This window comes from Acinetobacter sp. AS5 (genome assembly GCF_048957595.1).
Taxonomy (GTDB): domain Bacteria; phylum Pseudomonadota; class Gammaproteobacteria; order Pseudomonadales; family Moraxellaceae; genus Acinetobacter.
Map to the genome: position 1 here is coordinate 1 of NZ_JARDAL010000008.1, position 57,671 is coordinate 57,671.

The window sequence follows — 57,671 nt, forward strand, 5'->3', positions numbered from 1 at the left end:
GCCAACTGTATGAGCGTGATGAGAGATCATCACAATCTGTTGCTTATCCTACTTGTAAGGATAAACGACTGTTTGGGGTTGTATAGTCAAGTAATTAAGTGCATGTGGTGGATGCCTTGGCAGTCAGAGGCGATGAAAGACGTGATAGCCTGCGAAAAGCTCCGGGGAGGCGGCAAATATCCTGTGATCCGGAGATGTCTGAATGGGGAAACCCACTTACCATAAGGTAGGTATTGCAACATGAATACATAGTGTTGCAAGGCGAACGAGGGGAAGTGAAACATCTCAGTACCCTTAGGAAAAGAAATCAATTGAGATTCCCTCAGTAGCGGCGAGCGAAAGGGGAAGAGCCCATTAAGTCATATAAGTTCTAGTGGAACGCTCTGGGAAGTGCGACCGTAGACGGTGATAGTCCTGTACACGAAAGGGCTTATATGATGATGTCGAGTAGGGCGAGGCACGTGAAACCTTGTCTGAATATGGGGGGACCATCCTCCAAGGCTAAATACTCCTGACTGACCGATAGTGAACCAGTACCGTGAGGGAAAGGCGAAAAGAACCCCTGTGAGGGGAGTGAAATAGATCCTGAAACCGCATGCATACAAGCAGTGGGAGCCGGCTTAGTCCGGTGACTGCGTACCTTTTGTATAATGGGTCAGCGACTTATATTCAGTAGCAAGGTTAACCGCATAGGGGAGCCGTAGGGAAACCGAGTCTTAATAGGGCGTTTAGTTGCTGGGTATAGACCCGAAACCAGGTGATCTATCCATGAGCAGGTTGAAGGTTGGGTAACACTAACTGGAGGACCGAACCCACTGTCGTTGAAAAGCCAGGGGATGACTTGTGGATAGGGGTGAAAGGCTAATCAAACTTGGTGATAGCTGGTTCTCCCCGAAAGCTATTTAGGTAGCGCCTCGGACGAATACCATTGGGGGTAGAGCACTGTTTCGGCTAGGGGGTCATCCCGACTTACCAAACCGATGCAAACTCCGAATACCAATGAGTACTATCCGGGAGACAGACTGCGGGTGCTAACGTCCGTAGTCAAGAGGAAAACAATCCAGACCGCCAGCTAAGGCCCCAAAATTATAGTTAAGTGGGAAACGATGTGGGAAGGCATAGACAGCTAGGAGGTTGGCTTAGAAGCAGCCACCCTTTAAAGAAAGCGTAATAGCTCACTAGTCGAGTCGGCCTGCGCGGAAGATGTAACGGGGCTAAAACTATATGCCGAAGCTGCGGATGCATAATTTATTATGCGTGGTAGGGGAGCGTTCTGTAAGCCGATGAAGGTGGATTGAGAAGTCTGCTGGAGGTATCAGAAGTGCGAATGCTGACGTGAGTAACGACAATGCGAGTGAAAAACTCGCACGCTGAAAGACCAAGGGTTCCAGTCCAACGTTAATCGGGGCTGGGTGAGTCGACCCCTAAGGCGAGGCCGAGAGGCGTAGTCGATGGGAAATTGGTTAATATTCCAATACTTCTGTGTAATGCGATGAGAGGACGGAGAAGGTTAAGTCAGCCTGGCGTTGGTTGTCCAGGTGGAAGGTTGTAGGCATGTATCTTAGGCAAATCCGGGGTACTCTATGCTGAGAACTGATAGCAAGCTGTACTTGTACAGTGAAGTGGCTGATACCATGCTTCCAGGAAAAGTCTCTAAGCTTCAGTTACACAGGAATCGTACCCGAAACCGACACAGGTGGTCAGGTCGAGTAGACCAAAGCGCTTGAGAGAACTCTGCTGAAGGAACTAGGCAAAATGGTACCGTAACTTCGGGAGAAGGTACGCTGTTGTCTGTGATAGGACTTGCTCCTTGAGCGGGCGACAGCCTCAGAAACCAGGCCCCTGCAACTGTTTATTAAAAACATAGCACTCTGCAAACACGAAAGTGGACGTATAGGGTGTGATGCCTGCCCGGTGCTGGAAGGTTAATTGATGGGGTTAGCGTAAGCGAAGCTCTTGATCGAAGCCCCAGTAAACGGCGGCCGTAACTATAACGGTCCTAAGGTAGCGAAATTCCTTGTCGGGTAAGTTCCGACCTGCACGAATGGCATAATGATGGGGGCGCTGTCTCCAGCAGAGACTCAGTGAAATCGAATTCGCCGTGAAGATGCGGTGTACCCGCGGCTAGACGGAAAGACCCCGTGAACCTTTACTGCAGCTTGACATTGAACTTTGATCTTACTTGTGTAGGATAGGTGGGAGGCTTTGAAGTCGCGACGCTAGTTGCGATGGAGCCGTCCTTGAAATACCACCCTGGTAATATTGAGGTTCTAACTCTGTCCCGTTATCCGGGACGAGGACCATGTCTGGTGGGTAGTTTGACTGGGGCGGTCTCCTCCTAAAGAGTAACGGAGGAGTACGAAGGTGCGCTCAGCGTGGTCGGAAATCACGCGTAGAGTATAAAGGCAAAAGCGCGCTTAACTGCGAGACCCACAAGTCGAGCAGGTACGAAAGTAGGTCTTAGTGATCCGGTGGTTCTGTATGGAAGGGCCATCGCTCAACGGATAAAAGGTACTCTGGGGATAACAGGCTGATACCGCCCAAGAGTTCATATCGACGGCGGTGTTTGGCACCTCGATGTCGGCTCATCTCATCCTGGGGCTGAAGCAGGTCCCAAGGGTATGGCTGTTCGCCATTTAAAGAGGTACGCGAGCTGGGTTTAGAACGTCGTGAGACAGTTCGGTCCCTATCTACCGTGGGCGTTGGAAATTTGAGAGGATCTGCTCCTAGTACGAGAGGACCAGAGTGGACGAACCTCTGGTGTACCGGTTGTCACGCCAGTGGCATCGCCGGGTAGCTATGTTCGGAAGGGATAACCGCTGAAAGCATCTAAGCGGGAAGCCTACCTCAAGATAAGATTTCCCCGAGACTTTATGTCTCCTAAAGAGCCGTTGAAGACTACGACGTTGATAGGTTGGATGTGGAAGCATAGTGATATGTGAAGCTGACCAATACTAATTGCTCGTGAGGCTTGACTATACAACACCCAAACAGTTGTTGTATTAAGCTCGATTGATTCGATATTAAACAAAGTGACTTGATTTAGTTACGCTGAACGAACAAACTACTGCAACTCAGATATACCTGTTAATGAATTCTATTTGGTAGAAAGCAAGGCAAAACGTAAGACCTAGCAAGTATCCATAAACAGTTGTGCTGGCGACCATAGCAAGAGTGAACCACCTGATCCCTTCCCGAACTCAGAAGTGAAACCTCTTAGCGCTGATGGTAGTGTGGGGTTACCCATGTGAGAGTAAGTCATCGCCAGCTCATTATTCCAAAACACCCCCTGTCAAATGATAGGGGGTGTTTTTTTGTGCGAAAAATTAAGTATTTAAAAATTATTAGTCGCGAAAGGCTAGGAATTTAAAATTCAATTTGTATGTTTTTTAGTAAATCTGTGTTATAAAAAATAAAACGGCATAAAAATTGCTTATAAAACGGGATTTTCTTTTAAGGGGGGTAACAATGAGATTATCAGTGGGCATAAAAATTGCGAACTCGCTGTCATTAACTCCACAATTACAGCAAGCAATTCGGCTATTACAACTTTCAAGTCTGGAATTGGAACAAGAAGTTCAGTTGCAACTTGATAGTAATCCTCTATTAGAAAAAGTTGAAGAGCAAATTACCCTTGAAAGCTTATCTACCATTGAATCAAATAATGAAAATCACGATCTAACCAATCAACTTAACGCCGATCATCTGCCTGATGACTTACCTGTAGATACCGATTGGGACGATGTCTATACTCATCAACCTACAAGTCTGGGGGCGGCCGAGTTCGAAGAGCGTGAAGATAATCGTCAAGGGCATCAGAGTCTGCAGGAATATATGCTAGAACAAATTAATCTGTTGAATTTTTCACAGGTTGATAAATTAATTGCTTATTGCATCGTCGACTCTTTGGATGACAAAGGTTTTTTAGATGCAGAGTTGAGTGAAATTACTGCATCAGTACAACATTTGCTCTCTTCTATGGGGTCTGAAGAGGAAATTGAAGATGATGAGGTTGCCGTTGTATTAAAGCATATTCAGCGTTTGGATCCCGTAGGTGTGGGTTCTAGAAGCTTGGCCGAATGCCTATTGGTCCAACTTGATAATTTACCTGCATCAACGCCTTGTCGAAATGATGCGATCAAACTTCTGCAACATTATGAATTGTTGATTACTAATGAACTTCCTAAGCTGATTAAACAGACTGGACTTAATCCGGAGCAGTTACGCTGTGCTGTAGATTTGCTAAAAACCTTAAAACCGCACCCTGGTCTGGAATTTGAAAATAAGGAATCAGATTATCAAGTGCCAGATGTTGTGGTGATGAAAAAGAATAACTGCTGGCAAGTCAATTTGAACTCGGATGTACTGCCAAAGTTACGCATCAATTCTTTTTATGCCAAAATGATTCGTCGTGCAGATCAAAGCGATGATAATCAGTACTTGCGTAATCAGATGCTGGAAGCGAAGAACTTCATTAAAAGTATCGATGAACGACATAAAACCTTATTGAAAGTCGCGACTTGTATTGTAGAACATCAAAAAATGTTCTTGGAAATGGGGGCGGAAGGCATGAAACCTCTGGTTTTAAGAGATATTGCCGAAGAAGTTGAATTGCATGAGTCTACAGTTTCGCGTGTAACCACCAATAAATATATGCTGACCCCGCGTGGATTGTTCGAGTTGAAATATTTCTTCTCGAGTCATGTCGGGACTACTTCAGGTGGTGAAGCATCTTCTACTGCTATTCGTGCCAAAATCAAAAAACTGATTTCCGAAGAAAATGCCCGTAAGCCTCTGTCTGATAATGCAATTGCCAATATGTTAAAAGATGAAGGCATTGATGTGGCAAGACGTACGGTGGCGAAATATCGTGAATCGTTACATATTCCTTCATCTTCTGAGCGAAAAGTCTTGATCTAAAATTTGAAATCTGGCTATTCTAGAGATTCATTATGACAGCATAATGAATCTTTTTTTCTTTTGAGGAGCAGTAAAAATGATTTGATTCAGGACTTAAAATACGGATATTTTATTTATAAGTTGCTGTATTTAAATTATTTTGTATTGTGACTCTTCTAATCCTAACGAAGGTGAGGGATAGAACTATGCAAATAACAATTCGTGGACATCATTTATCGATTACGCCAGCTATTGAAGAAAGTATAAAAACCAAGTTTTCACAGATGACGAAGCACCTGGATCAGGTGAATAGTATGCAAGTGAAACTCTCGAAAGATCATCAAATTGATAAACGCTCTAGAAAGGGCAGTAGTAATCATATCGCAGAGGCTATTATCCGATTACCGGGCATTGAATTTTTTGCTCACGCCACCGCAGATGATATGTATACCTCAATTAAAATATTAACCGAAAAATTGAAACGGCAGATTGATCGATACCGGGAAATGCATTTACAGCAGCATCCTTTAGCCCTATAAAGGACAAATGATGAAAAAGAGGTTTTAAAAGCCTCTTTTTTTTATATATATAATGTATGGATCCATGAATTATTTTTGCTATTTATAGTAAAATGGCTCGTTTTACACCCTTAGTCCTATAAGAGGTCTTGTGATGAATAATGAACAGCTCGCTGAAATTTTAGAAGCCGCTTTTCCAGAGGCGGATGTTGCTGTGAGTGGTCAGGGCGGAAAATTTGATCTCCGTATTGTGGATGATCAATTTGAAGGTAAGCGTCCAGTTGCACGCCAACAAGCTGTTTATGCTCCTCTCAATGCCCATATTGCCAGTGGTGCAGTTCACGCAGTAACGATTCGCGCGATGACAAAAGAAGAATGGCGCAAAGCAAGCTTATTTGGAGCTTAATCATTTAATGGATAAATTTTTAATTCAGGGCGGTATCAAGCTCGAAGGTGAAGTGCGCATTTCTGGTGCAAAGAATGCAGCACTTCCATTATTGGCAGCAATGATTCTTGCTGATACCCCGATTACGCTCAGAAATGTTCCTAATTTAAAAGATGTCAATACGCTGGTGAAGCTGATTGCTGGTCTTGGGATCACCATGACTTATGAAGGCGATACGGTGGTTGCTGATACGTCTACACTAGATAACCAGTTCGCACCGTATGAGCTCGTAAAAACTATGCGTGCTTCTATTTTGGTGCTGGGTCCTTTGTTGGCGCGCTATGGTAGTGCAAAAGTGTCTTTGCCAGGCGGATGCGCGATAGGTTCTCGTCCTGTCGATCAGCATTTAAAAGCTTTAGAAGCTTTAGGTGCCGAGATTGAAGTAGAAGCCGGCTATGTACATGCCAAAGTCGATGGTCGCCTGAAAGGTGGCGAAGTTGTCTTTGATATGGTAACTGTAGGTGGAACAGAAAATATTCTGATGGCTGCCGTGTTGGCCGATGGTGTGACCACGATTCGCAATGCAGCACGTGAACCGGAAATTACCGATCTTGCGCAAATGCTGATCAAGATGGGTGCCAAAATTGAAGGTCTGGATACTGATACTTTAATCGTGACCGGTGTCGAAAGCCTGCATGGTTGTGAATATGCGGTTGTTGCTGACCGGATTGAAACCGGTTCATATCTGGCAGCGGCAGCGATCACTGGCGGTCGTATCAAAACCACGCATACGGATCCGTCCCTGATGGAAGCTGTGTTGGACAAGTTTGAAGAAATGGGCGCAGAAGTAACCCGTGGTGACGACTGGATTGAACTGGATATGCTGGGTAAACGTCCGAAAGCTGTCAGTTTCCAGACCTTACCACATCCAGAATTTCCAACTGATATGCAAGCCCAGATTATGGCTGTGAATGCCATTGCTCAAGGCTTTGCGACAATTTCTGAAACGATTTTTGAAAACCGTTTCATGCATGTTCCTGAATTGGCACGTATGGGTGCCAATATTCAGGTAGAAGGTAATGATGCTGTCGTGACAGGTGTAGAAAAACTTTCTGCCGCACCTGTAATGGCAACAGATTTACGTGCTTCGTTCTCTTTGGTGCTGGCAGCACTTGCCGCTGAAGGTGAAACGCTGATTGACCGCATTTATCATATTGACCGCGGTTATGAAGATGTAGAAGCAAAGTTACAAAGTTTAGGTGCCCAAATTAAGCGAGTAAATTAATGAGCGATATGAGAAACGATGATCCAAACTTTGACGTAATGGGCAATTTTGATCATGGTTTAACTTTGGCATTAAGTAAAGGGCGTATCTTAAAAGAGACTTTACCTTTGCTAGAAACAGCAGGGATTAATCTTTTAGAAGATCCTGATAAATCTCGTAAATTGATCTTCCCGACCACGCATAAACAGGTTCGTATCTTAATTTTACGTGCTTCAGATGTACCAACTTATGTTGAAAATGGTGCAGCCGATATTGGCGTGGCCGGTAAAGACGTATTGATGGAACATGGCGCGCAAAACGTCTATGAACCATTGGATCTGAAAATTGCGGTATGTAAATTGATGACCGCTGGTAAGGTGGGGATGCAACGTCCTAAAGGTCGCTTAAAAATTGCGACCAAATACGTGAATTTGACCCGTCAATACTATGCCAGCCTAGGCGAGCAGGTGGATGTGATCAAGCTGTATGGCTCCATGGAACTTGCACCACTGGTCGGTCTGGGCGATTACATTGTCGATGTCGTGGATACAGGTAATACCTTGCGTGCCAATGGTTTAGAGCCACTTGAAGAAATTTGTAAAGTGTCTTCACGTTTAATCGTGAACAAAGCCAGTTTCAAGCGTAAGCAAGCATTGTTAAATCCGATTCTGGCACAGCTTGAAAAAGCCGTGGAAGAACGTGAAAAAGCAAAACAGGCTTAAATTTGTTGCGTAAAAAAACCGTCCTTTCAGGGCGGTTTTTTTATTTGATTGAAAATAAAAAATGTTCTAAATCTTTTCATCAATTTTACCAAAAGTTATTTCCAATAAAACTCATAGAGCTAGAACACTATAGCTGCCGACAAAAGTCTGGAAAACAGGTAAACTAAAGCCTTCGAATTCAAACCTGATGGGTAAATTGATGCGACGTTTATCGACCCAAGATCAAAACTTCAAGCAAGCATTTGCTGACTTGTTGGCTTTTGAAACTGTTAATGATCCTGAACTTTTAAAAACTGTAGATCAAATTATTGCTGATGTTCGTCAGCATGGTGATGCTCAAGTTCTTAAACTCACTCAACAGTTCGATCGACATCCAGCGCATCAATTCTCAGAGCTGGAGCTGACCCAGGAACAATTGAAAGCAGCATTTGATGGTCTAAGCACGGAAGTCCGGGAAGCACTTGAACTTGCAGCGAATCGTATTCGGGAATTCCATCAAGCACAAAAGCAAGATGGCTGGACTTATGTCGATGCTTTAGGAAATACGCTCGGTCAGAAAGTGACTCCATTGGATCGTGTTGGGATTTATGTGCCGGGTGGTTTGGCGTCTTATCCATCTTCTGTGTTGATGAATGCGGTGCCTGCACATGTGGCGGGTGTTCCTGAAATTATTATGGTGGTGCCTGCGCCGAATGGTGATTTAAATCCATTGGTATTGGCGGCTGCATATCTGGCAGGCGTAACGCGCGTCTTTACCATTGGGGGGGCGCAAGCAGTTGCGGCATTGGCTTATGGTACAGAAACTGTCCCACCGGTCGATAAAATTACCGGCCCAGGCAACCGTTTTGTTGCTGCGGCAAAACGTGCGGTGTTTGGTCAGGTCGGTATTGACATGATTGCAGGACCTTCTGAAATTCTGGTCTATGCCGAAGGCCAAAATAATGCTGAATGGCTGGCGATGGATTTACTTTCGCAAGCTGAGCATGACACTGTGGCACAAGCCATTTTCATCACAACAGATGAACAGTTGCTGAATGATGTTGAGCAGGCGATTGAAATGCACTTGGCAACATTACCGAAGGCAGAAATTGCCCGTACCTCGATTGCCAATCGTGGTGCTTTGGTCTTGGTGAAAGACCGTCAAGAAGCATCGGATTTGATTAATCAGGTGGCACCTGAGCATTTGATGTTATGTTTAGATGATGCAGAAGCAATGTCTGACAGCATTCGTCATGCTGGTGCAATCTTTATGGGGCGTTATACACCTGAAGCCATTGGTGATTACTGTGCCGGTCCAAACCACGTCTTGCCAACTTCAGGTACTGCGCGTTTTTCATCACCATTGGGTGTCTATGATTTCCAGAAGCGCTCAAGCCTGATTATGTGCTCACAAGAAGGTGTAAAAACTTTAGCAAAAACTGCGGATATCTTGGCGCAACAGGAAAACCTGGATGCACATGCACGTTCGGCACGCTATCGTTATCAATCATAAATAGCATTACAACCTCTCCCTGACCCTCTCCTAAAAGGAGAGGAGAATTTAAACCACAAAAACCTTGTGTCTTTAGTAATGAAAATTCCTCTCCCTGAATGAGCTTTAAGCATTGCTTTAAAGTGAAATGCAAGAGAGGTTAGGAGAGGGGTTAAAGAGAATACAAAATGAAGATCATAACAGAACAAATGCGTTTTTGGAGTCCTGAAGTACGTGGATTAGAACCGTATACCCCAGGCGAGCAACCAAAAATTCAAAATATTTTAAAACTGAATACCAATGAAAACCCGTATCCGCCTTCGCCTAAAGTCGTGGAAGCAGTGCAAAAAGTACTGGAAAATTCAGCGGATGCGTTGCGTTTATACCCGGACCCGGATGCTTCTGAACTGAAGCATGCGATTGCCAAACAGCAAAATGTACCTGTTGAAACAGTCTTTGTCGGCAATGGCTCAGATGAAGTCTTGGCACATATCTTTAAAGCATTTTTTGTGCAAGAGTTGCCTGTACTTTATCCCGACATTACTTATAGTTTTTATCCAGTTTATAGTCAGTTTTTTGGTGTCAAAACCAAAGTTTTACCACTCAATGATGACTTTGAAATTGTCGTGGATGATTACAAGCAAGCCAATGGTGGTATTATCATCACCAATCCAAATGCACCGACCAGTATTGATCTCGGTCTGGCAGCCATTGAGGAAATTCTACAAGTCAATCCGGATTCAGTGGTGGTGATTGATGAAGCCTATGTCGACTTCGGTGCTGAATCAGCAGTCAAGCTGGTTGAGAAATATGAAAATTTAGTCGTATGTCAAACCACATCGAAGTCACGTTCTCTTGCAGGTCTGCGAGTAGGTTTCGCCATTGCTCAGCCCCACTTAATTGCAGCTCTTGAAGCAGTCAAGAATAGTTTCAACTCCTATCCGATGGATCGTTTTGCGATCGCTGCAGCGGTGGCTTCTTTTGAAGATCAGGAATACTTTGAAGCACAAAATCAGAAAGTTATTGCCAGTCGTGAAACGTTAGTAGCCCAGCTGAATGAGCTTGGTTTTAAGGTATTACCTTCGAGTGCTAACTTTATTTTTGCCACATTACCATCTAAGGATGCAGGCGAACTTGCAAGTGAGTTGCGTGAACGTGGCATTATCGTGCGTTATTTTAACAAGCCACGTATTAACCAGTTCTTGCGAATTACTATTGGTACAGATGAGCAAAATCAGCGTTTAGTCGATACGCTAAAAAATGAGATTTTGGTGTGATTAAATCCCTCCTAGCCTCCCTTTTCAAAGGGAGGAGTTCCCTCCTTTACTAAAGGAGGGTTAGGGTGGATTTGTAGAAAAAAGCGAATCAAATGATTCGCTTTTTTATTTACTCAGGCTGATACCACGTATTTAACAGATCCAGCATTGCTAAAACCTTATCAAAACATTCTTGGTATTCAGCATCACAATCAGAAGAAATGGTAATACCACCACCCGCCCATAAAGAAACATCTTCTTGATATTTTTGGATGGAACGAATCAGAATGTTCCAGGAACCGGTACCATCAAAATTAAAATAACCCATTGATCCACAATAAGCACCACGTGCAGCACCTTCCAATTCAGTAATAATCTGCATGGCACGAATTTTAGGTGCGCCCGTAATTGAGCCACCTGGTAGGGCTGACATTAACACTTCGAAAGGATTCACATCTGCTTTTAAGGTCGCTTCTACTTCGCTCACCATATGATGCACTTGATTAAAACTTTCGATATTAAATAATTTGGGTGTTTTAACTGAGCCTGTTTCCGCATAAACACTTAAATCATTACGTAATAAATCCACAATCATGACATTTTCTGCCTGATCTTTTTCCGATACTTTTAAGGTTTTTTTAGATTGTTCATCCAGCACTGGATCGCTATAGCGTGGCATGGTGCCTTTAATTGGTTTGGTGATAATTTTCCGATTTTTTTCGAAGTCAATAAATAACTCGGGTGAGCAGCTGAGTAATTCAAAATCACCAATACGCAAATAACCCGCATAGGGCGCTTCGGTTAATGTCCAGAATGCTTGGGCAGTCGCTAAGAGGGAGCCTTGGGCACGACCTTTAAACTCTTGGGTTAGATTAATCTGATAGCAGTCACCTGCAACAATATAGTCCTGAATTTTCTGAAAAGCCTGAGTATAGACAGATTTAGTCCAGCGTGAGGTACAAGGATTTTTTAAATGAAATGTCGAGTGAATTTTATCTTGATTAAGTAAGTTCTGAATATAATTGAAGATCTGTTCTGCCTGGGGGTCATCACTATAGAACATCCAGCCATCAGGGGTTGGTTTAATGTAGGAAGAAAATTGACCAATAAATAAACCAGGTTGAGGACGATCTGGATACTGAATATATTGTTGAGCCGCATAATCGTAGCCGATAAAACCAACATAACCTCCATGAAATTCATTATTTTGAGGATTTTTTAATGCATTAAACGCTAAATTAAATTCAGATGGGCTGGGCTGATATTGTTCAATCCCTGTTCTTTTAAAAGACTGAATTCGTGATGTCTGCTCAACAAAATATTCTTGAGCGCAGCAGGCAATAAAAGGCCGACCATTATTATTTAAATACACCAGATGATCTAATGTCTTCAATGCGGATAATAGATCTGTAACCAGACGTGATTCAAACTTTAAGGGACGATGATAGAGAGCTTCGGTCATTCAGTTATGGAGAGTTCAATATGACTCACTATTTTATATCAAGAAGTCAGGAAAATATTTTTAAATCATAAAATACCGTTTATCGGTAAGCGACAGATTGCGACCAACAACAGTTGATCAAAAACTGACTCAAGGCTAATTTAAGTGGGCTAGCAAATTACTCAAGGAAAGATGCTTAAGCTGTCAGAAAATAAAAAATACAGCCTAAACACTGAGTAATTCACAACCAAAAAAAATAGTACTCTTGGGAGAGTAAACAATGAAAAAATTTACAAAATTAGTTTTAGCGACTTCAGTTGCATTTAGTGCCAATGCGATGGCGATGCAAGCAATGGATGATGCATCTCTAAGCGAAACAACGGGTCAAGACGGTATTAGTATTGGTATCGGTATTTCAAAAATTGAAATTGAAAAACTATTTATTCATGACAATGATGGTTTATCTTCTAGTTCTACAATGAAGTCAACTGGTTTATTATCAGATGCAAGTGGTGTTGTATATAAAACTGGTACATTGGCAACGAATCAAGGTGGGACTGTAGTAGATATCAATACACGAACCGCTTCATATGACCCTGTTGCAAAAGATGTCAGCTTAGGTGGTACAGGTGGGGCTGCTGCAATCGTAATCTATGGTAATGATGAAGCAGGTCATAAGAATGAAAACCATGGTGTTGTTGTTGGTGCAAACTATGATGACAATGGGGCTTACTTACTAGCTTCGCGCAACCTTATGGATTTAAAAATTGATTCTGATGCAAATGGTGGTGATCCGTTCATTAACATTGCAGCTGAAGTTTCAGGCCTAGACATCAGTATTGGTAAAATTGGTGTTGTAGAAAGTGGTGCTGAACCAGCTGCTAATGCAAATACTATTCGTCGTGGTGGTCAAGGCAAGGTTAATGACATTTTGTCTGGTTTATCTCTTAAAACAGGTCCTATGTCTGCAAACATTCAATTGGGTGCAGCACCTCAAGGCGCGATGATCAAGTTGAATGCGACAATGATTGGTGGTTTGACAATCAACGATTTGGGTATTCTTGATAATTCAACAGATGGTGCAACAATTGCTGCCGGTATAACAACGGATGGTCCCGGTGAAATCTTTATCGAGAGTATCAAGCTTACAGATGCTAATTCTAAAAATTTAACTTTAAATCAAAATATTAGTGTATTTGGTGAGTCAACTGCAAATAAAGGTTTTATTCGTATTGTCAGTACAAGTGGTGCGCATGATAACTATGTGAAAGGTATTCATTTAGGTAGCCGTGACGCAGCATCAATTGGTGATATGGAAGTTCAAGGAATGCAGACTTATTACAGTCCAGCGCAAGGTACATACCATCCAGGCGCAGTTATTACTATTTCAGGTCACTAATCTTTATTTAAAAAAAAGCGCGTGTTTACACGCGCTTTTTTATGACTAAATCATTTATCCAAAAAATAAAAAAAATACTGTATTTTTTTGAAAAAGCAGGTATCTTTCTAGTTACAGGGAAGTAGAGTTAATGCTCTATAAAAAGAAAAATAGGCACATTATGCCCATTATAAGAAAAGTTAATAATTATGTTAGAGATCGCGTTGGGCTCGGCATTGATGTATTACGCTGCCAAAGAAGCTCTGGATATCAAAAAACAGCCGAATGGTGCTGTTCACTATACTGAAGTTCTTGATTCAAGAAATGACTCTTTTGTGCGTATGCACCGTGAAGCTGTGGAAGTAAAACCTGCACTTCTGGATCAGTTTCAGGGCATTGTACGTCAGGCTTATGATTACAGTTGTGGTTCGGCAGCGCTTACGACCCTGCTCAATGGTTATGTCGGTACGCAGCTGGATGAGCAGCAAGTCATGAGTGGGCTGATGAAATTCGGTGAAACGGATAAAATTGTTGAACGTCGTAGTTTTTCTCTGCTTGATATGAAGCGCTTTGTATCAGCCTTAGGGTTGGAAAGTGGAGGCTATCGAGGGGAGTTCAAAGATTTAGTTAATCAAGATCAGCCCGCCATTGTTCCGATTTCCTATGCAGGATTTAAGCATTTTGTAGTTTATAAAGGTTATAAAAATGGCCGGGTTTATGTCGCAGATCCGGCACTTGGTAATATCAGTTTTGAGGAACGGCGTTTTCAGGATATTTGGGAAAATAACACTTTGTTCCTGATTAATGTACCTGAACAATATCGCAAAAATTTTCTAGCATTAAAAGAATCAGATATGCGCCATGTAGAAGATGCTACGATCAATCGCTATGCCTTGGTTGACATGCAGTATCCACAATTTTATATGGACAAAATTGCTGATAAAGCTTCTACGATCCGTATGGACCGTAATCGTAATACAGAGTCAGAAAAATTTGGGGAATATCAACATAACTTCCTGAGACTGTATTACAAGAATAAATAAAATGAAAAACAGTAATAAAAATTAAAATGGTGAAATGGATATGAACAGTAAATGGATGAACAAGACGTTCTTGGCACTGAGCATTCAAATGGTAATGGGCGTTGCATTTGCTGCAGAAGAACCAGCACTAGGTGAATACGAAACGGTTGATGAGGAAGTTGTCGTTGAAACTGCTGCATCTGTACCGGCTCAAACCGGGCAGGTCGAAACGCAGGCTGCAGAAGAGTCAGAACTAGGTGAATATGAAGCAGTTGAAGAGGCGGTCGTTGAAACAGCATCACCTGTAGAGACTCAGGCTGGCCAAGTCGTAGATGCATCTCAAGCTTTACAGCAACAAGAAGGAGATGCTACTCAGGCAGCTAATCTGGAAGAAGTATTTACGTCAAATGAACGCCAATACTCTCTGATAAAACAAGGCGAAATTTCATCATATTACGATATTGATTATACCTATTATCGAGACACTCAACTTGATATAGAAATGGCTCAGGGCCAATTGTATCAACTACGTGTTCAAGAAAATGCAACACATAGTATGACCAATACTTTCACTTTCCAATATGGCGTGAAAGATAACCTGACCTTGACTGCATCCTTACCTTTAGTGGCCAAAACTGACTTGTTAAAAGATACGTCTACTGCAGGTTTGGGCGATATTAGTTTGGGTGCTCGCTGGGAACCCTTTCCACTAAAAGCGGGTCGTCTGCCTCTGATTTTATTTGCAAATTTGTCGACTAAAACGGGTGATAGTCCTTATGAAATTAATGCCGCGACAGATCTAGCAGCAGGAAAGGGTTATTACTCTGCTGGAGTAGGTGCTAGTACGCGTAAATACATTGATCCAGTCGTGCTGTTTGCATCAGTTTCTGCGAACTATGGTTTTAAAGAATCAGGCCTAAATCAGCGTCGAGGTAGCCGAATTATTGAGGAGTTTGAACCTGGTGTTAGTGGAGGCTTTGCCTTTGGTTTCGCATATTCATTTAACTATGACGTTTCGATGACCATGTCCTATCAGCAAAGCTTTAATACCGGTGCGGAATTTAGCTATAACACGGGTGAAAGTTATTCTGCTGCGGATCAGACCAGTTCTACCTTTGCAATTTCCTTAGGTGTGCGAGTCTCTCCAGAAACCATTGTTAATGGTACTGTTGGCCTAGGGCTGACCGAAGATGCACCGGATGTTTCGTTGGGACTGTCATTCCCACTTGATATTTTAGGTTTTGGTAAAAAAATTAGTTAATAGGGGGTGTCGTATGAAAAACATTCGACTTAGCCCGTTATTAATAGGAATTATTCTTGCGGGCTGTTCAAGTTATACCTTTGCACAATTGGGAACCAACCTTTCAGTTGATTTACGTGCACTATCCATGGGGAATGCTGTCACTGCAGATCCTCCAGGGGTCAATGCGGTCCACTTTAACCCGGCTGCACTGACTAAAATTAATGGGCTGCAAACCGAACAGCAAATCATTGTGGCTAATTTTGATATCCAGCGTGAGTTTTCAGTACCCGCCGGATATAACGTATTTGGCTATTCTGATGATCCTATTGTCTGTAATGACGGTCCTGAAGTTTCATCTGATTTGTGTACCGATTTTAAAGGGTCGGTCAAAGGTGATGTGGAATATGTCAGCCTTTATGTCCCTTTTTTGAAAAAAATGGTGGATTTAGGGGAAGGCCTTCCTTTGACTGCACCGACCATGGGGATCGCATACAACCCACCTGGATCTAAAGCCACGTATGCGACTGCTGTTTATGCTCCTCTCATGGCAGGTTTTGGTCATGAAGATGGTAACCCGGCAAACTTTATGGGGCAGCAGGTTGCTTTAGAGCGGATTACCTATCTGTCACCATCCATCGGTTATGAGGTTAATGACCAGCTGTCGATTGGTGCTTCTATCGGGATGTCTTATCAAGCCATTGGGATGAAAACGGACTTGCGTTTCCCGAATGAGTTGATCGGAATGTTGCGTATGATCGACGAAGTTGTGTGTACGCCGTTTAAAGAAAATTCCGACATTATTACAGATATTCTTTTGCTCGGGATCTGTAATGCGGATGAGGGGATGAATCCATTTGGCAAGTTTGGTCAAATGCAACTGGAGCTTGAGCAAAACTTAAGCCCAAGTTATAACCTGGGAATATTGTGGGAACCGCGCGAAGATTTTAGTTTTGGTATGGTCTACCAAAGTTCTGCGAAAATGCGCTTAAAAGGTAAATATCATATTGATAATGCCAAAGCCCCTCAGGAAATGATCAAAGGTTTGATGACCTCGCCAACCGGTCAGATTCTGGCGGCTATTCTTGGCTTTCCAAATTATATACCATCAAGTGAATCAGGTCTGGTGTCGATGGATTTTGAATATCCGGCGCATTTTCAGGCAGGTATCAAATATAAAGTGATGCCAGATTTGCAAGTCAATTTTGATATTGGCTGGACAGATTACAAGGTCTGGGACGAATTTAAATTCGAATTTGACCGTACCATTTCAGCCCTAAAAATTGCCAAAATTTTGTCTGCTAATGTCACAGATTCTTCACTGGCTTTACCTATGGGATTTGAATCGCCGTGGAACTTTGGTATTGGTATTGAATATGCCGCTACAGACCGCTTGAAGCTTCGGGCAGGTTATGAACCGCGTACCAGTGCTATTCCAAAAAATAAGCGTAATACCATGGTGCCGATCAATGGTGCACAGCTCTTTGGTTTAGGTGTAGGTTACCGTTTCGATGCAGACACTGATCTGGATCTCTCGATTGGTTTCTTGCGCAGCAAAGATCAAATTCCAGCCAATACCAGTAGTTTAGCCAACCAGACCGGAGTAAATAATCTGTTATTGAACCCATATGCAGGTTTAAACGTAAAAACAGATACCAAAATTACAATTTTAGGTTTGAATTATCGCACTCGTTGGTAAGGGAAAAATGATCAAGACAGGGAACGTTGGATTGACAGCGGTACTGGCATTAAGTCTGGTATCCGTGTCTTTTTATACAAGCGCTAAAGAATTTATTACGATTATTGGTCCGGATGGACGACCATTAGTCGTACCCCGTAATAATGCAGAGAAAAAAACTGAGGACAAATCTCGATTGTCGAAAACAGCAGGAATTGCAGCAGTTCATTCCACACCTGTAAAGCAAGACTTAGAAAAAGTGCCCGTCGTAGAAAATGGACAAGTTAAACCTAAGCATGGCCATAATATGGTTGTACAACCAGTACAACCAGTACAACCAGTACAACCAGTACAACCGCATATTGCACAAGCACAGATTGAGTCTACACCACAATTAATACCTGAATCTAAAGCTCCTCAAATTTCTGATGCTGAAACTGGATCTTCTGTTGCTACCATACAAAAAACGGGATTTAGCCAGGTTGAAGGCATTGAATATGTAGATAGTGAGTATCTGGAAAATAAAGAATTTAATTTGGAAGGCAAAAAACGTTTCTATAGCATGCCCGAAGGAGTAGTAGATAAAAATATCGGAACTACCCGGATCCAGACAATTGAACGTGAAAAAGGGGTGGGACAATCCGTATTAAAATCCTTGTTTCAAACTCCAGAAGTAGATTCCGGTCCTGTGGTACTGGCTCAAAGTTATTATCGTATTTCACAGTCGGAGACTATCGATAGCTTGGGCATGCAGTGTTTTACTGATAAGAAAATTAAAAAAGCGAAAGAAATCAGCCTTAAAAAAGCAGTTAACCTGTGGCCTCGTGCGCCTCTTAAAGCAGACGAATTTGATTTTGAAGTGGTCAAGCTTCAATCCGATATCCAGAATATTCAGATCAACTCTTATGCCTCTAGCCAGAAAAATCCAACGTATTATTGGCCTTTTGTTGTATTTTTAGACAGTCGTGGCTGTGTGCTTGAAGGAGCGGGCGGTTTTAAAAATCAGGAAGGACAGGCGAATATTATTCAACATGAGCGTATCGAAGGGGTTCTCCAGATTCCTGCACAAACTGAATATGTATTATTGACGCCTTTGGCCTCCGCGATAGATGTTGAAGACAAGATGCTGACAAATCATGGACAACTAAAATTAGTCGCCATTCGATAAGGACTATTCGAGTATAAGAATATGAAAAATAAAATATTATTTCCATTTGCTATAAGTACACTTTTAATGGCACTGAGCGGATGTGGTGGGGAAAGTGCCAATGTTATAAAAGAACCAGGTGATGAAGCTACGGAAAATGGTGCTTGTACCCCCGGTGAAACTAACTGTGTGGAATGGGGGCTGGAATATCCGCTTGATGGTTTAAATTTCAACTGTAGTGGCGATACAGAAAATACGTTTATTACCTTATTTGACAGTAAAAATGGGGTAGCTTCTGGAACCTGCCAAAAGACCGATAATATTGAGTTTTCTATTCAAAGTTTTGGTTCGAATAAGATTAATTTAGGTCAAATAAAACTCAGTGATTATGCCAGTTTTAGTGCCCAGACCCAGCTGCCACGTTTAAGTGTGATTGATATTGCGAGTGGGATTAGCGGACGCCGGGTAAGTAACTTGGAGCCTACTGATCCTACCGTTCAGGTGGCCATGCGTCTGGTTAAAATTCTGCAAGCTTTGGCACTACAAAAGGGAAGTATTGTTAATCCATCTGATGTGCAACCTTTATATATTACTGAAGACATGCGCAAAAACCTGGCTAAAATCAGCGGAAATATCAGCCTGACTGATGCCGATTTGGCGACCAAAATTAAAGATTTTATTGATATTAGTCAAATTTCTGATGAGGTCGCTTTTGCTACAGTCAAAAAACTGGTGACGATTGCCAACGCAGCTGTGTATCAGCCAGAATTTTCATTATTTTCAACATCCGGCGTGATTGGAAGTAACCTGACGGGTTCAGATGGACTGGTGGGTTGTAATCAAAGCCCTTGTGATATTAAGAATAAGAATACTAAATATTTATTTGGCCATTTTATGCTGATTACCGATCGCCAGGGCTACACCTTTGGCAGTGGCCTGCAATGGCGTGATACTCAGTCAAAAGTGGCGAAAGAAAATTTATCCTCCTTAGGGGGAGTTAATGCTGAACTCATCCGTAAGGTGAAACCGGTACAAATGACCGCTGATCCACAAAGTTCATGGATTCATCCAACCAGTAAAACCATTAACACGCCTTATCGCCTGAATGTCGCAAATAATGCGACTCAGCTTGAGTTATATCAAGGCAGATTATTGAATGATTATGTGATTGCGGGTAAAGAAGCTTTCTATAAGGTGGTGACTGATAAAAAATCGCTGGATACTTCCGATCAAGCTAACTTGGGATTGTGGCGTTTGCAGGCCGATGGTGAAAACTATACGGGAAGCATTGATCTCTACAAGATTTTCCCGATTAGTTATCTGGATCGTCAGGTCTTTAAAACAGCGCAGAACGTCGCAGATGGGGAGAAATACATTTTCCCAATGTATGCCAATCTGGAATTTAAATTTACAGATACCACTGTCAGCCCAATTACTTTAGGAATTGTAATTGACAGTAATGGTGATGTACGCACCAATATGCAATCCTCTAATAATTTCGCGACTGATCCGGTGAATGGCTGTCAAGGCGATGTGTTGGCAGATACGCTCTTAGATCATCAAGACATACAACAATACCGCCTCGGGACTTTGGGACGTGCATTTGTCGCTGATAAAGCGGTTTCCATGCGCCTGATTTTGGCCAATGAAAAGTTTGGTAATATCAATGGTGCATTGGTAGGGGTAGATTCACGCATCCAGTCTTCACCGGATTCTAGGGATTCGATTGTGATCGGTGGTGCGCTGCTCAATTTATCTAATGTGTTGGATACTAATGTCGGCCAGAATGGGCGTGTAACTTTCCTGAATTCGGCAGGTGATGGAGTACAATGGGCCAATACCTATGCCAGTTTTCAAAAAGTTTATAATAGTAACAATGAGGGTGAAACACCGGCAGATATAAACCTGGCAAAATTAAACGGTGGTTCGGTTGAGTTTAAGCTTGCGGATTGCTACCAAGTCAAAGCCAAATAATATTTCTTAAAAATAAAAAAATCCTATCTTAGTATGGGATTTTTTTATGCATATTAGATTTAACCCGTGTGGTCTAGACGTGTGCCTAAGGTTTCCAGATGCATTGGAAAAATATTATTTTTACGGTCTTCAAAATAATGTCTGAGGGTATGTTCTACACTCGGGAAGGCAAGTTCAGTCCAGGGAATATCTGCTTCATCAAATAAACGTGTTTCGATGGTCTCTTCACCCGCACCAAATTTTCCATCAATCAGATTGGCTTTAAATAGTACATAAATCTGACCAATACGTGGAATGTTATACATACAGTACAGCTGTTCAATGTCTACTTCAGCTTCGGCTTCTTCGCGGGTTTCCCGTGCAGCCCCTTGCTCCATGGTTTCAAACAGTTCCATATAGCCGGCAGGTAAAGTCCATAAGCCATAGCGTGGTTCAATGGCACGGCGGCAGAGCAGTACTTTGTTTTCGAATAAGACCAAAGTGCCACAAATCACTTTCGGATTAATGTAATGAATAGAGCCGCATGAATCACATACGCTGCGAATTTGCTGATCGCCCAAAGGAATTTTAGCAGTGGTTTTATGTCCACAATTCACACAGAAGTTCATATTCATCATCAATGATAAAAGTATGCTCAGGATAACTGAAAAACCAAAATTTGGCATCATTTCTCTCCCGCCCAGACTAAAATCAGCTATGATGAAATTATGATCATCGTCAGGGCTGAGAGAATGGATGCATGTGAATTGACACAAAGGTTGCAGCAACGCTTACGTTTTTCCAAGCGTATCCGATCTGCGCATGCTGCCGTGTTGATTGCAATTACAGATGAAGCTGACCCCAAAGTATTGCTGACGCGCCGTTCAGCTTATTTGAATAATCATGCTGGAGAAGTCTCATTTCCCGGAGGGAAGCGTGATCCGCAAGATACCAGTAATATTGTGGTGGCTTTAAGAGAGGCCTATGAAGAAACGGCATTGAACCCCTTTGATGTGCATTTAATGGGTGATTTGCCCATGCAAAAAGCCCGAAATGGTATGCTGGTCAAGCCGATTGTGGGATTGATTCCTCCGCAAGTGCAACTGATTCCACAACCAACAGAAATTGACCGGATTTTCTTTGCTTCATTGCAGCATTTGCTTGAAGTGACGCCCACACCCTATGAAGTCCGTTTTGCCCAGCAATCTTTATATTTTCCGAGTATGCGGGTAGAAAATGAAGTGGTTTGGGGCTTGACCGCACGTATGCTGATTTCTTTATTTCAATATGGGCTGGATTATAAAAAAGACTGGCCATTCTTGCTTAATTCTCCAACCTTTAAACGCTCCAATTTTTTTTAATCATTGAACAGGATTTTATCAATGTTGTATAAATTTCAGGGACATATACCCACCGCTATACATCAGCCATGGGATGGCTGGGTAGCACCGACGGCAACGGTGATTGGACAAGTTGAGCTTGGACGACAAGTCAGTGTCTGGTTCGGTGCCGTAGTGCGCGCAGATAACAGTAAAATTAAATTGGGTAACTTTAGTAATGTGCAGGAGAATGCAGTACTGCATACGGATGCCGGTATCGAGATGAATATTGGCAATTATGTGACAATTGGGCATCAGGCCATGCTGCATGGCTGTACCATTGGCGATAATAGCCTGATCGGGATTCAGGCAGTTATTCTAAACAATGCCGTGATTGGCAAGAATTGTATTATTGGTGCCAATGCCTTGATTCCGGAAGGCAAGGTAATTCCAGATAATTCTGTGGTGATGGGCTCACCCGGTAAAGTGGTAAAAACGCTGGATGAAGACAGTATTCAAAAATTAAAAATGAGCGCCATGCATTATGCCGAGCATTTTCAGAAATTTCAGGATTTGGAAGAAGTGCAACTCTAAGGCACTCTCTTATTGAGTGAATCATAAGCCTAGATTTTCTAGGCATTTTTGTATCTGTTTCGGGAAAATCTCGCGTAGCGGATATGAGTGGAGTATCATATCCGCGTTTTTTATATTCTCTGAATTAAGGTTGTGCATGAAAGTGCTGGCATTGGAGACTGCCAATGAGCAGTGTTCCGTTTCTGTAATCAATGATACTCAAGAACTATTTTTTCAGCTTGATGCGCGCGCCAAGGCACAAACGCAAACGATTCTCCCGATGATTGAACAAGGTTTGCAAGATCTTGGACTGGCTATTGCTGATTTGACCGCGATTGCCTTTAGTCGTGGTCCAGGTTCTTTTAGCGGTGTGCGTATTAATGCTGCCGTGACTCAGGCCTTGGCTTGGTCAAATGATGTGCCGGTAATTCCGGTGTCGACTTTGCAGGCTTTGGCACAAGCTGCCTATCGTTTGCATGGTCTGACTGAAGTGTCTGCGGTATTGGATGCGCGCATGAGCGAAGTTTATATCGCGAGCTATCAACTGGATGCACAAGGAATTATGCAACCGGTCGATGATGAGCAACTATTAAGTTATGCAGCAGGTAGCCAAGCTGTGCGCTTTACCCCGGTAGGTTCAGGTGCTGAACTGGTACAAAGTGAAACTTCAATTTATAAAGATGTGCATGCCACCGCACAGGATATCGCCAGCATTGCACGTGCAGCGGCACAAGCAGAAAACTGGGTCAGTGCAGAATTGGCATTACCCGTATATTTACGCGATAACGCGTGGAAAAAAATTCCAGAACAAGGCAAAGCATAATTAATTAGGATAAAGCATGGATCTTTTACTGCTACTCAAAGCGGCCATCATGGGTATTATCGAAGGCATTACTGAGTTTTTGCCTATTTCCAGTACCGGCCATTTGATTTTGGCATCAGAATTAATGAATTTCTGGACCAAGGAAAAGAGCGATGTATTCGTCATCGCGATCCAGATGGGGGCAATTGCTGCCGTTATTTATGAATATTGGGCACGTCTTTGGGGTGCAGCGACCGGGATTGTCAGCGGTGAACCGCAAGGTCGCCGTTTAGGCATTGGCCTGATTCTGGCTTCTATTCCGATTATATTGATTGGTCTGACTTTGGGACAAACCGTCAAACAATTACTGTTTAATGATATTGCCATTGCCATTGGTTTGATCGTCGGTGGTTTGATCATTATCTGGATTGAAAAGAATCCACCACAAGTCCGTGTCCATGAAGTTGAAGAACTCAGCATTAGAGATGCGATCTGGATTGGCCTGATTCAGGTTTTATCCTTGATACCGGGAACTTCCCGTTCAGGTGCAACCATTATCGGTGCGATGTTCCTGGGGGTGTCACGTAAGGCCGCTACTGAATTCTCATTTTTTCTGGGTATTCCGGTGATCATTGGCGCTGGTCTGCTAGACCTTTATCAAAGCTATGATGTCTTAAATACCACTGAAGACTGGACCGTGATCGGGGTTGGGCTTCTGGTTTCCTTTATCTCGGCATTGATATTAATCCGTGCGCTTGTCGCTTATGTGGCCAAACGCGATTTTATGATCTTTGCCTGGTATCGTATTGCTTCGGGTCTGCTGATTTTATTATTTGCCTATACAGGTTGGAAATTATGGTAAGCGCGATTCGCTTATATGCCGAATCTGACGATCAAGAGAAAGCACAGCACTTCGAGGCTGTGCTTTCTTCTCGTGGGGTGCAGGTTGAGATTGAAACTGTTGAAAAACTCAATGCACGTTTTTTCCGTTTAAATCCTGAACTGGCCCTCTGTGTCGATGCTGACGGACTCTGGTTATGTGCCAACGGCATGAAGATGCAACCGGACTGGCAGGCGGAGACCGGACGGTTAAAACGCGCATCTTTGAAATCGGAAATGATTGCACGCGCCTGTAATTTAAATGAAAAACCAAATTTGGTCGATGCGACTGCGGGTCTGGGACATGACAGTCTGTTGATGGCGCATTTAGGTGCGAAAGTCACCCTGGTTGAACGGCATCCGATTCTATTCACCTTGCTTGAAGATAGCCATACACGTGCCCAGTCGGACACATTCCTGAGTCAGGTCGTATCACGGATTCATTTGGTTTTTTCTGATTCAGCCGATTATCTGCAGCAACAGGCCCAGCAGCATCAAATTGTCGATGTGGTTTATCTTGATCCAATGTTCCCACAGCGTGATCAAAACCAGCAGGCAGCCAAAAAGCAGGCGCAGGTCAAAAAACAGATGCAGCTGTTACATATGTTATTGCCTGAAGATGGTGAAATGGATCTGGGCGACAACTTACTGGAACTGGCGCAGAAAATTGGCAAGCGTGTCGTGGTCAAACGTCCGCGTCTCGCGGTATTTCTGGCCGGAAAAGAGCCAAATCATCAATGGCAAGGCGATGCTTGTCGCTTTGATGCGTATTTTCAGCATGAACTTGTAGCTGAATAAGATAATGGCTTCTTTATTAAGCAAAGATTTGTTATATATTTAAAATTAGCATTGATTAAATACTTATCAAGCATAAACTTATTCAGCACATTAGCGAGCCACTCATCTCCTTGAAATCCTATGATCGACTTTAAACCCTCCATTAATTTTTGGCACGATTTTAAGAGCAACCAAATTGCCGGGATGTGGTTATTTCTGGGGTCGAGGCGTTCTTTACAACTGGTCCGTCCATCCATCATGCAATTGGTGTTCTGGGGGATCTTGGGTGGCTGCGCCAACAGTTTGTTTAGCTGGCTCAGTTCAGGCCGTATGGGAGATTTTAACTCTCAAGGTCTGATCAGTTATGCGCTTTGGCCTTTCATTGCCCTGATTGTCGGTATTTTTCTGTCACAGCGGGTCAATAATCCACGCTTGATGTTAGTGCCGGCCTTGTTATGGCTGGTGTTAGATACCCATATCATGCTGTTCCAGTGTCTGATCCAGTATCTGGGTGATCTGGATTATCTGCCTTACATCCTCTACGACTATATTCCAACGCTCTTTGTCATGCTGTTTGTCTGGCAAAGTCTGGCAGTGGTCTGGGTGATTTCACGTGAATTAAAATGGCCGTGGTGGGAACGTGCGCTGATTATGCTGGCGACTTTGTTTACGCTAGTAGTTTGGCAGATTTCAGTCAAAGATCAGCCGATCTGGAAAGTCGAAGAAATTCCACCGAGTTTTGCCGAAGATGCTTTCTATGCCCAGCCAACTTTGCTGAATAAAGCGCTGGAAAATATCGAGTATGGTGAATTTGCACAGTCACACTGGTATTTCATGGGGGTAGCCGGAGCGAGCTATCAGGATGTATTCCATTCTGAAGTTGAGCGGATTAAAGAGCAGTTTGATACCCGTTTTGGTACTTTTGGCCGATCGATTGCCTTGGTCAATCACCCAGCGACACGTACCACTATGCCGATTGCTTCCAAAACCAGTATGGAGCTGACATTGCGCCGTATGGGGCAGCAGATGAACCGTGAAAGTGACGTATTATTTTTATATATGACCTCTCACGGTTTGCCGAATGTATTTGAAATGGAAAATGCCCCACTGGATCTGGCGCAGGTTGATCCAAAATGGTTGCGTGAAACACTAGATGCATCAGGCATACGTTGGCGCGTGATCGTAATCTCGGCCTGTTTTTCAGGCAGTTTTGCTTCTGCTTTACAGAATGACAATACCTTGGTGATTACGGCTTCGGCAGCTGATCGGCAGTCTTTTGGCTGTTCGAATGAAGCGGATTATACCTATTTTGGTCGTGCGTTCTTTGATGAAGCCATGCGTGAAAATAGCAGCTTGCAAAGCGCTTTCGCACAGGCCACAGATACCGTAGCAAAATGGGAATCAGCTCAAGGTTTTGAGCCATCAGAACCGCAATGGGTGATTGGTAAGAATATGGAATTGATGTTGCCGCAACTGGAGCAACGTTTATTTCCACAGACCACTACGGCGACATCATCTCCCTAGATCAATGTCATCCACAGACCGGTTTTAATAATAAGGAATAGCTATGGAACTTATACAAAACAATAGAAGCTTTGAAGGTGAACAGCGGATTTATCGTTTTGATTCACGCTATCTTAAAACACCGACCAAGTTTGGCATTTTCCTGCCGCCTCAAGCCTTAGAGGGCCACAGCTGTCCGGCATTATTCTATCTGGCAGGTTTGACCTGTACCGAAGAAACCTTTGCCATCAAGGCGCATGCACAGCGTCTGGCGGCGCAACTTGGCTTGATTTTGATTACACCGGATACTTCGCCACGTGGTGAAGGTGTGGCAGAAGGTGACAACTGGGATATCGGTCAGGGCGCAGGTTTCTATGTTAATGCAACACAAGGACCATGGGCTGAACATTACCAGATGGAAAGCTTTATAGTCGATGAACTCTATGCACTGGTTACTGAGGAGTTCGTAATCCATCCCGGTAAGATCGGCATCTTCGGCCACTCTATGGGCGGTCATGGTGCATTGACCCTGGCATTTAAATATCCAGAAAAATTCAAGTCTGTTTCAGCCTTTGCACCGATTTGTGCACCGAGCCAGTGTCCTTGGGGAGACAAAGCATTCTCGAATTATCTGGGTACTGAGAAAGAGGAATGGCTGAAACATGATGCGACCGCTTTGGTTCAGGAAAAGGGCACATTATTTAGCGATATCCTGATTGATCAGGGTTTTTCAGACCAGTTCTATAGTCAGCTTAATCCAGCCTTGTTCCAGCAAGCTTGTGATGCCGTGAACCAGCCGCTAACTTTGCGTGAACATCAGGGCTATGATCATGGTTATTACTTTATTCAAAGTTTCGTAGATGATCATTTGCAATTCCATGCCGTGCAGTTAAATCCTTAAAGCAAGACTGCACATATGTAGTAAAGCCAAAAAGATTAAAAACCTCCAAAATGTTTTTACATTCTGGGGGGGGTCTTTTAATATCAGCTGTATAAAAGTATAAAAAATTGGGGTCGTCATGCAGCAGACAGCAGACGGTATTCGTGTTGCTGAGCCCTTATTTCCAGCTGCTTCAAGTTTTTCGACTGAAGCCACGCCTTCGGTCAGACCGAAATATCAGCGTTATGGATTCAGGTTTCATGGCAGTGCATCCGAATATTTTGGTATCTGGATGGTGAATCTGATGCTGACCATAGTGACATTGACCTTGTACAGCCCTTGGGCCAAAGCACGCCGTATGCGCTACTTCTACGGCAATACCCAATTTTTAAACCATCGCTTCGACTTTGTGGCCATGCCGAGCCGGATCCTGTTAGGTCGTCTGTTTGCACTGGAGCTGTATCTGGTTACCGTTGTACTGACCAACTATTCAATCCTTGCCACCAGTTCTTTATTAATGGTCGCTGCCCTGTGTTTGCCTTGGCTCATTCGGATGACCCTGAAATTCAAGGCCCGAAATAGCAAATATGGCAATGTGCGTTTTTATTTTAATGGCAGCAACCGTGAGGCTTATAGGGTCTTATTTCTGGCCATCCTGATCAATATCTTTACTTTGCTGCTGTTTAGTCCGGTGATGATCTGGCTCTATAAACGCTATTGCTTTAATCATTTATCGATTGGTTAGCTGCAATTCAAGCTGAATATTAACTGGTCCAAATTTATGTCTGCCGTTTATCTGCCCTTTGGTCTTTGCCTGCTGGTTGGTATTGGCTGGCTTGCAGCAGTAGTGTACTGGGTGGACCGGATTGGAACCAATTTGTTTAGTCTGGGTTTACTGCTTAGCTATCTGCTTTGTCTGGCGCTGGTCTGGCCGATTATTTCTGCACGTTTATACATCATTACCTGGAATCATGTGGAGCTTGGTCAAAGTTACTTTAAAACACGGGTCACGACATGGCGTTATAGCTGGATTGTGCTGAGCAACTGGATGATACGTGTTCTTAGTCTGGGCTTAATGACACCTTGGGCTGTCATCCGTTTATATGAATATCAGTTAAAACACTTAGAACTCTATGTAGTAGACGATGAAACTGACCTGAAGCATATCTTGCAACCTGACCCAAGTGCCTTGGCCGATGAAATCCTGGACGCATTTGATTTCGATGCGTCGCTATAGGAGTAAATGTGATGAAACGACCTGTCGAAGTTAAGTTTTATGATGGAATTCTCGCTGAAGCCCGTCGTGCCTGGATTGTACCGGATCAGCAACAAGGGATTGCCCTGAAACTTGATGAGGATATTCCAGCACAAGTTAGCGCTGCAGATTTTTATTTTGCTTATCCGGACATGGCTTATATTGGGGGTGTCGGTGGTCGTAAACCGATTATTGAGTTACCTGAAGAACGTCGGATTGAGTTTTTAAGCAAAGTGCCGCATTGGCTCAGAATTAAACATAAAGATATTTATCATGCGATCTGGGAGTTTGAACGTTCACCGATCCTGATTTTCTTTTCCCTGATCATCGTGATTAGTGCAGTGATTATTATTTTAAAATGGGGGATTCCTTATAGCGCCAAACAGCTGGCAAAACTCCTTCCGGAGCAGACTCTGGTTGAAGTAGGCAACCGGACAGAGCAGCAGTTAATTGCCCAGACCCAGCCAAGTACACTCCCGGCAGAACAACAGACGCGATTAAAAACTTTGTATGAACAAAAGATTGCTGTAGGAAAACCTGCAAAAATTATTTTCCGTCAAGGTGGATCAAGCATGGGTATGAATGCCGCAGCCATCCCGAATAACACCATTATTGTGACTGATGAACTGGTGAAAATCAGCGGCACCGATGAAGAAGTCCTTGCAGTACTGGCCCATGAACAAGGCCATCTGGTACAGAAGCACAGCATGCAAAAAGTGATTTCTAATCTGGGTGCGGCGGGACTGTTTGCCTTAGTAACTGGAGATTTAAGTGATGTGGTCACAGCATCTGTAGTGGTACTGACCGATGCCGGATATTCGCAGGCGATTGAACTGGATGCCGATGACTACGCCATGCAGCATTTACATCAACAGCAGATTTCTAGTATTCACTTGTCTAACTTTTTGCAGCGAGTGGAAAATGCCAGAATACTGGCAGAGGAATCGCAAACCTTAAAAATGAAAAATTTCACTCTCAATATCGATGGAAAAGACCGGCACCTGACAGAAACAGAACTGAAATGGATTCGCCTGATCGGGAAGTTTAAAAAATATCTGGAATCTCACCCCGAACTAGATAAAAGAATTGAGCGTATTCATGCTTTTAATGAACAGGCGAATCATCATTTTTAGCTTCTGATCATTGCTATGCCTTGATCATCAAGGCATTTTAGTCTCTATCTTTGCCAGTCGGCAGTCAGATGTTCCTGTCCCATACGGATCAAATGATCCAGAACCACATTTTCAAGTTTATTCAGGTCAGTGGAATTAGCATTGCTCTGAATCGTTACGGTAAGATGATCTGTCTCGGGTGTCAGACTCACTTCAGCATTTGGAAAATGAATCAGGAAATTTTGTTCGGTTTCATCAATATTAAATTTATGTTTCCAGTGATTGGCCAGGCGTTTGGCAATTCGTGCTGCTTGTTGCGTCTGGATATGGGCAATACTTTTCATCAGTTTTCTACACTATTCATCATTATTCTAAACTTTAAACCAAGCGGTGATGTCGGCATAAGCCTCAAAGCGTTACACAGCGTTTTAATCTTGCAACATCGAATCACAGTAGCCGGAGCGGATTTGATATAATGGAAAAAATCCAATTTCAACAAGTCAGGTTCTCCCATGTCCAAGCCTTATTTAATTGCCCCTTCTATTTTATCTGCTGACTTTGCCCGTTTAGGTGAAGAAGTCGAGAACGTGTTGGAAGCAGGTGCAGACGTTGTCCATTTTGATGTCATGGATAACCATTATGTGCCGAACCTGACTTTTGGTGCGGGTGTTTGCAAGGCCTTGAAAAATTATGGGATTAAGGCGCCAATTGATGTGCATTTGATGGTTAAGCCGGTAGATCGCATGATCGGAGATTTCCTTGAAGCGGGTGCTGATATCATTACTTTCCATCCGGAAGCGTCTGATCATATTGACCGTTCTTTACAGTTGATCAAATCAGGTGGCGCCAAAGCGGGTCTAGTATTTAACCCAGCAACGCCACTGCATTATCTGGATTATGTACTGGATAAAGTCGATCAAATTCTGCTCATGAGTGTGAACCCGGGCTTTGGTGGACAGAAATTTATTCCAATGACTTTGGATAAATTGCGTCAGGCACGCAAACTGATCGATGCTTCAGGTCGTGATATTCGTCTGGAAGTTGATGGCGGTGTTACGCCAAGCAATATTCGTGAAATTGCCGAAGCGGGTGCCGATATGTTTGTGGCGGGTTCAGCTATTTTTGGCAAGCCGGATTATAAAGCTGTGATTGATGAAATGCGTGCGGAATTAGCGAGAGTGGGACAGGTTCAATTGTAATCGTTAAAAACTCATAAGTGCATAAATATGTGGATAACTTTATGGATAAGTGTGTAGATATCTATGTTGATAACCATATGGATATGTTGCATAAAATGTAATCGTTTGTAGCCTGATTGATTGCGATTTAGACAAAATCTGTATAAAAAGAACTCAAATTGGGTTCTTTTTTATTACATATAACCCTTGTGTTTAGTGGTTATTTGTTAATCAAGAGTTAATAATTCAACCAAGTAAAAAATGATCAATGTCTCGCATATTTGTGTTTCATTATGTAATTACTCCAGACATAGTTTAAATTTAATTGATGTGTATAACTTAATATTCTGAGTCCATTCTCATGTAATTGTTGTGGATGAATTGCCCGATTATTAGAACTATTTCTGACTTGGCATTTTCAACATCTACCATAACCAGAGTAGCCATGAATGTCGTGAGGATTTGAGTAAGGCAAAGTTAAGTTGTATCTCGATAAGTCATGTTTTGTAAAAATAGCCAGATTACTGCAATGTGGTTTTATCAAATTTTTACACCTAGGAGGAACGACCTCCCTTGTGAATTGCATATCGGAATTTACAGGAAAAATCGTCAGGACGGCCTGATTCTTATATAAAAGGAGGAGGGCTGCATGGCCTGGATTGTACTTATTCTTGCGGGTATTTTTGAAATCGTTTGGGCATATTCAATGAAGCTGTCTGAAGGCTTTACCAGACTCACCCCAAGTATTATTACCATTGTCTTCATGGTACTGAGTTTTGCTTTACTGGCTTATGCGATGCGTACTTTGCCACTAGGTACAGCCTATACGATTTGGACCGGGATTGGTGCAGTGGGTTCATTTCTCATCGGTATTTGGGTTCTGGGTGAACCTGCTACCGCCTTGCGTATGCTGGCTGCCGTACTCATCATTTCCGGTCTGGTGCTGATGAAAGTATCCTCTTCATAATTTGTTTCTGCTTGTCTCGATGAACTGGGTTAATATAGAAAATGAACTCAGTGATTGGGACAGGGCGCCATCATGAACTTAAGTTATCTGTATATGGATTCTCCCGTAGGTCAGTTACGGCTGGTCGCGAATGAAACCGCGCTGGTGGCTGTGCTTTGGGACTGTGAACAGCCGAATCGGGTGAAACTGGCGACCTTGGTTGAAAATCCGCAGCATCCGGTATTGATTGAAACCAGACGCCAGCTCCAAGAATATTTTGCCGGTCAGCGCAATGTTTTTGACCTGCCTTTGGACTTTGCCGGTACTGATTTTCAGAAAAAGGTTTGGCAGGCGCTACTGAATATTCCCTACGGACAGACGCGAAGCTATCGCGACATTGCTGAACAGGTGGGTAATATCAAGGCAGTACGTGCCGTGGGTGCAGCCAATGGCAAAAACCCGATTTCGATTATTGCACCCTGTCATCGGGTGATTGGTCGCAGTGGCAAGCTGGTAGGATTTGCCGGTGGTTTGGATAAAAAAGAAATCCTGTTAAATATTGAGCGAACGCATTAATATTTAAGCACTTAAAATAAATGAAAATTAGAATATGGAACATTCTACCATACAGCTATTAAGTCCACTCTGGTCCAGTTTAGGGTGGATTCTTCTGCTTTTCTTTGGCGTGATGATTTTTAAATTATTCAAGCCATTTTTAAAAGGGAAATTAGGAGAATTTGCGGTTGCTGCCCATGTCAAACTGTATTTAAAAGATCCTCAATATATTCTGCTCAATGATTTGACTCTTCCAGACGGGACAGGTGCGACCACGCAAATTGATCATCTGTTATTAAGTCCTTACGGAATATTTGTGATTGAGACCAAAAACTATAAAGGCTGGATATTTGGAAACGAGCGACAAAAAACCTGGACCCAGAAAATCTATAAACACAGTTATAAATTTCAGAATCCGATTCATCAAAACTATAAGCACATCAAAGTATTGGAGCAGCTACTGGCAGATATTGTGGAACCAGATCTTTTGCATTCTGTGATTGTATTTATGCCAGATGCCGTGTTTAAAACGCCGATGCCAAATCATGTATTTCGGGGGGCGGGCTGGACCGACTATGTGAAAAGTTTTGATCAACAGATGATTTCTGAAACGAAATTAAAATGGATACAACTGCGGCTAGAAAAAGAAGTTTTAGAAAAATCTTGGAAAACTAATCGGGAGCATGTAGAAAATTTAAAGCATCTTAAGCAGTCATAAGCTTTTACGAGTCCATAAAAAAGCCTTTAAATCATTCAAAGGCTTTTTGGTTTTAAATATTTGAAGCTTTCAGTTTTTCGGTAATCTCGGCCAGAACTTTAATCCGTTTTACTTCATCCCATAATGCTTTGGCTTCAGGATAATGTTTCGACATCATGCCGAGCCATTGCTTGTAACGACCGACCATCCCGATCTCAGTTTTGGCTGGGCCGTTGATAAAACGAATTTGCAGTTGTAGCAGTTCATTCCATTTCATCAAAGGTGCATCCGAGTTTTGACGGATACATTGAGTCAGGTCGGGTGTGGTCACTGCACCACGGCCAATCATCAGGTCTTCGCAGCCAGATTCTAGTCGGCACTGTTTGGCATCGGCATTGTTCCAGATTTCACCATTGGCTATCACATTGATCTTGAGTGCTTCACGAATCGGTTGTAGCTGGTCCCAAAAAGCGGGTGGAGTATAGCCATCGGCTTTGGTGCGTGCATGAACGGTAACCCATGCTGCTCCTGCATCTTCAATGGCATGGGCATTTTCCAGCATGAAATTACGGTCCATATAACCCAGACGCATTTTGGCGGAAACCGGAATATGCGCAGGCACTGCATCACGCACGGCTTTAACCAGCTCATGCACGACTTCGGGTTCATCGAGCAGGACTGAACCACCACGATGACGGTTCACGGTTTTGGCCGGACAGCCAAAATTCATGTCAATTGCCGGTGCGCCCATGGCTGCCACTTTGGCGGCATTCGCTGCTAGCATCTCCGGATTATTTCCTAAGAATTGGACATGTACCGGTGTACCTGCCGCCGTCTTGCCATCATTCAACAGTTCCGGGCAGTAAGTATGATAAATATGATCGGGCAGAAGGGAATCGGTGACACGGATAAACTCGGTCACACACCAGTCAAAGCTACCTACGGATGTCAGCACATCACGCATAATCGGATCGGTTAAGCCTTCCATGGGAGCAAGCACAAGTTTCAACGGTGCACACCTGTAAATTTAAAACGGTGTTATACGTTTTTTTAGGCAGCCTGTCTAGGCTGGATCGGAATTGAATGATGAGTACCTGAAAATTGAACTTTTTGGGCTGATATAAAAAGGCCCTTAATGTGAATTAAAGGCCTTTAAAAGTGAAAATTAAGAAGGTTTAGCAATATCCAGCCATTTTAGTCAGCCAGTTTCTCGACTTTCATACTTTCACGATAATACTGGCAGCCCTTGTACAACAGGAAGAAGCCAATCAATCCGGCAATCGCATTGACGATCGAGATCGAGTTGCCGACCATCAGGGTGTTCTGGAAGTATTTATCCGTAATTAACGCCACAGCGGTGGTTCCGACGCCTAAGGCAATCAGGTTTGAAACCAGCAGGAACTTGGCAGATACTTGTGCGCGTAGCTGGTTTGGTGTCAGCATTTGCGTAGCAGCAGCCGATGCAGGAATCGGGAAAGTGGAGAAGAACATCGCCACAAAAATCAGCGCAAATGAAAGCTGCATATTATCGACCTGAGTAAACAGCACACTCGGAATAATCAGCGCCGTACAGCCAATGGCACCGGTACGAATTGCAGCATCGCTATAGCCACGTTTCGAGAAAAAGTCGATCAGCCAGCCACAGAACAAGGCACCTGAAGTATTCGCGACTAGAATAATCGTACCGAGGATATAACCGGTTTGACTCGCATCCAGACCGAAATTACGCATGTAATAGGCAGGTGCCCAGCCTAGCAGCGAATACAGCATCATGGTGTAAAAAGAAAAGCCAATAAAATGACAGAAAAAGGTCTTTTTATGTGTCTTGATAAAACCGATCGAGTTTTTGAAAGATGCTTTAATGACCTGGCCATCCTGACCGACTTTCATACCCTTACGTGCAGGTTCACACACCGTCAGCACCATGAGTAGGGCCAGCAATACGCCCGGTAGACCGACAATCATAAAGGTGAGTTGCCAGGTTTTTACTTCACCAATAAGCGGTAAAGCCACGAAGCTGACATCTTTGAGCAGGCCAATCACATAGCCGCCAATCAGGAAAGCTAAGCCCGAACCAATAAAGGCACCAATGGCATATACCCCGAGTGCACGACCTAATTTATCTTTCGGAAATAAATCGGCAACGATCGAATAAAAGGCAGGGGAAAGCGCAGCTTCGCCGGCACCCACACTCAGACGTGCAATAAACATTTGAATAAAGTTTTTACTGAGGCCGCAGGCTGCTGTGGCAAGACTCCAGAAAGCAATCCCGGTCGCAATGATTTTAATCCGGGACTTTTGATCCGCCAGTGCGGCAATGGGCAGGCCCATAATGGCATAAAACAAGGAGAAGGCCAGACCTTGTAATAGGCTGAACTGGGTGTCGCTCAGCATTAAATCGGCTTTAATCGGTTCAATCATGAGCGATAAAATTTGACGGTCTACAAATGACAGAATGTAAGCCCCCATACAAATGACCACCACATACCATTGGTAGGTGCTGCTTTCCGGTGGCGGTTCAATCTGTTCAGACAGCGGCACGGCCGATTCTGCTGGTGTAGGCTCAAAACTTTGATTTGGCGGTTGAATCGTCCTTTCAACCATTTCTAGGTTCAGCGATTTATCATTCATCATGCAACATCCTGTGCTGATCGTTTGAGATATTTATTTGATACTTTTAATTTGATTGTTATTTTTATATTGTATCGCATTTAATTAATCTAGAGGCTAAATGGATAGGCGTCAATCTGTTTTTAAGAATAGATACAAATAATTTTTAAAGACTAAAAAAAGGAATCATAATGATTCCTTTTTTTAGTGTGCATTTTTAGCCACGTTCAACCAGGGTTAAAATATCATAGGTTGCAACCAGTTCATCGCGCTGGTTTTTCACTTTAATATCCCAGACCACCACACCATGTGGCTTCTGTGCCGGATCGCGCAGTGCTTTTGGAGTTTTCTGCTTACAGGTCAGTTCTACCTGAATGGTGTCGCCAATTTTTACTGGCTCCACAAAGCGTAAGTTGTCCATGCCATAGTTGGCAATGACTGGACCCTGAGCGGCATCAACGAATAAACCGGCCGCAGCAGACACCACGAAATAGCCATGGGCAACACGCTCACCAAACAGCGATTCTGCTGCAGCAATCTTGTCCATATGCGCATAGAAATGATCACCGCTCAGGCAGCCGAAATTCACCAGATCTGCTTCGGTCACGCTACGTCGTGCAGTCAGTAAACGTTCACCGATACGCAATTCATCAAATGATTTTTTAAAAGGATGCACTCGGTCTTCAAAGACCTGAGCTCCGGCAGTCCAGCTATGGCCGACTTGGGTCATGGCATTTGGCGAGCCTTGAATCGCAGTACGTTGCATATAATGTTTGACTGCGCGCAAGCCACCGAGTTCTTCACCACCACCGGCACGTCCTGGCCCACCATGCACCAGTAAGGGCAATGGCGAACCATGTCCGGTACTTTCTTTGGCACTTTCAGCATCCAGAATGTGTACACGACCATGCCATGGCGAAATTTTGCTGAGCAGTTGTTCAATATTTTCATCGGTATTGCGTACGATGGATGCCACCAGACTACCTTCGCCACGTGCCACCAGGTCAGCAAGTTGAGCCAGGTCAGTATATGGCATTAAAGTCACTACAGGTCCAAAGGCTTCAATCTTATGGATATTTTCTGCCTGAGCTGGCACTTTGCATACCAAAACTGTCGGTGGATAGCATGCAGACTTTTCAGCGTTTTGTACTTGAATCTTAAAGTCCTGACGCAAGTGGCTACCGAATACGATCTCTGCATCCTGGCTGAGCTGTTCAACTTTTGCCGCGACATCGTGTTTCTGTTTGACGCTGGCCAAAGCACCCATCGTCACGCCTTCCTGAGCCGGATCACCCACAACGACTTTTTTCAGTTTTTCAATTAGGCGACTCTGTACGGTGTCCAAAAGTTCAGCCGGAATGAATGCACGACGAATTGCGGTACATTTTTGTCCGGCTTTAGAGGTCATTTCACGGAAGACTTCACGGACAAATAAATCAATGCTTTCGTCATTGGCTTGTTCAGTCAAAATCGCGCTGTTGACTGAATCTGCCTCCATCGTGAATGGAATAGAGTAGGCATTGAGGTGCGGATGAGAACGGAGTTTTTGTCCTGTTGATGCTGAACCGGTAAAGGTGACCGTATCTTGAGGATTTAAATGATCAAATAAATCATAAATCTGACCGCAAATCAGCTGAAGTGAACCTTCTGGTAAAAAGCCGCTTTCATGAATGGCTTTGACCACGGCATGAGTCAGCTCGGCACCTTCAGTGGCCGGTTTGACAATACAGGGTACGCCTGCCAGCAGTGTCGGTGCGATTTTTTCCAGCATGCCCCAGATCGGAAAGTTAAAGGCATTGATATGCACGGCGACACCGGCTTTAGGCGTCAGAATATGTTTCGCGCCAAAGCTACCTTGCTTAGAAAGCGGAATCCAGGCATCTTCCACCAATGCTGTTTCATCACTCAGTTCACGACGCACCAAACTTGAATAGGCATATAAGGTGCCAATCCCACCTTCAACATCAATCCAGGCATCTTTACGGGTACAGCCGGTTGCTTTGGCAAGTTCATAAAAGTCTTCTTTGCGTTCCATCAAATATTGTGCCACTTGCTTCAGTGCATTGGCACGTTGATGGAAGGTCCATGTGGCAATAGCCGCGCCTTTTTGTTTGGCATACTTCACCACGGCTTGGGTATCGATGCCCTGACTGCCGACCTGATAAACCGCTTCACCGCTAATGGCATGATAAACCGTACGTAAATCGGCTTGCGCTGTGTATTCCTGGCCGTACACCAGTGAAGCTAAGCTTTTGATGGCAATAGGATTATGGGTTGATGCAGTATCTTGATAATCCGTTGTGCTTGAGCTGCTGTCTAACTCTAACATTGTAAAAACTCCATTTATGATACGTTTTGAGAAGTATTTTAATTTTGATGTTTCATAATTTGTGTTGAAAAATTGAAAATGTCAATCATAAATCTGTGTTTAAAAATGCATAACAATAAAATAAAAAATATTAAGTTATATAAAACAAATATTTATTAAAAATAAGGATAAAAATTAAATGATACCAATAAATAGATATTGATTTTAATTACGTATCGTTTTAATTTGGGTGTATCAACACTTGGGATAAGTGAGGGAACAATGAATAACCAACAACAAATCTTCGATCAAAAGATTGAAAAGGATATTTCCATCGAGCCGAAGGACTGGATGCCGGATGCTTATCGTAAGACCTTGATTCGTCAGATCGGTCAGCACGCACACTCTGAAGTGGTGGGTATGTTGCCGGAAGGCAACTGGATTACCCGTGCACCGACTTTAAAACGTAAAGCCGTGCTAATGGCAAAAGTTCAGGACGAAGCCGGTCATGCCTTGTATCTGTACAGTGCTGCAGAAACCCTGGGTGCCGATCGTGACGATATGATGGATAAACTGATTGCCGGTCGCATGAAATATTCATCCATTTTTAACTATCCAACCCTGAGCTGGGCCGATGTTGCAGCGATTGGCTGGCTGGTGGATGGTGCAGCAATTGTCAATCAGGTTGCGCTGTGCCGTACGTCTTATGGTCCTTATGCACGTGCCATGGTGCGTGTGTGTAAAGAAGAGAGTTTCCATCAGCGTCAGGGCTTTGAAGCCATGATGGAATTGGCCAATGGTACGCCGGAACAAAAGCAGATGGCACAGGATGCAGTGAATCGTTTCTGGTGGCCGGCACTGATGATGTTTGGTCCAAGTGATGATAATTCACCGAACAGTGCACAAAGTATGCAATGGAAAATTAAATTATTCAGTAACGATGAGCTACGTCAGAAATTTGTCGATAACACCGTGTCGCAAGTCTTACAGCTTGGTTTAACCGTTCCAGATCCAGACCTTAAATTCAATGAAGCCACCGGACATTACGAATTTGGTGAAATTAATTGGGATGAGTTTTTTGCGATTCTTGCAGGCAAGGGACCGTGTAACCATGAGCGTATTGAAGCACGCCGCAAAGCTTGGGAAGGCGGCAAGTGGGTACGTGAGTCTGCAGCAGTCTATGCTCAAAAACAGCAGCAACAGTCACAAGCACAAAAAGTTGCTTAAAACAGTTTGATCAATATAGGGAATTTTGCTCATGAATAACAAAAACAACTGGTCACTTTATGAAGTGTTTGTGCGTAGTAAACAGGGTCTGAGTCACCGTCATGTCGGCAGCCTGCGTGCACCAGATGAGGAAGTCGCACTACAAAATGCCCGCGATGTATATACCCGCCGCAATGAAGGTATCAGTATCTGGGTGGTGAAATCTGAATTGATTACCTCTTCACAGCCAGATGAAAAAGCAGAATTTTTTGAACCCGCTCTGGACAAGGTTTATCGCCATCCAACCTTTTATAACATTCCAGCTGGCATCGAGCACATGTAAAGGGAAAGGTGAAGATTATGACAAATCAAGTATTGGCAGAATTTCTTTTACATGTGGGTGACAGTCAACTGATCCTGTCACATCGTTTGGCAGAGTGGTGTGGTCATGCACCTGAACTGGAGCTGGATATTGCCTTGGCCAATATCGGACTGGATTTATTGGGTCAGGCACGTACTGCACTCAGTCTGGCGGGGGAAGTGGAAGGACAGGGTCGTGATGAAGACAAGCTGGCTTATTTCCGCACCGAGCGTGAATACCGTAATTTGCTGCTGTGCGAACAGCCGAATGGTGATTTTGCCCAGACTTTGGTGCGCCAGTGGTTGATGGATCACTACCATGCTTTATTGTTTAGCGCCTTAAGTCAAAGTCAGCATACTGAACTAGCTGCTTTTGCAGTGAAATCACTCAAAGAAGTGAAATATCACCAGCGTTTTTCCACTACCTGGATGGAACGCTTAAGTTTAGGTACCGCAGAAGCGCATGACAAAACCCAGCAAGGTTTAAACCAGTTATGGCGTTTTACCGAAGAGCTTTTTGTCCTGACGGCTGATGAAAGACAGCTGGTTGAGAGCGGTGTCATTCCAGAGATTGAACATTTAAAAGCACAGTGGCTGGAGACCATTACAACCGAGCTAGCGCGATTTAAATTAAGCCTGCCAGAGCTGGGTGCTTATCGCAGTGGGGCTAAACAGGGTTTACATACAGAACATCTCGGTTTTGTTTTGGCTGAACTGCAATACATGCAGCGCTCATATCCAAACATGAACTGGTAATTCGGCACAATCACAGGGAGTGAGTCGCATGAATCTGATTCGACACGTAGAAGATCAATGTTGGGACGTTTTACAGCAGGTTTCTGATCCAGAGATTCCGGTATTGTCAGTGATTGATCTGGGTATGATTCGTGGCGTCGAGCTGAATCAGCAGGATGAAATTGTGGTGCGACTCACGCCGACCTATAGCGGCTGTCCGGCCACGGATTTATTAAAAGCAGAAATTACCCAGGCTTTCGAGGCCAATGGTTTGACGCCGGTCAAAGTCATTGTGGACCTGTCTCAAGCCTGGACCACGGACTGGATGAGTGAATCGGGCAAACACAAATTACAGCAATATGGTATTGCCCCGCCGCAAGGCCAGTCACATAGCTGTGGTACGCATGTGGCATTGACCGATGGCATCACCTGTCCACAGTGCTTAAGTAACAACAGCAAATTATTAAGTGAATTCGGTTCGACCGCCTGTAAAGCTTTATATCAATGTCGGGACTGCTTAGAAACTTTTGACTATTTCAAATGTATTTGATTGTAACGATTGCGCGGTGGGCAGGGTAAACCAATAACAAGCCTGAACACCGCCACCTAAAAGAAGGATTTTGCCATGAGCCAATTTATACCATTAACCATTAAATCGATTCAGCCACAAACCGAGCAGGCGATCTGCATTGCCTTTGATCTCGCGCCTGAGCAGTTGGATGCTTTCCAATATCAGCCGGGTCAGCACCTGACCATTCGTCATTTAACCGATGACGGCGAGCTGCGCCGCTGTTACTCGATCTGCAGTGATACGCAGGAAGACATGAGTATTGCGATTAAAAAAATTGATCAGGGTCAGTTTTCAACCTGGGCCAATGCGCATCTCAAAGCGGGCGATGTACTAGAAGTCATGCCACCGCAAGGGGTGTTCTTTCAGAAAGCCGCCAAGGCTGGTGGCCAGAATTATCTAGGATTTGCAGCAGGCAGTGGCATTACGCCAATTTTATCGATTGTAAAGTCGGTGTTGAACCGTCAAGCGGAAGCAACATTCACTCTGGTATATGGTAACCGCTCCTGGAAACAGACCATGTTCTCTGAACAGATCATGGACTTGAAAGACCGTTTTAAGGAACGTCTGCAACTGGTAAATATTTTTTCACGTGAACTGAATGACAGCGAGATCTTTAATGGTCGGATTGATGCAGACAAATTGCAGCAGTTATTTCAGGCCAATCTGATTTCTGCCGAAGCAGATCACTGTTTCGCTTGCGGTCCTGAAGAAATGATGACAGCAGTCGAAACGGTATTACCGACTTGGGGCATTCAGCGCAGTAAGATTCACACTGAACGCTTCAATACCGGTACTGCACCGAAAGCAACCGCCCAGCAGATGGAAAGCCGTAGCGAAGAACGCGTCAATATTGTTCTGGATGGTCGCGAGCTGATTGTTGAAGTCTCCAAACAGGATGACAGTATTTTAGATGCTGCGCTACGTGCCGGAGCCGACCTGCCATATGCCTGTAAGGGCGGTGTTTGTGCCACCTGTAAATGTAAGGTGTTAGAGGGACAGGTTGAAATGGCGGTGAATTACAGTCTGGAAGAAGATGAAATTCAGAAAGGCTATGTGCTCAGTTGTCAGGCACGTCCAACCACGGCCAATGTCCGACTCAGTTTTGATGAATAACAGCTGAATTTACAGCACCGCGAGCATAGCAGGAGTTCAAGGATGACCTACATTAAAACCAGCTCAACCAAGCCAGGTGTGGTACTGATCGAGCTGAATCGCCCGGAAAAGCGCAATGCCTTAAACAATGCCACCTTGCAAAACATTGCAGCCTGTCTACAGGACTTGGAAACAGATGCTGCTGTGAAAGCCGTGGTCATCACCGGAAATACGCAATGCTTTGCTGCCGGTGCTGATTTAAATGAGCTGGCGCAGTTAGATGTGGTCAGCATCCAGCAAGACCAGCGCCCACTGCTTTGGAAAAAAATTGATGAATTTTCCAAGCCTTTAATCATGGCTGTGAATGGTTATGCTTTTGGTGCAGGTTTCGAGTTGGCTTTACATGGCGACATGGTGCTGACCGGAGAAAATGCCCAGTTTGCCTTGCCTGAAATCGGTTTGGGCATGCTGCCGGGTGCCGGTGGAACACAGCGTCTGGCCCGTCTGGTCGGTCAGCAATTAACGATGCGTTGGGCCATGACCGGTGAAATGATTTCGGCACAGACCGCATTGCAATATGGCATTAGCAGTCAGGTTTGTCCGGCAGGACTGACCGTGCAATACGCACTGGAACTGGCAGAAAAAATTTCCAAGCAGGCACCGCTGGCCATTCGTGCTATCAAGCAATCCTTAAAGTCGATTCATGAAGTGACTTTAAGTCAGGGATTGAAACTTGAACGTCAACATTTTGTCTGGCTGGCGGCAACCCAAGATCGCCAGGAAGGCATCAATGCATTTTTAGAAAAAAGAAAACCAGAATTTAGAGGTGTGTAATGGATTATCAAACAATTATTGTCGAAGAAAAAAATGCAGTGGGCTACCTGACCTTTAACCGTCCAAAACAGCTCAACAGCTTTAATGAAACCATGCATCAGGAAGTTTCCAAGGTCATCAAGGCCTGGGCCAAAGACAGCCAGATTCGTGCCGTTGTGATTTCAGCCGAAGGCCGCGGTTTTTGTGCCGGTCAGGATCTGAATGACCGCGTGGTCGATCCGAATGCCGATGCACCGGACTTAGGCCTGTCGATTGAAAAATATTACAACCCTTTGATCAAGCTGATTACCGAAATGCCTAAACCGGTGATTTGTGCGGTGAATGGTGTGGCAGCAGGGGCAGGTGCCAATATTGCCCTAGCGTGTGACATTGTGGTGGCAGCAAAATCGGCTTCCTTTATTCAGGCCTTTTGCCGTCTAGGTTTAGTACCAGATTCAGGTGGTACCTGGTTCTTGCCGCGTCTGGTCGGCCGTGCTCAGGCGATGGGCCTTGCCATGCTCGGCGATAAAATTCCGGCTGAGCGCGCAGTACAACTGGGCATGATCTGGCAGGTGGTTGAAGATGAGCAACTGCAAGCAGAAGCGAAAAAATTGGCGGAGCATCTGGCTCAGCAACCGACCTATGGTCTGTCCCTGATCAAAAAAGCCATTCATGCCGCAGCCGACAATAATCTGGACGAGCAGCTCATTCTGGAACGTGACCTGCAACGTCTGGCTGGACGTTCAAGCGACTATAAAGAAGGTGTACAAGCATTTATGCAGAAGCGTACCCCTGAATATAAAGGATGCTAAATCATGCAGCAGATCAATTTAGAACAAGTCAAAGTTGCTGTGGTCGGTGCGGGAACCATGGGGATTGGTATTGCACAACTGGCCGCCATGCACGGGCATCCGACCTATGTGTTTGATCTCGATCGCAGCAAAGTTCAGAGTGCCTTAAATGCTTTAGAGGCACAGCTCAGCAAGCGTGTAAAAAATGGCAAAATGACCCAGCAATTGCTGGAAAGTACCTTCGCCAATCTGATCGTGGCAGAGGACATTCAGCAGCTTGCCGATGCGGGCTTAATTATTGAAGCCATTGTTGAGAAGAAAGAAGTGAAACAAAACCTGTTTCAACAGCTGGCTGCCATTTGCCCGGAACAGACGATTTTTGCGTCCAATACTTCTTCGATTTCCATTACTGCAATTGCCTCGGCGATTCCACATCCAGAGCGAGTGATTGGTCTGCATTTCTTTAATCCGGCGCCGGTGATGAAACTGGTCGAGATTATCCGCGGACTGAAAACTTCAGCAGCGATTGCCGATGCAGTATTTGATCTGATGAAGCACTGGAACAAGGTTCCGGTACGGGCCAAATCGACGCCCGGTTTTATCGTCAATCGTGTCGCGCGACCGTATTATGCCGAAGCCTTTCGCGCCTTGCAGGAAAATGCCACTACCCCGGAACAGCTCGATTACATCATGCGTGAATGTGGCCGTTTTGCCATGGGACCGTGTGAACTCACCGACCTGATTGGTCAGGATGTGAATTTCTCGGTCACGCAAAGTGTCTATCAAGAATTTTTCTATGAGCCACGCTACCGCCCGTCCTTGATTCAAAAAGAGCTGGTCGATGCAGGCTGTTATGGTCGCAAGTCCGGTCAGGGTTTTTATGATTACACGCAGTCCAAGCCTGTGCCTGTATATGAATTGCCAGTCAGTTATGCCAAGTCGCTGAATAAGCTCAAAGTCACGGTAAAAGGTGAATGGTTGCATTCCTTAGCACTGATTGAACGCTTAAAACAGGCCTCTCATGTGGATCTTATTTTTCAGGCGGCAGACCAGAATGAAATCCTGATTGGTGATCTTTCCCTGCGATTATCGCTTGGCGAGTCGGTTGAACTGGCTTATCCGCATGACCCAGTGGTGTTGATGGACTGGCATGCAGATTGGGCTAATGCCCAGGCGATTCCGGTGGTGGCATCACCGGCGTGTAGTGAAGAACAGCGCCAAGCGGCAGAACTATTCCTCATAGGTATGAATTTGATACCAATTTGGTCTAAGGATCATCCAGGGCTTTATGTTATACGTAGTATCGCCATGTTGGTGAATGAAGCCTGTGAAGCCGTATTGCATGATATTGCATCAGAGCAAGATATTGATTCTGCTATGAAATATGGTGTGAATTATCCTCAGGGTCCATTTGAGTGGGTAGACAGAATTGGATATTACACAATTTTACAAATTTTAGAAAATATGTATCGTATTTATGGCGAAGAACGCTATAGAACTAGTATATATTTAGCAAAGAAAGCGGTGCAGGGAAATGCACAACAAGCTCAGCAACCACAATTCCGAGTAGCTGGCTAAAAGGAAAAAATCATGGAACAGGTTTATATTTTTGATGGAATACGCACCCCGATTGGACGCTATGCTGGTGGGTTGAGCGGTATCCGTGCCGATGATCTGGCAGCTTTACCGATTCAGTATCTGAAAAATCAGCATCCTGCATTGCCATGGGCTGAACTGGATGAAGTCATTTTAGGCTGTGCCAATCAGGCTGGCGAAGATAATCGTAACGTTGCGCGTATGGCTGCTTTACTCGCAGGGCTGCCTGATTCTGTTCCAGCGATCACCGTGAACCGCTTATGTGCCTCAGGCCTGGATGCGATTGGTCTGGCAGCACGCGCCATTAAATCCGGTGAAGCACAATTTGTACTGGCTGGTGGGGTGGAATCGATGAGCCGTGCGCCGTTTGTACAGTCCAAACCCAAGACTGCCTTCAGCCGTACCCCAGAAATTTATGACACCACCATTGGCTGGCGCTTCATCAATCCAAAATTCAAAGCTCAGTTTGGCGTCGACAGCATGCCAGAAACGGCAGAAAATGTAGCCGAGAAATACCAGATCAGCCGGGCAGATCAGGATTTATTCGCTTACCGCAGTCAGCAAAAAACAGCAGTTGCACAGCAAAACGGTATTTTTACTGCAGAAATCTTGCCAGTAGAAATTAATGCTCCCAAGAAGACTACGCTGACTATTTCCCAAGATGAGCATCCGCGTGCAGAGACCACACTAGAAAGCTTGGAAAGATTGAAAGCAGCATTTCGCGCTACAGGTGGTTCAGTCACCGCCGGCAATGCTTCGGGCGTCAATGATGGTGCAGCTTGTGTATTACTGGGTAATCAGAAATTTGCCGATCAGCATAGTTTAACTCCTCAAGCCAAAGTGGTCGGTATGGCCAGTGCTGGTGTCGCAGCCAAATATATGGGCATCGGGCCGGTGTCAGCCGTACATAAAGTTTTGCAGCAGACCGGACTAAATTTAGATCAGATGGATGTGATTGAGCTGAATGAAGCTTTTGCTGCGCAGTCACTGGCGGTGATTCGTGAACTCGGTTTGCAAGATGATGACTCGAGAATCAACCCAAATGGTGGTGCCATTGCTTTAGGACATCCGCTTGGCATGAGTGGTACCCGTCTGGTGATCACGGCCATGAAAGAACTGAAACGTCGTAATGGAAAATACGCACTCTGCACCATGTGTGTCGGTGTCGGTCAGGGAGTCGCGCTGATTTTAGAAAATATGGATTAAGGACATCATTCAATTAATGAATTAAATAGTGGTCAGGACGACCGCTTCAGGAGCAAGAATATGAATAACAATGCAATGGAAAAAATTGAAACGGTATCGGTTGATGAGTTACGCAGTGTCCAGCTACAGCGTATGAAAAAGACGTTGCAACATGCTTATCAGAACAGTCCGGTTTATAAAAAGAAATTCGATGATGCTGGCGTGCATCCGGATGATTTCAAATCACTGGAAGATCTGGCCAAATTCCCGTTTACCACCAAACAGGATTTACGCGATAACTATCCATTTGGCATGTTCGCTGTGCCACAGGAACAGATTGTGCGTGTACACGCATCTTCTGGCACCACCGGTCAACCGACCGTAGTTGGTTATACTCAAAATGATATTAATGTCTGGTCAGATGTAGTGGCACGTTCATTACGCGCAGCCGGCTTGAGCAGTAAAGATATCATCCAGGTGTCTTATGGTTATGGTCTGTTTACGGGTGGTTTAGGTGCGCATTATGGCGTTGAACGCTTGGGTGCAACCGTGATCCCAATGTCTGGCGGACAAACCGATAAACAGGCGCAACTGATTCATGACTTTAAACCGACAGCACTGATGGTTACGCCATCTTACTGCCTGAACATTATTGAAGCGCTTGAGAAGAAATTTGGCACAGCCAAAAACTGTTCGATTAAAACCGGTGTATTTGGTGCAGAGCCATGGACCAATGAAATGCGCAAGGAAATCGAAGAGCGTCTGGGCATTGATGCACTGGATATTTATGGTTTATCAGAAGTCATGGGACCCGGTGTCGCGATGGAATGTCTGGAATCCAAAGATGGCCCAACCATTTGGGAAGATCATTTCTATCCTGAAATTATTCATCCTGAAACCGGTGAAGTGCTGCCAGATGGCGAACTGGGTGAACTGGTATTTACCACCATTACTAAAGAAGGCATGCCGGTAATCCGTTACCGTACCCGTGATCTGACCCGTTTATTGCCAGGCACGGCACGCACCATGCGCCGTATGGACAAGATTGTCGGCCGTAGTGATGACATGATGATTATCCGTGGGGTGAATGTCTTCCCATCACAGATTGAAGAGCAGATTTTACAAATCCAGCAACTGATTCCGAACTACCAGATTCAGATTTGCAAACAGGGACATCTGGATACATTGCATATCCGTACCGAAATGCGTAAAGATAGCAGTGACATTATGGCGCACCAGCTGGCAACTCAGCTGAAAAGCCAGATTAAAACTATGGTCGGAATCACCGTAAGTGTCGAAGTGTTGCCTGAAGGCAGTCTGCCACGCTCTGAAGGTAAGGCACAGCGCGTTTTTGATATCCGCAAGTCTGCATGAAGTACTATTGGATGATAGCCAAATGGTCTATCATCCAGTTTCTATAAGGTAAAGTTAAACGCAATGAATCCGAAATTAAAACAAATAATTGATGACTTTATTCAAACTGAAGCACTCAGCGGAACCTCATTAATCATGACCATCTTCGGTGACTGTATTTTTCACCGAGGGGGCATCATCAGTCTGGCCAGTCTGATTCAGCTCATGGATGTCTTCGGGTTTAATGAACGATCAGTACGGACTGCCGTATTCCGTCTGGTCCAAAATGGCTGGCTGATGTCTGAGAAAATTGGTCGCACCAGTTATTATCGCGTAACCGAAAGCAGCCGCCAGCGTTTTATTATGGCAGATCAAAAAATTTATAGTTTTCAGCATACCGAATGGGATCAGAAATGGGATCTGGTGCTACTCAGTTCAGTGGAATTGGAAAATAAACTGGTTCTGAAAAAAGAACTGGAATGGCTGGGCTTTGCCAATATCGCCACCAATGTCATGGCCTATCCGGGCTGTGATCATCAGAAACTGCAAAACCTGCTGCTGAACCTGAAAATGACCGACCAAGTCGTGGTGTTTAAAGCTGAAACTTTGCAGCTCTGGCAGGAATCCTATCCAACTGTAAAACGCATGGTTGCCACCAATTGGCCGGTGCAGGAACTGCATCAGCGTTATGAAAAATTCATTGCGGATTTCCGGGAATTCTTTCATCTGGTGGAACAGGAAGATGAACTGGATCCGGTTCAGGCTTTTCAGTTACGAATTTTGCTGATTCATCAATTCCGCCGGATTTTATTAAAAGATCCGAATCTGCCTTTTGAATTATTGCCGTCTAACTGGCTTTCCCTGAATGCCCGTAATTTAAGCAGTAATTTATATCAAACCGTGGTTGCGGCAGGGGATGAATTCTTTATGGAGATCGCACGAACTTCGGAAGGTTCGATGCCACCAGTACATCCACAATTTTATAAACGTTTTGGCGGTTTGCGACTGGAAGCCGTCAGCTAATCTAATTCTGCATTTTTAAAGGAATAAAATAATGCCGTATTATGCCATTGATGGTGTGATTCCTGTGGTCAGCTCTCGCGCTTATGTGCATCCGCAAGCTGTTCTGATCGGGGATGTGGTGATTGAAGAGGGCGTATATATCGGGCCTTTCGCTACTTTAAGAGCCGACTTTGGTGGGATTCATATCCAGAAAAATGCCAATGTTCAGGATTCCTGCACCATTCATGGCTTTCCCGGTAGTGTCACCCTGGTCGAAGAATATGGCCATATCGGACATGGCGCGATTTTACATGGTTGTATCATTCGCAAAAATGTATTGGTCGGCATGAACAGCGTGATTCTGGATGAAGCCGAAATTGGTGAAAATACCATTATCGGTGCCAATAGCACGGTTAAAGCTAAAGCTCAAATTCTGGAAAATTCACTGGTGCTCGGTAGTCCAGCGCGGGTCATCCGTCCCTTGGACGCCAAAGAAATTGCCTGGAAAAGCAAAGGGACACAGGAATATATTCAGCTGACAGAGCGCTGCTTGTCCTCGATGCAGGAGGTCAGTCCTTTAACAGAAGTCTTCGCAGACCGGCTGAGCTATAAAGCCTTCAAGGCAGAGTATCAGATCAAGCAGAATAGCTTGAATGACTAACTCAGCAAGATGATCTTATTGAATAGATGAATTCTGCATTTTAAAAACAGGAAGTGACTGAAACCAAATTCCAACTGCATTCCCTGACCGGCTATTTAGACTGAAATAAAACTGGTCTGGAAAGCATATATGGAAAATAGGGAATTTAAAGATCATTTCTCCCAGCAATCACAGGATTATGCCTTGTTTCGTCCGCATTATCCGGATGCATTGGGAAAGCTATTGGCAGAGCTGTCACCAAGTACCAAATTGGCTGTAGATGTCGGCTGTGGTTCTGGACAGCTTTCAGAAGTTTTGGCGAATTATTTTGATCAGGTGATTGCTATTGATGCGAGTAGTGAACAGATTGCCCAGGCCAAACCGCATCCAAAAATTCAGTATGGTCAGGCATTCGCTGAAGAGATCCCGTGTGCTGACCAGAGTATTGATCTGATTTCAGTGGCTCAAGCAGCGCATTGGCTCGATCTGGAAAAATTCTACGCAGAAGTTCGACGCATCGCGAAACCTAAAGCCATTCTGGCTTTAATTAGCTATGGCGTGTTCAGTGTGGATGAGCCACATCTGAATCATTATTTTAAGCATTTTTATGAAGTCACGCTTGCACCGTACTGGCCGCCTGAACGTCGCCATGTAGATGAAGGATATAAAAATCTACCATTTCCATTTCAGGAAATTGTGATTCAGCCACCGGTATTAGAGGTTGAATGGAACTTTTATCAGTTAATTGGTTATATGAGTACTTGGTCAGCTGTGAAAGCTGCCACTAACGCACTTGGACATAATCCACTGAACGTACTGGCAGATGCCTTATTGCCAGAATGGGAAGATCCAGAATTGCCTAGAGTGATTCGCTGGCCATTGTCGGTGCGGGTGGGGCGTATCACCGTTTAAAGAATATTCAAGCTAAAGCCTGTTTATTGAACAATGAATTGAATATTTCAAGGCTCAGAATTATCGCCCTAGAATCATTTCCAGCACAAATTTAGACCCAATGAAACCCAGTGCCAGCAAGCCAAAACCGATCAGGGTAAAGCGCACGGCTTTCTGGCCACGCCAGCCAAACTTCCAGTGTCCGATTAATAGTGAACCATAAACCAGCCAGGAAATAATACTGAACGCAGTTTTATGTGCCAGATGCTGAGCAAAGAAATTGTCGATGGTAAAGAAGCCAAAGCCCAAAGCGAGGGTAAGTAAAACAAAACCGGTCATCAGCATATCAAATAGCAGTGATTCCATGTCCTGATAAGAGGGTAGCAAACTGACCCAAACCCGGCGTTTGTGCTTCTTTTTCAGCTCACGATCCTGAAAACGTAAAATTACGGCCTGAATGGTTGCCATGAGCAATACTGCATAAGCAGACAAAGACAAAATAATATGAATGTCCAAGCCTAGAGAGTTCTGAATAATAATTTTAGCTGGCTGGGTAAAGACAAAACCGAGGATCAAACCTGTGGCAGCCACTGGAATCCCGATCAGGTTCAGGGCAATAATCGGACGATAAGTACTGTAAATAATACTGAGCAGCAGCATCAAACCCGAGGTAAAAGAAAACAGGGAAAAGACATCATAATTAATGCCTAGCGGAGTATGCATATCACCATATAACACCAGTCCATGCAGGCTCAGTCCAAGCAGTGCAGTTAGCGAAACAAACCATTGATTGGGGGTACGTTTAGACATTAAATGAATGAACAGATACCAGAAGGAAGCGGTATAAGCGACTAATGCTAAGATCGTATAAACCAAGGGGAGGCTAACCATGTCAAACCTTTTTAAGGGTGATGAATATTCATTTATATAAATTCGCTGCGAACTACAGTATCCTATAGCATTCTATGCATAAATTTTCTATTTTAAGAAACAATTTTTTGCTCATGGCTATTTTAAGCGGATTTTGCAATGTTTGATACCTTAACAGAACGACTCACGCAGAGTTTAAGAAATGTTACTGGCTCAGGGCAGCTAACCGAAGACAATATTAAAGATACGTTACGTGAAGTGCGTATGGCGCTTCTTGAGGCCGATGTTGCGTTACCTGTAACTCGTGAATTCATCGCGAAAGTTAAGGAAGAAGCATTAGGCCAGGAAGTGATGACTCAGTTATCTCCTGGGCAGGCTTTTGTCAAAATCGTTCATGACGAATTGACCAAAATGATGGGCGAGGCCAATGAAAGCCTCGACCTCGCTGCAAAACCACCTGTGGTTGTCCTGCTTGCAGGCTTGCAGGGTGCAGGTAAAACAACAACTGCAGCGAAACTTGCACGCTTCTTACAAGAACGTCAAAAGAAAAAAGTAGCGATGGTCTCTGCCGACGTATATCGTCCGGCTGCGATCAAACAACTACAGACTGTCGCGGGTGAAGTCGGTGCGATTTTCCTGGAATCCAGCGCAGACGAAAAACCAATTACGATTGTCAATCGTGCGATTGAACAGGCAAAAATCCAGTTTGCCGATGTGCTGATTGTCGATACGGCAGGCCGTTTGCATATCGATGATGACATGATGGGTGAAATCAAAGAGCTGCATGCTGCGATAAACCCGACTGAAACCCTGTTCGTGGTCGATGCCATGACCGGTCAGGATGCGGCAAACACCGCGAAAGCATTCAACGATGCCTTGCCTTTAACTGGTGTGATCCTGACCAAAACTGATGGTGATGCGCGCGGTGGTGCAGCGCTTTCAGTACGCGCGATTACCGGCAAGCCAATCAAATTCTTGGGTATGGGTGAGAAACTCGATGCCTTGGAGCCATTCCATCCTGAGCGTGTTGCACAGCGTATTCTCGGTATGGGTGATGTACTTTCTTTGGTCGAAGAACTTGAACGCAAGGTCGACAAAGAAAAAGCCGAAAAAATGGCGAAAAAACTGCAAAAAGGCGGCAGCTTCAACTTTGAAGACATGCTGATGCAGTTTGAGCAGATGAACAAGATGGGCGGCATGATGGGCTTCCTGGACAAACTTCCTGGCATGAGCAATGCCGGTCTGCAAGATGCGTTGGCGCAAGCCAATCCTGAAAAGCAGGTCAAGAAAATGGAAGCGATTATCCAGTCGATGACTATCAAAGAGCGCCGTAATCCAGACCTGATGAACCCAAGCCGTAAAAAACGTATCGCAGCAGGTTGCGGTATGGAAGTGGCAGAAGTCAACAAGCTGATCAAGCAACATGCCCAAATGGCCAAGATGATGAAAAAATTTGCCAATCCATCGGGTATGGCAAAAATGATGAAATCACTCGGCGGCTTGCAGAAACAGTTTGGCGGCGGCGGTGGCATGGGTCCATTGTTCGGCGGCAACGATAAGAAATAAGTTTGGTTTTAAAAAAGGCGCTTTAAGCGCCTTTTTTTATTGCGAATAAATCGTCAAACCGGTTTAAACAAAACAACATTTACTTACCCAAAATAAAAATCTAATCAGGCAGACTCGGGAATATCAGCACAAAATAAAGAGAAATTTCAAATGACCCAAGTGATTGTCGTACATGGTTATACTGCAAGCCCGGAAGAAAACTGGTACCCATGGATTCAGGAAAAAGCCCAACAAGAAAATGTCAGTTTAAAAGTACTCCGGCTCGATCCATCAACTACACCGACACTGGACATCTGGGATCAGCAAATGCGTGAACAGATTGATGCAATTGATGAGGACAGTATTTTTATTGCACATAGCTTGGGAACTGTGGCCGCATTGCATTACTTATCCAGAGAATTAAAACAGCAGAAAATTCAGCAACTGGTACTGATCGCGGGATTTAATGGTCGATTGGGTCGCCTGGATGAAGTAAATCCTTTTATTGATGCTGCTGAGATCGATTTTGATTTACTCAAACAGCAGATTGCAGAGCGTGTAGTGATCTATTCTGAAGGCGATGATCGGGTTGCGCCTGAATTTAGTCTGGAACAGGCGGACAGTCTGGATGCCATTGTGGTGAATGCCAAGCACCATGGGCATTTTATTGATTCTCAAGGTTGTACTGATCTGCCGGAACTCTGGAAAGTGATCAAGCCTTATCTGATTAAATCCGAAGTTTAAGCATGTTGTTGTATTCGCTAAATTTTAAAGTTTAACATGAGATGGTGTTCAAAAAGGCACTTGAATTCCATCTCCAGACTGGTTAAAACTAATTTTTTGTCGACGCAATTTGCGTTCAATGATAATAAGTAAATCACTATGAAAAATATAATAAAGAAAGTCTATATCGTGCCGGATTATCAGGCGACCTCCAATGATCACTGGTACCCTTGGCTTAGTCGCCAGCTTAAAAATACCGGTTTTGAGTCCAAGCGGATTATGCTGGCCAACCCTTTTCAGCCTGATTTAGAAGAGTGGCAGCAGAATCTGAAACTGCATATTCCGCACATGGATGAACATACCTTTTTAGTTGCACATGGCCTGAGTTGCGTCAGTGTTTTAAACTTTTTACAGGAACATTATATTCAGCAGCAACGCAAGATCGGTGGCATCATTCTGGTCTCAGCCTTTGATACACCCTTGGTTGCATGGTCAGAACTGAATAAAATACTGCAGGCTGTGCGACTTGATCTGAAAAACTTGCCGTATAGCTATAAACGTGCGGTGATGCTGATCTCCAGTAATGATCCTTATGTGCCTGCACCGATTTCCTTGCGTTTAGCACATAGCCTGAATGCACAAATTTTTGAGATCAAAAAAGCTGGACATTTTAACAAGGCTGATGGTTTTGCCGAATTCCCCCAATTGCTGGACATTATCAAACAGTGTCTGGCAAATGAGCTGCAAAATGCTGCAGGCCTTTAAGCAAGAGATCAGGTTCAATTCGGGGCTGATACTGAGCGAGATGTTGTGCAAACAGCGGTGCATCTCCACCGGTTAAAACCAGCTGTGCTGGAAAATCATGTAGTACTTTTTCAATGGTGCTGAGCAGACCCAGCAGAATGCCATGATGAACAGCGTCGATGGTATTGCGTCCGGGATTGAGTTCAGAAAAAGCGGCATCCGGAATTTTAATGCCTTTGGTATTCTGAATTAGGGAGTCACGTTGCAAGTACAGATTTGGCAGAATAAACCCCCCCAAATGTTGTTGTCCTTTCGCCAGATCAATAGTCAGCGCCGTACCACAACTAATCACACAATAATTTTCATGCGCTTGAGTCGCCACTGCAAGTACCTGTAACCAGCGGTCAATACCCAGTTGCGAAGGTTCATCATAGCCACAGATCAGACCGGCATATTCTGCCTGTACCTGAGCAAAAATCACTGGAATATGCAGGCTTTCTAAAATGCTGAGAATGCGCTCATTATTGATTTTATCCTGGACCGAGGATAGACCTACCTGATGCAAGCCCAGCGCTCTGAAATGCTGGATCAGGCCAAGTAACAAATCAGCAGGGGACTGTAAATGTAATTCCGCTGCTTGTTCAATAATCTGATCATGCTCGGTAATCCAGTATTTCAGCCGGGTATTGCCAATATCCAACCATAATTTTTTCATTGCTGTATGCCTGTTCGTCCAACGTGTTGAAGGCGGAGCTGTCCCTGATAAAAGGTCTGGATTCCCTGATCGGTCAAAATCTTGACTGCACCATCATCCTGAATCCCCAGAAAAGTACCGGAATATTGCCCTTGCACGTCAGTAAATTCAACTGCTTGTTGCATAAATGCAGCCGATCGATTGAAACGTGCCGCCAGGTTTTGACTGCTATAATTAAACCATTGCCCGGCTTGCTGAATCGCCAGATATAACTGGGCAATCAGCTCGACTCTTGAGGTGCAGGATAATCCCAGCTCGCTCAAGGAGCTAACCTGCTGATCTGGAAGGTCAGTGGGCAGAGGGTCGATATTTAAACCGACACCGACCACCACCTGTGTGGTTGAAATCGGCTCGACCAGAATACCGCCCCATTTTCCTTGCAGGCTATACAGGTCATTCGGCCATTTCACCTGTAATTCCAGGCCTTTTAGACTCGGCATTTGCAGGATATTTAACGCAATTTCCAGCGCCAGACGACCATCAATGGGTTTTTGTGTATGCAGCAATGTGCTTAAATAGATGTTCCCTTCAGGTGATATCCACTGACGTTGACGCTGTCCACGGCCTTGGGTCTGCACATGACTGCACACCAGAACCTGCTGCACCCCCTTCGTTGCCAATTCGCGTACATCATCATTGGTCGATGTAGTAATCGGTTTGATGAGTAATACTTCCGGGAGTTGGCCTGCATCGCTTAATCGTTGTTGCAGTTCACGAGTTTCTACATCCATTTGAATCTAAACGTGGTAAATATCGTTATGGAGTTAATCATATATTTATTGATTGGTGCAATTGCCGGATTCACCGCAGGCCTGTTTGGGGTCGGCGGTGGTTTGATTATTGTGCCCATCCTCTACATTGTTTTTACCCAGCTCCAGTACGATCCCAGCGTGATTATGCATATGGCGGTGGGCACTTCCTTGGCAACAATTATTGTGACTTCTATCAGCTCGGTCATGGCGCATCATCAACGAGGGGCAGTGCTATGGCCCGTATTTCGTAATCTGGCGCCAGGTCTGATCATTGGCTCTTTCTTGGGTGCGGGGATTGCCGACTATTTATCTGGTCAAGGTTTGCAGTTACTGATCGGTTTCTTTGCGGTCTGGGTGGCTTTTAGAATGTTTAGAGGAGCGCATATTCAGATTGATCCGAATCAAAAATTGCCTTCAACCCCGGTACAAATTGCTGCGGGTGGCGGGATCGGTGTGGCATCGGCCATCTTTGGGATTGGTGGGGGAAGTCTGACCGTTCCGTTTCTGAATCGCTGCGGGATCGTAATGCAAAAAGCAGTGGCGACCTCTGCGGCTTGCGGTTTACCGATTGCAGTTGCAGGTGCGTTGGGGTTTATCTGGTTCGGTAAACAGGCGCAGGTCACCGTACCAAATACCATTGGTTATATTCATATTTATGCCTTTATTGGTATCAGCATGATGAGTTTTTTCACTGCCAAGCTGGGGGCAAAAGTGGCACATCTGCTTTCACCGGCAGTATTAAAAAAATGTTTTGCTGCTTTACTGACCACCGTCGGCCTGTATTTTATTTATCAGGGTTTTATGGCCTGATTTAAACCTTTTAGTTTGAACTGATGTACCGTATTAGGAGAATAGATGACTATTCTCCTTTTTTATGAACTTAGGTTGGCTGTATAGACATAAGATTGTCTGACAATGTCAAAGTATTTATGGATAAAAACCCGTTTAATAGCAACATAGTCCAAATAAAGGGCTAAACCAGTATCCATAAAAATAAAGACAGGAACGGTATGCCATTAGAACAAGCGCACAGTTTGTCTGAGCAGATTGCCAAGCACATTAGCGAACAGATTATTCGCGGTGAACTGGTCGAAGGCGAACGTATACAGGAGCTCAGGATTGCCTCGGAGCTCGATGTCAGTCGGGGTTCGGTTCGTGAAGCCCTGCTTTTGCTGGAACGCACCCAGCTGATTGAAATCTTTCCGCGCCGTGGGGCGATTGTATCGGAAATGTCGGCCTTGCAGGTGCGTGCCTTATTTGATATGACCTCGTTATTGCTCGGGCAGATGGTGCATCGCATGGCGGAAACCTGGCGGGTGCATGAAGCTGAGCGTATTCAGCTATTATTAGAGCAATTGGAAGCAGAAACCCGCCAAGGACACACTGAAAAGTTTTATGATCTGATCTTTCAGGGCATGGCCCAGCAGCATGAGATGGTCGGGAATCCTTATCTGATGCGCTACTATCAGGAACTGCTGCCTTCTTTACGTCGGAGCTATTTTTTGACCCTGAATATTTCCAGACGCGAGTTACAGGAATCTTTTGCCTTATTTAAACTGGTCACTGAAGCAATTTTGATACGAAAAAGCCATCAGGCCACTTTATTTATGGAAGATTTTTGTCGACACTTGCGCAACCTTGTGTTGGAATCTCTGACACGGATGAAACAAATTGAACTCGCGTGGGCCAGACGCTCACGACGTTAAATCAGGACATTATGCGTTTAAGCAGTTTAAAACTTTCAGGCTTTAAATCTTTTGCCGACAGTACCACTTTAAATTTTAAAGATAATCGTACTGCGGTCGTGGGACCGAATGGTTGTGGTAAATCCAACGTCATTGATGCCATACGCTGGGTCATGGGCGAGTCCAGTGCGCGTCAGTTGCGTGGTGGCAGCATGCAGGATGTCATCTTCACCGGAACTGCCAAGCGTAAACCGGTGGGCATGGCCAGTGTAGAACTGCGCTTTGACAATACCTATGGCAAGCTGGGCGGTGCTTATAATGCCTATAATGAACTGGCAGTACGCCGTCAGGTCAACCGCGATGGCAAGTCTGAATATTTTCTGAATGGCAGCAAATGCCGTCGTCGTGATATTACCGATATTTTCCTTGGTACCGGTCTTGGGCCACGTTCTTATGCGATTATTGAACAGGGCATGATTAACCGCCTGGTCGATGCCAAGCCAGATGAAATGCGGGTCTATATTGAGGAAGCGGCCGGGGTATCGCGTTATCAGGCGCGTCGCCGTGAAACCATGCTGCATCTGGATCACACCAC

The 57,671-nt window shown here is 44.3% G+C and carries 53 protein-coding genes, 2 rRNA genes and 1 pseudogene (1 of these 56 running past the window's edge); 47 read left to right on the top strand and 9 right to left on the bottom strand.

The window, feature by feature from the left end; genetic code table 11:
* The first annotated feature begins 84 nt into the window (after positions 1–84).
* The 9 genes from PV763_RS03520 to hisC all read left to right on the top strand — a co-directional run bounded on the left by PV763_RS03520 (position 85) and on the right by hisC (position 10,536).
* Positions 85–2,979 (top strand): 23S ribosomal RNA (locus PV763_RS03520).
* 176 nt (positions 2,980–3,155) lie between these two features.
* A 5S ribosomal RNA gene (gene rrf, locus PV763_RS03525) occupies positions 3,156–3,270 on the top strand.
* A gap of 198 nt (positions 3,271–3,468) precedes the next feature.
* Positions 3,469–4,920, top strand: a complete 1,452-nt coding sequence (locus PV763_RS03530) for an RNA polymerase factor sigma-54 (protein WP_420937352.1) — start codon at positions 3,469–3,471, stop codon at positions 4,918–4,920.
* A 185-nt stretch (positions 4,921–5,105) separates the two neighbouring features.
* Positions 5,106–5,438 (top strand): ribosome hibernation-promoting factor, HPF/YfiA family, encoded by a 333-nt coding sequence (gene hpf / locus PV763_RS03535; RefSeq protein WP_004730744.1) that lies wholly within the window; start codon positions 5,106–5,108, stop codon positions 5,436–5,438.
* A gap of 133 nt (positions 5,439–5,571) precedes the next feature.
* Positions 5,572–5,823, top strand: a complete 252-nt coding sequence (ibaG, locus tag PV763_RS03540; RefSeq protein ID WP_004730742.1) for a BolA family iron metabolism protein IbaG — start codon at positions 5,572–5,574, stop codon at positions 5,821–5,823.
* 7 nt (positions 5,824–5,830) lie between these two features.
* A complete protein-coding gene (gene murA, locus PV763_RS03545) occupies positions 5,831–7,087 on the top strand; it encodes a UDP-N-acetylglucosamine 1-carboxyvinyltransferase (protein ID WP_005262612.1) in 1,257 nt (418 codons plus the stop codon).
* Positions 7,087–7,788, top strand: coding sequence for an ATP phosphoribosyltransferase (gene hisG, locus PV763_RS03550; RefSeq protein WP_004646025.1), 702 nt, complete (start codon positions 7,087–7,089; stop codon positions 7,786–7,788). Before murA ends, hisG begins: the two co-directional genes overlap by 1 nt.
* A gap of 187 nt (positions 7,789–7,975) precedes the next feature.
* A complete protein-coding gene (gene hisD / locus PV763_RS03555; RefSeq protein ID WP_420937353.1) occupies positions 7,976–9,280 on the top strand; it encodes a histidinol dehydrogenase in 1,305 nt (434 codons plus the stop codon).
* 167 nt (positions 9,281–9,447) lie between these two features.
* Positions 9,448–10,536: a histidinol-phosphate transaminase gene (gene hisC / locus PV763_RS03560; protein WP_420937354.1), complete on the top strand. Its 1,089-nt coding sequence runs from the start codon at positions 9,448–9,450 to the stop codon at positions 10,534–10,536.
* 109 nt (positions 10,537–10,645) lie between these two features.
* On the opposite strand, the gene PV763_RS03565 is transcribed toward hisC, so the two are convergent.
* Positions 10,646–11,977 carry an anthranilate synthase component I family protein gene (locus PV763_RS03565; RefSeq protein ID WP_420937355.1) on the bottom strand — a complete coding sequence of 444 codons (1,332 nt, stop codon included), beginning with the start codon at positions 11,975–11,977 and terminating at the stop codon, positions 10,646–10,648.
* 259 nt (positions 11,978–12,236) lie between these two features.
* Between PV763_RS03565 and PV763_RS03570 the strand changes: the two genes are divergently transcribed.
* From PV763_RS03570 to PV763_RS03595, 6 genes are all read left to right on the top strand, one after another.
* A complete protein-coding gene (locus PV763_RS03570; protein WP_420937356.1) occupies positions 12,237–13,355 on the top strand; it encodes a DUF6160 family protein in 1,119 nt (372 codons plus the stop codon).
* A gap of 188 nt (positions 13,356–13,543) precedes the next feature.
* On the top strand, positions 13,544–14,377 hold the full coding sequence (locus tag PV763_RS03575) for a C39 family peptidase (protein WP_004646031.1): 834 nt from the start codon (positions 13,544–13,546) through the stop codon (positions 14,375–14,377).
* A gap of 34 nt (positions 14,378–14,411) precedes the next feature.
* Complete coding sequence (locus tag PV763_RS03580; RefSeq protein ID WP_004646032.1) at positions 14,412–15,617, top strand: hypothetical protein; 1,206 nt, start codon at positions 14,412–14,414, stop codon at positions 15,615–15,617.
* Positions 15,618–15,630: 13 nt separating this feature from the next.
* A complete protein-coding gene (locus PV763_RS03585) occupies positions 15,631–17,295 on the top strand; it encodes an OmpP1/FadL family transporter (protein WP_396469948.1) in 1,665 nt (554 codons plus the stop codon).
* A 7-nt stretch (positions 17,296–17,302) separates the two neighbouring features.
* On the top strand, positions 17,303–18,442 hold the full coding sequence (gene filE / locus PV763_RS03590; protein WP_420937357.1) for a putative pilus assembly protein FilE: 1,140 nt from the start codon (positions 17,303–17,305) through the stop codon (positions 18,440–18,442).
* Between the two features lie 21 nt (positions 18,443–18,463).
* Positions 18,464–20,395, top strand: a complete 1,932-nt coding sequence (locus tag PV763_RS03595) for a hypothetical protein (RefSeq protein ID WP_420937358.1) — start codon at positions 18,464–18,466, stop codon at positions 20,393–20,395.
* 59 nt (positions 20,396–20,454) lie between these two features.
* Here the strand turns inward: PV763_RS03595 and PV763_RS03600 are convergent, their stop codons facing one another.
* Entirely contained in the window at positions 20,455–21,003 is a 549-nt protein-coding gene (locus PV763_RS03600) for an NUDIX hydrolase (RefSeq protein ID WP_171294139.1), read from the bottom strand.
* Positions 21,004–21,126: 123 nt separating this feature from the next.
* Between PV763_RS03600 and PV763_RS03605 the strand changes: the two genes are divergently transcribed.
* From PV763_RS03605 to PV763_RS03645, 9 genes and pseudogenes are all read left to right on the top strand, one after another.
* Positions 21,127–21,735, top strand: a complete 609-nt coding sequence (locus PV763_RS03605; RefSeq protein ID WP_420937359.1) for an NUDIX hydrolase — start codon at positions 21,127–21,129, stop codon at positions 21,733–21,735.
* A 24-nt stretch (positions 21,736–21,759) separates the two neighbouring features.
* Complete coding sequence (locus PV763_RS03610; protein WP_420937395.1) at positions 21,760–22,287, top strand: gamma carbonic anhydrase family protein; 528 nt, start codon at positions 21,760–21,762, stop codon at positions 22,285–22,287.
* 136 nt (positions 22,288–22,423) lie between these two features.
* On the top strand, positions 22,424–23,089 hold the full coding sequence (gene tsaB / locus PV763_RS03615) for a tRNA (adenosine(37)-N6)-threonylcarbamoyltransferase complex dimerization subunit type 1 TsaB (RefSeq protein WP_420937360.1): 666 nt from the start codon (positions 22,424–22,426) through the stop codon (positions 23,087–23,089).
* Between the two features lie 16 nt (positions 23,090–23,105).
* Positions 23,106–23,930 carry an undecaprenyl-diphosphate phosphatase gene (locus PV763_RS03620; protein WP_004279167.1) on the top strand — a complete coding sequence of 275 codons (825 nt, stop codon included), beginning with the start codon at positions 23,106–23,108 and terminating at the stop codon, positions 23,928–23,930.
* Positions 23,924–24,745 (top strand): class I SAM-dependent methyltransferase, encoded by an 822-nt coding sequence (locus tag PV763_RS03625; RefSeq protein ID WP_396469951.1) that lies wholly within the window; start codon positions 23,924–23,926, stop codon positions 24,743–24,745. Before PV763_RS03620 ends, PV763_RS03625 begins: the two co-directional genes overlap by 7 nt.
* Before the next feature lie 120 nt (positions 24,746–24,865).
* Positions 24,866–26,248 carry a C13 family peptidase gene (locus PV763_RS03630; RefSeq protein ID WP_114541370.1) on the top strand — a complete coding sequence of 461 codons (1,383 nt, stop codon included), beginning with the start codon at positions 24,866–24,868 and terminating at the stop codon, positions 26,246–26,248.
* A 43-nt stretch (positions 26,249–26,291) separates the two neighbouring features.
* Entirely contained in the window at positions 26,292–27,128 is an 837-nt protein-coding gene (fghA, locus tag PV763_RS03635) for an S-formylglutathione hydrolase (RefSeq protein WP_420937361.1), read from the top strand.
* A gap of 118 nt (positions 27,129–27,246) precedes the next feature.
* Positions 27,247–28,344 (top strand): annotated as a pseudogene (locus PV763_RS03640) (YjgN family protein).
* An 11-nt stretch (positions 28,345–28,355) separates the two neighbouring features.
* Entirely contained in the window at positions 28,356–29,495 is a 1,140-nt protein-coding gene (locus PV763_RS03645; protein WP_420937362.1) for a M48 family metallopeptidase, read from the top strand.
* Positions 29,496–29,539: 44 nt separating this feature from the next.
* On the opposite strand, the gene PV763_RS03650 is transcribed toward PV763_RS03645, so the two are convergent.
* Complete coding sequence (locus tag PV763_RS03650) at positions 29,540–29,818, bottom strand: DUF2218 domain-containing protein (RefSeq protein WP_420937363.1); 279 nt, start codon at positions 29,816–29,818, stop codon at positions 29,540–29,542.
* Positions 29,819–29,986: 168 nt separating this feature from the next.
* Between PV763_RS03650 and rpe the strand changes: the two genes are divergently transcribed.
* The 4 genes from rpe to PV763_RS03670 all read left to right on the top strand — a co-directional run bounded on the left by rpe (position 29,987) and on the right by PV763_RS03670 (position 32,871).
* Complete coding sequence (gene rpe, locus PV763_RS03655) at positions 29,987–30,673, top strand: ribulose-phosphate 3-epimerase (RefSeq protein WP_004279174.1); 687 nt, start codon at positions 29,987–29,989, stop codon at positions 30,671–30,673.
* Between the two features lie 628 nt (positions 30,674–31,301).
* The gene (locus PV763_RS03660; protein ID WP_004279177.1) at positions 31,302–31,619 is read left to right on the top strand and encodes a DMT family transporter; all 318 of its coding nucleotides are present in this window, start codon (positions 31,302–31,304) and stop codon (positions 31,617–31,619) included.
* Positions 31,620–31,691: 72 nt separating this feature from the next.
* Positions 31,692–32,174, top strand: a complete 483-nt coding sequence (locus tag PV763_RS03665) for a methylated-DNA--[protein]-cysteine S-methyltransferase (protein WP_278357388.1) — start codon at positions 31,692–31,694, stop codon at positions 32,172–32,174.
* 34 nt (positions 32,175–32,208) lie between these two features.
* Positions 32,209–32,871 (top strand): nuclease-related domain-containing protein, encoded by a 663-nt coding sequence (locus PV763_RS03670; protein WP_004646051.1) that lies wholly within the window; start codon positions 32,209–32,211, stop codon positions 32,869–32,871.
* 52 nt (positions 32,872–32,923) lie between these two features.
* On the opposite strand, the gene PV763_RS03675 is transcribed toward PV763_RS03670, so the two are convergent.
* The 3 genes from PV763_RS03675 to paaZ form a co-directional block, all read right to left on the bottom strand.
* Positions 32,924–33,859, bottom strand: a complete 936-nt coding sequence (locus PV763_RS03675) for a tRNA-dihydrouridine synthase (RefSeq protein ID WP_004646052.1) — start codon at positions 33,857–33,859, stop codon at positions 32,924–32,926.
* 185 nt (positions 33,860–34,044) lie between these two features.
* Entirely contained in the window at positions 34,045–35,484 is a 1,440-nt protein-coding gene (locus PV763_RS03680; RefSeq protein ID WP_420937364.1) for a spinster family MFS transporter, read from the bottom strand.
* 193 nt (positions 35,485–35,677) lie between these two features.
* Positions 35,678–37,789, bottom strand: a complete 2,112-nt coding sequence (gene paaZ / locus PV763_RS03685) for a phenylacetic acid degradation bifunctional protein PaaZ (RefSeq protein ID WP_420937365.1) — start codon at positions 37,787–37,789, stop codon at positions 35,678–35,680.
* A 261-nt stretch (positions 37,790–38,050) separates the two neighbouring features.
* Between paaZ and paaA the strand changes: the two genes are divergently transcribed.
* From paaA to PV763_RS03750, 13 genes are all read left to right on the top strand, one after another.
* Positions 38,051–38,995, top strand: coding sequence for a 1,2-phenylacetyl-CoA epoxidase subunit PaaA (gene paaA / locus PV763_RS03690; RefSeq protein ID WP_074384100.1), 945 nt, complete (start codon positions 38,051–38,053; stop codon positions 38,993–38,995).
* 31 nt (positions 38,996–39,026) lie between these two features.
* Complete coding sequence (gene paaB, locus PV763_RS03695; RefSeq protein WP_004279183.1) at positions 39,027–39,317, top strand: 1,2-phenylacetyl-CoA epoxidase subunit PaaB; 291 nt, start codon at positions 39,027–39,029, stop codon at positions 39,315–39,317.
* Between the two features lie 17 nt (positions 39,318–39,334).
* A complete protein-coding gene (paaC, locus tag PV763_RS03700; protein WP_420937366.1) occupies positions 39,335–40,090 on the top strand; it encodes a 1,2-phenylacetyl-CoA epoxidase subunit PaaC in 756 nt (251 codons plus the stop codon).
* Between the two features lie 28 nt (positions 40,091–40,118).
* Entirely contained in the window at positions 40,119–40,619 is a 501-nt protein-coding gene (gene paaD / locus PV763_RS03705; RefSeq protein WP_005247163.1) for a 1,2-phenylacetyl-CoA epoxidase subunit PaaD, read from the top strand.
* 75 nt (positions 40,620–40,694) lie between these two features.
* Entirely contained in the window at positions 40,695–41,753 is a 1,059-nt protein-coding gene (gene paaE, locus PV763_RS03710; RefSeq protein ID WP_420937367.1) for a 1,2-phenylacetyl-CoA epoxidase subunit PaaE, read from the top strand.
* A gap of 42 nt (positions 41,754–41,795) precedes the next feature.
* Complete coding sequence (locus tag PV763_RS03715) at positions 41,796–42,566, top strand: enoyl-CoA hydratase-related protein (protein WP_420937368.1); 771 nt, start codon at positions 41,796–41,798, stop codon at positions 42,564–42,566.
* On the top strand, positions 42,566–43,357 hold the full coding sequence (gene paaG, locus PV763_RS03720; protein ID WP_005247159.1) for a 2-(1,2-epoxy-1,2-dihydrophenyl)acetyl-CoA isomerase PaaG: 792 nt from the start codon (positions 42,566–42,568) through the stop codon (positions 43,355–43,357). Before PV763_RS03715 ends, paaG begins: the two co-directional genes overlap by 1 nt.
* Positions 43,358–43,360: 3 nt before the next feature.
* On the top strand, positions 43,361–44,914 hold the full coding sequence (locus tag PV763_RS03725) for a 3-hydroxyacyl-CoA dehydrogenase (RefSeq protein WP_420937369.1): 1,554 nt from the start codon (positions 43,361–43,363) through the stop codon (positions 44,912–44,914).
* 12 nt (positions 44,915–44,926) lie between these two features.
* Positions 44,927–46,138, top strand: a complete 1,212-nt coding sequence (gene pcaF / locus PV763_RS03730; RefSeq protein ID WP_420937370.1) for a 3-oxoadipyl-CoA thiolase — start codon at positions 44,927–44,929, stop codon at positions 46,136–46,138.
* Positions 46,139–46,198: 60 nt separating this feature from the next.
* Complete coding sequence (paaK, locus tag PV763_RS03735) at positions 46,199–47,491, top strand: phenylacetate--CoA ligase PaaK (protein WP_420937371.1); 1,293 nt, start codon at positions 46,199–46,201, stop codon at positions 47,489–47,491.
* A 63-nt stretch (positions 47,492–47,554) separates the two neighbouring features.
* Positions 47,555–48,493, top strand: a complete 939-nt coding sequence (paaX, locus tag PV763_RS03740) for a phenylacetic acid degradation operon negative regulatory protein PaaX (protein WP_004279192.1) — start codon at positions 47,555–47,557, stop codon at positions 48,491–48,493.
* A 31-nt stretch (positions 48,494–48,524) separates the two neighbouring features.
* Positions 48,525–49,133, top strand: coding sequence for a DapH/DapD/GlmU-related protein (locus PV763_RS03745; RefSeq protein ID WP_420937372.1), 609 nt, complete (start codon positions 48,525–48,527; stop codon positions 49,131–49,133).
* Positions 49,134–49,262: 129 nt separating this feature from the next.
* Positions 49,263–50,024, top strand: coding sequence for a class I SAM-dependent methyltransferase (locus PV763_RS03750; RefSeq protein ID WP_420937373.1), 762 nt, complete (start codon positions 49,263–49,265; stop codon positions 50,022–50,024).
* A gap of 60 nt (positions 50,025–50,084) precedes the next feature.
* Here PV763_RS03750 and PV763_RS03755 read toward each other — a convergent pair whose 3' ends face one another.
* The gene (locus PV763_RS03755; protein WP_420937374.1) at positions 50,085–50,894 is read right to left on the bottom strand and encodes a cytochrome C assembly family protein; all 810 of its coding nucleotides are present in this window, start codon (positions 50,892–50,894) and stop codon (positions 50,085–50,087) included.
* A 138-nt stretch (positions 50,895–51,032) separates the two neighbouring features.
* Between PV763_RS03755 and ffh the strand changes: the two genes are divergently transcribed.
* From ffh to PV763_RS03770, 3 genes are all read left to right on the top strand, one after another.
* On the top strand, positions 51,033–52,439 hold the full coding sequence (gene ffh / locus PV763_RS03760; protein WP_004279196.1) for a signal recognition particle protein: 1,407 nt from the start codon (positions 51,033–51,035) through the stop codon (positions 52,437–52,439).
* A gap of 150 nt (positions 52,440–52,589) precedes the next feature.
* On the top strand, positions 52,590–53,162 hold the full coding sequence (locus PV763_RS03765) for an RBBP9/YdeN family alpha/beta hydrolase (RefSeq protein ID WP_420937375.1): 573 nt from the start codon (positions 52,590–52,592) through the stop codon (positions 53,160–53,162).
* A 138-nt stretch (positions 53,163–53,300) separates the two neighbouring features.
* Entirely contained in the window at positions 53,301–53,906 is a 606-nt protein-coding gene (locus PV763_RS03770; protein WP_195725092.1) for an RBBP9/YdeN family alpha/beta hydrolase, read from the top strand.
* Here PV763_RS03770 and PV763_RS03775 read toward each other — a convergent pair.
* Together PV763_RS03775 and PV763_RS03780 are read right to left on the bottom strand one after the other, a co-directional pair.
* A complete protein-coding gene (locus PV763_RS03775) occupies positions 53,860–54,600 on the bottom strand; it encodes a type III pantothenate kinase (protein WP_420937376.1) in 741 nt (246 codons plus the stop codon). The genes PV763_RS03770 and PV763_RS03775 overlap by 47 nt on opposite strands.
* Positions 54,597–55,370 carry a biotin--[acetyl-CoA-carboxylase] ligase gene (locus tag PV763_RS03780; protein ID WP_420937377.1) on the bottom strand — a complete coding sequence of 258 codons (774 nt, stop codon included), beginning with the start codon at positions 55,368–55,370 and terminating at the stop codon, positions 54,597–54,599. Before PV763_RS03780 ends, PV763_RS03775 begins: the two co-directional genes overlap by 4 nt.
* Before the next feature lie 27 nt (positions 55,371–55,397).
* On the opposite strand from PV763_RS03780, the gene PV763_RS03785 reads away from it, so the two are divergent.
* The 3 genes from PV763_RS03785 to smc all read left to right on the top strand — a co-directional run.
* On the top strand, positions 55,398–56,201 hold the full coding sequence (locus PV763_RS03785) for a sulfite exporter TauE/SafE family protein (RefSeq protein ID WP_005247146.1): 804 nt from the start codon (positions 55,398–55,400) through the stop codon (positions 56,199–56,201).
* Between the two features lie 200 nt (positions 56,202–56,401).
* Positions 56,402–57,097: a GntR family transcriptional regulator gene (locus PV763_RS03790; RefSeq protein WP_313564811.1), complete on the top strand. Its 696-nt coding sequence runs from the start codon at positions 56,402–56,404 to the stop codon at positions 57,095–57,097.
* 11 nt (positions 57,098–57,108) lie between these two features.
* On the top strand, positions 57,109–57,671 hold the start of the coding sequence (smc, locus tag PV763_RS03795; protein WP_420937396.1) for a chromosome segregation protein SMC. Its footprint extends 2,890 nt past the window's final position; 563 of the gene's 3,453 nt are visible here — the first part of the coding sequence; its start codon is at positions 57,109–57,111; its stop codon lies beyond the right edge, outside the window.

What these genes read in the sequence shown, in the direction of transcription:
- PV763_RS03780 (WP_420937377.1), bottom strand. Translation starts at nt 55,370, where the DNA reads ATGGATGTAGAAACTCGTGAACTGCAACAACGATTAAGCGATGCAGGC.
- PV763_RS03750 (WP_420937373.1), top strand. Translation starts at nt 49,263, where the DNA reads ATGGAAAATAGGGAATTTAAAGATCATTTCTCCCAGCAATCACAGGAT.
- PV763_RS03680 (WP_420937364.1), bottom strand. Translation starts at nt 35,484, where the DNA reads ATGATGAATGATAAATCGCTGAACCTAGAAATGGTTGAAAGGACGATT.
- PV763_RS03790 (WP_313564811.1), top strand. Translation starts at nt 56,402, where the DNA reads ATGCCATTAGAACAAGCGCACAGTTTGTCTGAGCAGATTGCCAAGCAC.
- PV763_RS03785 (WP_005247146.1), top strand. Translation starts at nt 55,398, where the DNA reads ATGGAGTTAATCATATATTTATTGATTGGTGCAATTGCCGGATTCACC.
- hpf (WP_004730744.1), top strand. Translation starts at nt 5,106, where the DNA reads ATGCAAATAACAATTCGTGGACATCATTTATCGATTACGCCAGCTATT.
- PV763_RS03775 (WP_420937376.1), bottom strand. Translation starts at nt 54,600, where the DNA reads ATGAAAAAATTATGGTTGGATATTGGCAATACCCGGCTGAAATACTGG.
- ibaG (WP_004730742.1), top strand. Translation starts at nt 5,572, where the DNA reads ATGAATAATGAACAGCTCGCTGAAATTTTAGAAGCCGCTTTTCCAGAG.
- PV763_RS03575 (WP_004646031.1), top strand. Translation starts at nt 13,544, where the DNA reads ATGTTAGAGATCGCGTTGGGCTCGGCATTGATGTATTACGCTGCCAAA.
- PV763_RS03530 (WP_420937352.1), top strand. Translation starts at nt 3,469, where the DNA reads ATGAGATTATCAGTGGGCATAAAAATTGCGAACTCGCTGTCATTAACT.
- PV763_RS03725 (WP_420937369.1), top strand. Translation starts at nt 43,361, where the DNA reads ATGCAGCAGATCAATTTAGAACAAGTCAAAGTTGCTGTGGTCGGTGCG.
- PV763_RS03630 (WP_114541370.1), top strand. Translation starts at nt 24,866, where the DNA reads ATGATCGACTTTAAACCCTCCATTAATTTTTGGCACGATTTTAAGAGC.
- PV763_RS03645 (WP_420937362.1), top strand. Translation starts at nt 28,356, where the DNA reads ATGAAACGACCTGTCGAAGTTAAGTTTTATGATGGAATTCTCGCTGAA.
- PV763_RS03625 (WP_396469951.1), top strand. Translation starts at nt 23,924, where the DNA reads ATGGTAAGCGCGATTCGCTTATATGCCGAATCTGACGATCAAGAGAAA.
- PV763_RS03770 (WP_195725092.1), top strand. Translation starts at nt 53,301, where the DNA reads ATGAAAAATATAATAAAGAAAGTCTATATCGTGCCGGATTATCAGGCG.
- PV763_RS03715 (WP_420937368.1), top strand. Translation starts at nt 41,796, where the DNA reads ATGACCTACATTAAAACCAGCTCAACCAAGCCAGGTGTGGTACTGATC.
- paaK (WP_420937371.1), top strand. Translation starts at nt 46,199, where the DNA reads ATGAATAACAATGCAATGGAAAAAATTGAAACGGTATCGGTTGATGAG.
- PV763_RS03670 (WP_004646051.1), top strand. Translation starts at nt 32,209, where the DNA reads ATGGAACATTCTACCATACAGCTATTAAGTCCACTCTGGTCCAGTTTA.
- paaX (WP_004279192.1), top strand. Translation starts at nt 47,555, where the DNA reads ATGAATCCGAAATTAAAACAAATAATTGATGACTTTATTCAAACTGAA.
- PV763_RS03745 (WP_420937372.1), top strand. Translation starts at nt 48,525, where the DNA reads ATGCCGTATTATGCCATTGATGGTGTGATTCCTGTGGTCAGCTCTCGC.
- paaG (WP_005247159.1), top strand. Translation starts at nt 42,566, where the DNA reads ATGGATTATCAAACAATTATTGTCGAAGAAAAAAATGCAGTGGGCTAC.
- pcaF (WP_420937370.1), top strand. Translation starts at nt 44,927, where the DNA reads ATGGAACAGGTTTATATTTTTGATGGAATACGCACCCCGATTGGACGC.
- PV763_RS03665 (WP_278357388.1), top strand. Translation starts at nt 31,692, where the DNA reads ATGAACTTAAGTTATCTGTATATGGATTCTCCCGTAGGTCAGTTACGG.
- rpe (WP_004279174.1), top strand. Translation starts at nt 29,987, where the DNA reads ATGTCCAAGCCTTATTTAATTGCCCCTTCTATTTTATCTGCTGACTTT.
- filE (WP_420937357.1), top strand. Translation starts at nt 17,303, where the DNA reads ATGATCAAGACAGGGAACGTTGGATTGACAGCGGTACTGGCATTAAGT.
- PV763_RS03600 (WP_171294139.1), bottom strand. Translation starts at nt 21,003, where the DNA reads ATGAACTTCTGTGTGAATTGTGGACATAAAACCACTGCTAAAATTCCT.
- paaE (WP_420937367.1), top strand. Translation starts at nt 40,695, where the DNA reads ATGAGCCAATTTATACCATTAACCATTAAATCGATTCAGCCACAAACC.
- PV763_RS03585 (WP_396469948.1), top strand. Translation starts at nt 15,631, where the DNA reads ATGAAAAACATTCGACTTAGCCCGTTATTAATAGGAATTATTCTTGCG.
- PV763_RS03755 (WP_420937374.1), bottom strand. Translation starts at nt 50,894, where the DNA reads ATGGTTAGCCTCCCCTTGGTTTATACGATCTTAGCATTAGTCGCTTAT.
- PV763_RS03580 (WP_004646032.1), top strand. Translation starts at nt 14,412, where the DNA reads ATGGATATGAACAGTAAATGGATGAACAAGACGTTCTTGGCACTGAGC.
- PV763_RS03605 (WP_420937359.1), top strand. Translation starts at nt 21,127, where the DNA reads ATGGATGCATGTGAATTGACACAAAGGTTGCAGCAACGCTTACGTTTT.
- tsaB (WP_420937360.1), top strand. Translation starts at nt 22,424, where the DNA reads ATGAAAGTGCTGGCATTGGAGACTGCCAATGAGCAGTGTTCCGTTTCT.
- hisC (WP_420937354.1), top strand. Translation starts at nt 9,448, where the DNA reads ATGAAGATCATAACAGAACAAATGCGTTTTTGGAGTCCTGAAGTACGT.
- PV763_RS03570 (WP_420937356.1), top strand. Translation starts at nt 12,237, where the DNA reads ATGAAAAAATTTACAAAATTAGTTTTAGCGACTTCAGTTGCATTTAGT.
- PV763_RS03565 (WP_420937355.1), bottom strand. Translation starts at nt 11,977, where the DNA reads ATGACCGAAGCTCTCTATCATCGTCCCTTAAAGTTTGAATCACGTCTG.
- PV763_RS03765 (WP_420937375.1), top strand. Translation starts at nt 52,590, where the DNA reads ATGACCCAAGTGATTGTCGTACATGGTTATACTGCAAGCCCGGAAGAA.
- paaZ (WP_420937365.1), bottom strand. Translation starts at nt 37,789, where the DNA reads ATGTTAGAGTTAGACAGCAGCTCAAGCACAACGGATTATCAAGATACT.
- hisG (WP_004646025.1), top strand. Translation starts at nt 7,087, where the DNA reads ATGAGCGATATGAGAAACGATGATCCAAACTTTGACGTAATGGGCAAT.
- fghA (WP_420937361.1), top strand. Translation starts at nt 26,292, where the DNA reads ATGGAACTTATACAAAACAATAGAAGCTTTGAAGGTGAACAGCGGATT.
- paaB (WP_004279183.1), top strand. Translation starts at nt 39,027, where the DNA reads ATGAATAACAAAAACAACTGGTCACTTTATGAAGTGTTTGTGCGTAGT.
- PV763_RS03595 (WP_420937358.1), top strand. Translation starts at nt 18,464, where the DNA reads ATGAAAAATAAAATATTATTTCCATTTGCTATAAGTACACTTTTAATG.
- murA (WP_005262612.1), top strand. Translation starts at nt 5,831, where the DNA reads ATGGATAAATTTTTAATTCAGGGCGGTATCAAGCTCGAAGGTGAAGTG.
- paaA (WP_074384100.1), top strand. Translation starts at nt 38,051, where the DNA reads ATGAATAACCAACAACAAATCTTCGATCAAAAGATTGAAAAGGATATT.
- paaC (WP_420937366.1), top strand. Translation starts at nt 39,335, where the DNA reads ATGACAAATCAAGTATTGGCAGAATTTCTTTTACATGTGGGTGACAGT.
- hisD (WP_420937353.1), top strand. Translation starts at nt 7,976, where the DNA reads ATGGGTAAATTGATGCGACGTTTATCGACCCAAGATCAAAACTTCAAG.
- ffh (WP_004279196.1), top strand. Translation starts at nt 51,033, where the DNA reads ATGTTTGATACCTTAACAGAACGACTCACGCAGAGTTTAAGAAATGTT.
- PV763_RS03620 (WP_004279167.1), top strand. Translation starts at nt 23,106, where the DNA reads ATGGATCTTTTACTGCTACTCAAAGCGGCCATCATGGGTATTATCGAA.
- PV763_RS03660 (WP_004279177.1), top strand. Translation starts at nt 31,302, where the DNA reads ATGGCCTGGATTGTACTTATTCTTGCGGGTATTTTTGAAATCGTTTGG.
- PV763_RS03650 (WP_420937363.1), bottom strand. Translation starts at nt 29,818, where the DNA reads ATGAAAAGTATTGCCCATATCCAGACGCAACAAGCAGCACGAATTGCC.
- paaD (WP_005247163.1), top strand. Translation starts at nt 40,119, where the DNA reads ATGAATCTGATTCGACACGTAGAAGATCAATGTTGGGACGTTTTACAG.